Source organism: Pseudoduganella ginsengisoli, from assembly GCF_009720865.1.
GTDB classification, from domain to species: domain Bacteria; phylum Pseudomonadota; class Gammaproteobacteria; order Burkholderiales; family Burkholderiaceae_D; genus Rugamonas; species Rugamonas ginsengisoli.
Genome location: NZ_WNLA01000004.1, coordinates 1 through 57,671, shown reverse-complemented (window position 1 = coordinate 57,671; position 57,671 = coordinate 1). Strand labels below are relative to the sequence as shown.

At 63.0% G+C, this 57,671-nt stretch carries 42 protein-coding genes and 1 pseudogene (1 of these 43 running past the window's edge); 19 read left to right on the top strand and 24 right to left on the bottom strand.

The genetic code is table 11. The features are described from left to right. The 7 genes from GM668_RS08515 to GM668_RS08485 form a co-directional block, all read left to right on the top strand. Positions 1-627: the 3' portion of a LysR family transcriptional regulator ArgP gene (locus GM668_RS08515; protein WP_155438539.1), read on the top strand. The gene continues 282 nt to the left of window position 1, outside the view; the window shows 627 of its 909 coding nt (coding positions 283-909); its start codon lies off the left edge, out of view; its stop codon occupies positions 625-627. Between the two features lie 100 nt (positions 628-727). After that, positions 728-4,615 carry an ATP-binding protein gene (locus tag GM668_RS08510; protein ID WP_211923365.1) on the top strand — a complete coding sequence of 1,296 codons (3,888 nt, stop codon included), beginning with the start codon at positions 728-730 and terminating at the stop codon, positions 4,613-4,615. Between the two features lie 76 nt (positions 4,616-4,691). Next, positions 4,692-5,933 (top strand): efflux RND transporter periplasmic adaptor subunit, encoded by a 1,242-nt coding sequence (locus GM668_RS08505; protein WP_155438538.1) that lies wholly within the window; start codon positions 4,692-4,694, stop codon positions 5,931-5,933. After that, positions 5,930-6,646: an ABC transporter ATP-binding protein gene (locus GM668_RS08500; RefSeq protein ID WP_155438537.1), complete on the top strand. Its 717-nt coding sequence runs from the start codon at positions 5,930-5,932 to the stop codon at positions 6,644-6,646. Before GM668_RS08505 ends, GM668_RS08500 begins: the two co-directional genes overlap by 4 nt. A 3-nt stretch (positions 6,647-6,649) precedes the next feature. Then, positions 6,650-7,807 carry an ABC transporter permease gene (locus GM668_RS08495; RefSeq protein ID WP_155438536.1) on the top strand — a complete coding sequence of 386 codons (1,158 nt, stop codon included), beginning with the start codon at positions 6,650-6,652 and terminating at the stop codon, positions 7,805-7,807. Next, positions 7,807-8,973: an ABC transporter permease gene (locus GM668_RS08490; RefSeq protein ID WP_155438535.1), complete on the top strand. Its 1,167-nt coding sequence runs from the start codon at positions 7,807-7,809 to the stop codon at positions 8,971-8,973. Before GM668_RS08495 ends, GM668_RS08490 begins: the two co-directional genes overlap by 1 nt. A 52-nt stretch (positions 8,974-9,025) precedes the next feature. Continuing rightward, entirely contained in the window at positions 9,026-10,756 is a 1,731-nt protein-coding gene (locus GM668_RS08485) for a diguanylate cyclase (RefSeq protein WP_155438534.1), read from the top strand. A 26-nt stretch (positions 10,757-10,782) separates the two neighbouring features. Here GM668_RS08485 and maiA read toward each other — a convergent pair whose 3' ends face one another. From maiA to GM668_RS08470, 3 genes are read right to left on the bottom strand one after another with little or no spacing between them, the layout of a single operon-like run. After that, positions 10,783-11,424, bottom strand: a complete 642-nt coding sequence (gene maiA, locus GM668_RS08480) for a maleylacetoacetate isomerase (RefSeq protein WP_155438533.1) — start codon at positions 11,422-11,424, stop codon at positions 10,783-10,785. 1 nt (position 11,425) lies between these two features. After that, positions 11,426-12,448, bottom strand: a complete 1,023-nt coding sequence (locus GM668_RS08475; protein WP_155438532.1) for a fumarylacetoacetate hydrolase family protein — start codon at positions 12,446-12,448, stop codon at positions 11,426-11,428. Then, the gene (locus GM668_RS08470) at positions 12,445-12,990 is read right to left on the bottom strand and encodes a VOC family protein (RefSeq protein ID WP_155438531.1); all 546 of its coding nucleotides are present in this window, start codon (positions 12,988-12,990) and stop codon (positions 12,445-12,447) included. The genes GM668_RS08475 and GM668_RS08470 overlap by 4 nt, the downstream gene beginning before the upstream one ends. An 86-nt stretch (positions 12,991-13,076) precedes the next feature. On the opposite strand from GM668_RS08470, the gene GM668_RS08465 reads away from it, so the two are divergent. Genes GM668_RS08465 through GM668_RS08455 form a run of 3 tightly spaced genes read left to right on the top strand, consistent with a single transcriptional unit; the run spans position 13,077 to position 15,249 of the window. After that, a complete protein-coding gene (locus GM668_RS08465) occupies positions 13,077-13,985 on the top strand; it encodes a LysR family transcriptional regulator (protein WP_155438530.1) in 909 nt (302 codons plus the stop codon). An 18-nt stretch (positions 13,986-14,003) separates the two neighbouring features. Beyond that, positions 14,004-14,615, top strand: a complete 612-nt coding sequence (locus tag GM668_RS08460; protein ID WP_155438529.1) for an FMN-dependent NADH-azoreductase — start codon at positions 14,004-14,006, stop codon at positions 14,613-14,615. 46 nt (positions 14,616-14,661) lie between these two features. After that, positions 14,662-15,249, top strand: coding sequence for a gamma-glutamylcyclotransferase (locus GM668_RS08455; protein ID WP_155438528.1), 588 nt, complete (start codon positions 14,662-14,664; stop codon positions 15,247-15,249). Between the two features lie 9 nt (positions 15,250-15,258). Here GM668_RS08455 and GM668_RS08450 read toward each other — a convergent pair whose 3' ends face one another. The 4 genes from GM668_RS08450 to GM668_RS08435 all read right to left on the bottom strand — a co-directional run bounded on the left by GM668_RS08450 (position 15,259) and on the right by GM668_RS08435 (position 22,922). Beyond that, on the bottom strand, positions 15,259-18,381 hold the full coding sequence (locus GM668_RS08450; RefSeq protein WP_155438527.1) for an AAA family ATPase: 3,123 nt from the start codon (positions 18,379-18,381) through the stop codon (positions 15,259-15,261). Beyond that, entirely contained in the window at positions 18,378-18,893 is a 516-nt protein-coding gene (locus GM668_RS08445; RefSeq protein ID WP_155438526.1) for an ABC-three component system middle component 1, read from the bottom strand. The genes GM668_RS08450 and GM668_RS08445 overlap by 4 nt, the downstream gene beginning before the upstream one ends. A 185-nt stretch (positions 18,894-19,078) precedes the next feature. Continuing rightward, positions 19,079-21,559, bottom strand: coding sequence for an ABC-three component system protein (locus GM668_RS08440; protein ID WP_155438525.1), 2,481 nt, complete (start codon positions 21,557-21,559; stop codon positions 19,079-19,081). 253 nt (positions 21,560-21,812) lie between these two features. Then, positions 21,813-22,922, bottom strand: coding sequence for a PA0069 family radical SAM protein (locus tag GM668_RS08435; protein ID WP_155438793.1), 1,110 nt, complete (start codon positions 22,920-22,922; stop codon positions 21,813-21,815). Between the two features lie 189 nt (positions 22,923-23,111). Between GM668_RS08435 and GM668_RS31895 the strand changes: the two are divergent. From GM668_RS31895 to GM668_RS08415, 5 genes and pseudogenes are all read left to right on the top strand, one after another. Next, a pseudogene (locus GM668_RS31895) lies at positions 23,112-24,098 on the top strand (MCP four helix bundle domain-containing protein); the annotation flags it as partial. A gap of 63 nt (positions 24,099-24,161) precedes the next feature. Beyond that, positions 24,162-25,565 carry a methyl-accepting chemotaxis protein gene (locus tag GM668_RS31890; RefSeq protein WP_443094192.1) on the top strand — a complete coding sequence of 468 codons (1,404 nt, stop codon included), beginning with the start codon at positions 24,162-24,164 and terminating at the stop codon, positions 25,563-25,565. Positions 25,566-25,784: 219 nt separating this feature from the next. Further along, positions 25,785-26,384 carry a DUF2760 domain-containing protein gene (locus tag GM668_RS08425; protein WP_155438523.1) on the top strand — a complete coding sequence of 200 codons (600 nt, stop codon included), beginning with the start codon at positions 25,785-25,787 and terminating at the stop codon, positions 26,382-26,384. Between the two features lie 82 nt (positions 26,385-26,466). Beyond that, positions 26,467-28,332 (top strand): Hsp70 family protein, encoded by a 1,866-nt coding sequence (locus GM668_RS08420; protein WP_155438522.1) that lies wholly within the window; start codon positions 26,467-26,469, stop codon positions 28,330-28,332. Beyond that, positions 28,332-31,145 carry an Hsp70 family protein gene (locus tag GM668_RS08415; RefSeq protein WP_155438521.1) on the top strand — a complete coding sequence of 938 codons (2,814 nt, stop codon included), beginning with the start codon at positions 28,332-28,334 and terminating at the stop codon, positions 31,143-31,145. Before GM668_RS08420 ends, GM668_RS08415 begins: the two co-directional genes overlap by 1 nt. A gap of 6 nt (positions 31,146-31,151) precedes the next feature. Here GM668_RS08415 and GM668_RS08410 read toward each other — a convergent pair whose 3' ends face one another. Genes GM668_RS08410 through GM668_RS08375 form a run of 8 tightly spaced genes read right to left on the bottom strand, consistent with a single transcriptional unit; the run spans position 31,152 to position 39,065 of the window. After that, positions 31,152-31,757: a tRNA-uridine aminocarboxypropyltransferase gene (locus tag GM668_RS08410; RefSeq protein WP_155438520.1), complete on the bottom strand. Its 606-nt coding sequence runs from the start codon at positions 31,755-31,757 to the stop codon at positions 31,152-31,154. A gap of 23 nt (positions 31,758-31,780) precedes the next feature. Beyond that, positions 31,781-32,818: a type VI secretion system protein TssA gene (gene tssA, locus GM668_RS08405; RefSeq protein WP_155438519.1), complete on the bottom strand. Its 1,038-nt coding sequence runs from the start codon at positions 32,816-32,818 to the stop codon at positions 31,781-31,783. An 11-nt stretch (positions 32,819-32,829) separates the two neighbouring features. Then, positions 32,830-35,454: a type VI secretion system ATPase TssH gene (tssH, locus tag GM668_RS08400; protein WP_155438518.1), complete on the bottom strand. Its 2,625-nt coding sequence runs from the start codon at positions 35,452-35,454 to the stop codon at positions 32,830-32,832. Then, complete coding sequence (gene tssE, locus GM668_RS08395) at positions 35,451-35,921, bottom strand: type VI secretion system baseplate subunit TssE (protein ID WP_155438517.1); 471 nt, start codon at positions 35,919-35,921, stop codon at positions 35,451-35,453. The genes tssH and tssE overlap by 4 nt, the downstream gene beginning before the upstream one ends. A 12-nt stretch (positions 35,922-35,933) precedes the next feature. Continuing rightward, on the bottom strand, positions 35,934-36,425 hold the full coding sequence (locus GM668_RS08390) for an Hcp family type VI secretion system effector (protein ID WP_155438516.1): 492 nt from the start codon (positions 36,423-36,425) through the stop codon (positions 35,934-35,936). Between the two features lie 34 nt (positions 36,426-36,459). Beyond that, positions 36,460-37,950 (bottom strand): type VI secretion system contractile sheath large subunit, encoded by a 1,491-nt coding sequence (gene tssC / locus GM668_RS08385; protein ID WP_155438515.1) that lies wholly within the window; start codon positions 37,948-37,950, stop codon positions 36,460-36,462. 1 nt (position 37,951) lies between these two features. After that, positions 37,952-38,464, bottom strand: coding sequence for a type VI secretion system contractile sheath small subunit (gene tssB / locus GM668_RS08380; RefSeq protein WP_155438514.1), 513 nt, complete (start codon positions 38,462-38,464; stop codon positions 37,952-37,954). Between the two features lie 28 nt (positions 38,465-38,492). Continuing rightward, positions 38,493-39,065: a hypothetical protein gene (locus tag GM668_RS08375; protein WP_155438513.1), complete on the bottom strand. Its 573-nt coding sequence runs from the start codon at positions 39,063-39,065 to the stop codon at positions 38,493-38,495. 179 nt (positions 39,066-39,244) lie between these two features. Here GM668_RS08375 and icmH point away from each other — a divergent pair, with 179 nt between their 5' ends. Further along, positions 39,245-39,991: a type IVB secretion system protein IcmH/DotU gene (gene icmH / locus GM668_RS08370; protein ID WP_155438512.1), complete on the top strand. Its 747-nt coding sequence runs from the start codon at positions 39,245-39,247 to the stop codon at positions 39,989-39,991. Between the two features lie 27 nt (positions 39,992-40,018). Here icmH and GM668_RS08365 read toward each other — a convergent pair whose 3' ends face one another. From GM668_RS08365 to GM668_RS08345, 5 genes are all read right to left on the bottom strand, one after another. Next, positions 40,019-40,756, bottom strand: a complete 738-nt coding sequence (locus GM668_RS08365; RefSeq protein WP_155438511.1) for an OmpA family protein — start codon at positions 40,754-40,756, stop codon at positions 40,019-40,021. Positions 40,757-40,773: 17 nt separating this feature from the next. Next, positions 40,774-44,403: a type VI secretion system membrane subunit TssM gene (gene tssM / locus GM668_RS08360; protein WP_155438510.1), complete on the bottom strand. Its 3,630-nt coding sequence runs from the start codon at positions 44,401-44,403 to the stop codon at positions 40,774-40,776. A gap of 81 nt (positions 44,404-44,484) precedes the next feature. Then, positions 44,485-45,219, bottom strand: coding sequence for a M15 family metallopeptidase (locus tag GM668_RS08355; RefSeq protein WP_155438509.1), 735 nt, complete (start codon positions 45,217-45,219; stop codon positions 44,485-44,487). Positions 45,220-45,275: 56 nt separating this feature from the next. Next, positions 45,276-46,043, bottom strand: a complete 768-nt coding sequence (locus tag GM668_RS08350) for an alpha/beta fold hydrolase (RefSeq protein WP_155438508.1) — start codon at positions 46,041-46,043, stop codon at positions 45,276-45,278. A gap of 24 nt (positions 46,044-46,067) precedes the next feature. Next, complete coding sequence (locus GM668_RS08345) at positions 46,068-47,318, bottom strand: MFS transporter (RefSeq protein WP_155438507.1); 1,251 nt, start codon at positions 47,316-47,318, stop codon at positions 46,068-46,070. A gap of 88 nt (positions 47,319-47,406) precedes the next feature. On the opposite strand from GM668_RS08345, the gene GM668_RS08340 reads away from it, so the two are divergent. Continuing rightward, entirely contained in the window at positions 47,407-48,546 is a 1,140-nt protein-coding gene (locus GM668_RS08340) for a citrate synthase family protein (RefSeq protein WP_155438506.1), read from the top strand. Here the strand turns inward: GM668_RS08340 and GM668_RS08335 are convergent. The 3 genes from GM668_RS08335 to GM668_RS08325 are packed head-to-tail and all read right to left on the bottom strand — an operon-like array spanning position 48,543 to position 51,726. After that, a complete protein-coding gene (locus GM668_RS08335; protein WP_155438505.1) occupies positions 48,543-49,346 on the bottom strand; it encodes a ParA family protein in 804 nt (267 codons plus the stop codon). The genes GM668_RS08340 and GM668_RS08335 overlap by 4 nt on opposite strands. Before the next feature lie 41 nt (positions 49,347-49,387). Further along, positions 49,388-50,077, bottom strand: a complete 690-nt coding sequence (locus tag GM668_RS08330; protein ID WP_155438504.1) for a response regulator — start codon at positions 50,075-50,077, stop codon at positions 49,388-49,390. Between the two features lie 8 nt (positions 50,078-50,085). Then, the gene (locus GM668_RS08325) at positions 50,086-51,726 is read right to left on the bottom strand and encodes an ATP-binding protein (protein ID WP_229499076.1); all 1,641 of its coding nucleotides are present in this window, start codon (positions 51,724-51,726) and stop codon (positions 50,086-50,088) included. A 132-nt stretch (positions 51,727-51,858) separates the two neighbouring features. Here GM668_RS08325 and GM668_RS08320 point away from each other — a divergent pair, with 132 nt between their 5' ends. After that, a complete protein-coding gene (locus GM668_RS08320) occupies positions 51,859-53,496 on the top strand; it encodes a cytochrome C (protein WP_155438503.1) in 1,638 nt (545 codons plus the stop codon). A 1-nt stretch (position 53,497) separates the two neighbouring features. Here GM668_RS08320 and GM668_RS08315 read toward each other — a convergent pair whose 3' ends face one another. Beyond that, the gene (locus GM668_RS08315; RefSeq protein ID WP_155438502.1) at positions 53,498-56,677 is read right to left on the bottom strand and encodes a DUF748 domain-containing protein; all 3,180 of its coding nucleotides are present in this window, start codon (positions 56,675-56,677) and stop codon (positions 53,498-53,500) included. Positions 56,678-56,784: 107 nt separating this feature from the next. On the opposite strand from GM668_RS08315, the gene GM668_RS08310 reads away from it, so the two are divergent. Beyond that, on the top strand, positions 56,785-57,657 hold the full coding sequence (locus GM668_RS08310) for a WD40 repeat domain-containing protein (RefSeq protein ID WP_155438501.1): 873 nt from the start codon (positions 56,785-56,787) through the stop codon (positions 57,655-57,657). Positions 57,658-57,671 lie beyond the last annotated feature (14 nt).

Here is a 57,671-nt window from a genome sequence, read left to right as displayed (position 1 = left end):
CTGGCCGTCAACCACGACACGCTGGCCAACTGGCTGTTGCCGGAACTGGCGCCCTTCCTTATTGAAGAAAACCTGATGCTCGATATCGCGCTGGACGACCAGGACCACACGTACACGCTGCTGGAACGGGGCCTGGCGCTGGCCGGCGTGTCAACTGAACCGCAGCCGATGCGCGGCTGCGTGGTGGAGCCGCTGGGCGTGATGCGCTACAACATGTTGGCGTCGCCCGCGTTTGCGCGCCGGTGGTTTCCCGATGGCCTCGCGCGTGAGCCGGCGCGGCGCGCACCCATGCTGGTATTCGACCGCAAAGATTTGCTGCAGGCCAACTTCATGCAGCGCGAATTCGGCCTGGCGCCAGGCAGTTATCCGTGCCATTACATCCCGTCCAGCCCTGCCTTCGTGCAAGCCATCGAGCTGGGCATGGGCTACGGCATGGTGCCGGAACAACAGGTGGGAGACCGGCTGGAAAAAGGCGTGATCATCGACATGGCGCCCGGCTGCCATAGCGACGTCACGCTGTACTGGCACAGCTGGCGCGTGCAATCGCCCAAACTGGAACGGCTGAGCGCGGCTGTACTGGCGGCAGGCCGCCATATCTTGCGGCCGGTATCCCGCGCCGCACGTTGACAGGTGCGGCGCTTGTGGCCTGCGCGTGCGCCGCGTACAGTAACATCGTGTCAATATGAAATAAATTGCATCGACTGATGGTAACCGGAGCGAGAGTACGTTGAACGAGCCCATCCAAGCCTGCCTGCCATCGGCGCGCGATGCCAGGCAAGGCAGCCTGTCCTTCCTTGCCGCCCCCGGCGAAATGGGCGCGCGCATCGCCGCCTATGACTGGACCGATACGCCGCTGGGCGACCTGCACGCGTGGCCGCAAAGCTTGCGCACGGTCGTCAGCCTGATGCTCAACTCGAATCACCCGATGTGGCTGGGCTGGGGGCCGGAAGCGACGTTCCTGTACAACGACGCCTATATCGACGTGCTCAGCCACGCCAAGCATCCGCTGGCGCTGGGCCGTCCCGCCAGCCAGGTGTGGGCGGAAATCTGGGACTATTGCGCGCCGCTGGTGGACAAAGTGTTCCGGCACGGCGAATCGTCGTACGAGCACGTGCAACTGTTCATGAACCGGGGCACGTGGGTCGAAGAAACGTGGTATTCGTTTTCATACAGCCCCGTGGTGGATGAGTCGGGCGGCGTGGGCGGCTTGTTTTGCCCATCCACCAATACCACGTCCACCAACCAGAATACGCGCCGGCTGGCGTCGCTGACGGCGCTGTCGGCCGAAGCGCTGCGTGAAGATTGCCTGCCTGGCGCCTGCGAAAAAGCCATGCAGGCCATTGCCGCCAATCCGCAGGATATTCCGTTTGCGCTGCTGTACACGATCGCCGGCGGCGTGGCGCGCCTGCAGCAGGCGGCCCATGTGCCGTGCGGCGCGGAAGGCCACGCCATCGCGCCGCACGAAATCGTGCTGGCGGCCGAGGCGCCGGGTGCGGCCCCTGCAGACAGTTGCCGCTGGCCGCTGCGCCGCCTGTGGCTGGGCGGCGGCCCGGAATTGCTGCCCGTGGGCGACCTCGATGCGCTGCCGCTGGGACTGGCCAACCAGCGCATCACGCAAGCGCTGGCGCTGCCGCTGCAAATGCCCGGCCAGGACCAAGCCGCGGGCGTGCTGATCATGGGCGCCAGCCCCGCGTGCAAACTCGACGCGGAATACCGCACGTTCTTTGAACTGGTGGCGGCGCAGGTGGCGGCCGCCATGCAAAATGCCATGGCCGCGCAAGCGCAGCGTGAACGGGCCGACATGCTGGCGGAACTGGACCGCGCCAAGACGGCATTCTTTTCCAATGTCAGCCATGAATTCCGCACGCCGCTGACCTTGATGCTGGGACCGCTGGAAGATGCGCTGGCCGACAGCGCCAGCCTGCCGCCCGAACAGCGTGGCCGGCTGGAACTGGCGCACCGCAATGCACTGCGTTTGCAGCGCCTCGTCAACACCCTGCTGGACTTTTCCCGGGTGCAGGCAGGCCGCATGCACGCATCCTTTGCCCCCACTGACCTGGCGGCGCTGACCAGCGACCTGGCCAGCGGCTTCCGTTCCCTGATTGAAAACGGGGGATTGCAACTGGATGTGCAATGCATGCCGCTGGCGATGCCGGTGTATGCCGATGCGTCGCTGTGGGAAAAAATCGTGCTGAATTTACTGTCGAACGCATTCAAGTTCACGTTCGAGGGCGGCATCCGGGTGACGCTGCAGCAGCAAGGGCAGCACGCCGTGCTGTGCGTGGCCGACAGCGGCGTGGGCATCGCGGCCGGCGACTTGCCGCACGTGTTTGAACGCTTCCGCCGCATCGAAGGGGCGAAGTCGCGCAGCCATGAAGGCAGCGGCATCGGCCTGGCGCTGGTGCGCGACCTGGTGGAATTGCACCACGGCGCCATCACTGTGCACAGCGAGCCTGGCGTGGGTACCCGTTTCACTGTGACGCTGCCGCTGGGCCGCGCGCACTTGCGCGACGACCAGATCAGCGCACCGCCCACAGCACCGGCCGGTAATGCCGTGCGCAGCTTTACCGCGGAAGCGGCGCGGTGGCTGCCGGACCAGGACTATCCGCCGCTGCCGGCGCCACTGCCACCGCTCGCCCCCATGCAGCCCATGCCGCTGGCCGACGTATCCGACGCCACGGCCGTCACGGCAGCCGTGCTGGCAAAAGCCGCCGTGCTGGCGGAAACCGGCCATATCATCGTGGCCGACGACAATGCCGACATGCGGCTTTACCTGCACCGCTTGCTGAGCGAGCGGTGGCGCGTGACGATGGTGGCCAATGGCCGCGCCGCGCTCGACAGCGCACGCGCCGATCCGCCCGGCCTGGTGATATCCGACGTCATGATGCCCGAGCTCGACGGCTTTGGCCTGCTCGCCGCGCTGCGGGCCGACCGCCGCTTGCAAGACACGCCGGTGCTGCTGCTGTCCGCCCGCGCTGGTGAGGAAGCCCGCCTCGAAGGCATCCATGCGGGCGCCGACGATTACCTCGTCAAGCCGTTTTCCGCCCGTGAATTGCTGTCCCGCGCGGAAGCGCAATTGATGCGCAATCGCCTGCGCCAGCTGGAAAAAGCCCATTCGCACCGCATGGCCACGGTATTCCAGCAAGCGCCCATGGCCATTGCCATCCTGCGCGGGCCGGGGCTGGTGGTGGAATTGATGAATGACCGCTTCCGCGAACTGGTCAACGGCCGCGACGCCACAGGCCAGCCCTTGCGCCTGGCATTTCCAGAATTGCAGGGTCAAGGCGTGCTGGAAGAACTGGAACGCGCCTATGCGAGCGGGCACGCGCAAGTGGTCAATACGCGCCGCGTGTGGCTGGCGCGCGGCGCGCACGGCGAACTGGAAGAATGCCATTTCGATTACGTGCACCAGCCTGTGCGCAATGCCGCAGGCATGGTGGACCGGGTGGCGGTGGTGGCCTATGAAGTGACGGAACTGGTGCGGGCGCGGCGCGCGGCGGAAGTGGCGAACCGCGCGAAAGATGAATTCCTCGCCATGCTGGGCCATGAGCTGCGCAATCCGCTGTCGCCGATTTTAGTCGCGCTGGAACTCATGAAACTGAAAGGCGTGGACCATGTGCTGCGCGAACATGCGGTCATCGAGCGCCAGGCGCGCCACCTGGTGCGCCTCGTCGATGACTTGCTGGACGTGGCCCGTATCGCGCAGGGCAAAGTCGTGCTGCAGCGGGAGCGGGTGGAACTGGCGCCGCTGGTGGCGCAGGCCGTGGAAACTGTCAGTTCGCTGCTGGAAGAACGCAGCCACCACTTGACCGTGGATGTGCCGGCGCAGGGCCTGGCGCTTGATGCCGATCCGGTACGCTTTACGCAAGTACTGTCGAATTTGCTGACCAATGCCGCCAAATACACGAACCGCAACGGCAGCATCACGCTGCGGGCCCACGCGGAAGACGGCCATTGCGTGCTGCGCGTGGCCGATAACGGTATCGGCATTACGCCGGACATGCTGCCGCGCCTGTTCGACTTGTTTGTGCAGGAACCGCAGGCGCTGGACCGTGCGCACGGCGGCCTCGGACTGGGGCTGGCCATCGTGCGCAGCCTGGTTTCGCTGCACGGCGGCATCGTGTCAGCCTACAGCCCAGGGCCTGGCCAGGGCAGCGTTTTTGAAGTGCGGCTGCCGCTGGCGTCAGGCTCGGACAGCGCCTTGCAGCCCGCCGCCATGCCGGCGCCGGCCACACAGGCATTGCCGGCCGCGCTGCGCCGCCGCATCATGCTGGTGGACGACAATACCGACATGCTGGACGCGCTCAGCGAATTGCTGGCGATGCAGGGACATGAAGTGCATGCGCTGTCCGACCCGGCCAGCGCGCTGAAGGAAGCGGAGCGGCTGCAGCCGGACCTGGCCATCCTCGACATCGGCTTGCCCGGCATGGATGGCTATGAACTGGCCGCTGAATTGCGCCGCCGTCCGCAGCTATCGGGCTTGCGGCTGGTGGCGCTGACGGGGTATGGCCAGGCTGCGGACCAGCACCGTTCGGCGGCGGCAGGGTTCAGCGCGCATTTGGTCAAGCCCGTGAATCCCGTCCAGCTGGCGGCGCTGATCGAATCATCGGCGTAATGTGGCGCCGGGGTCTTGCATGTAGAACGAATTTGCCGCACCATCGGTCAGATCAGCCCACCGCACCGAGGCGTCCATGACCGAACCGCCGCAGCTCGCCAAACTGAAAATCGACCGCAGCGCCACCGCGCCCCGCCCCGGGCGGCGGCGCTGGGTGAACATCACCGTTGCCATCATGGCCGCCGCCGCCATCGGCGCCGTCATTGCATCGCGCTCCGGCGCCAGGCCGGAAGTGGAAACCGCCACCGTCTCGGTGGCCTGGCCATCGCAAAACCTGACGTTGCTGAACGCCACCGGCTACGTGGTGGCGCAGCGCAAAGCCGCCCTGTCATCGAAAGCCACGGGACGGCTGGAATGGCTGGGTGTGCTGGAAGGGTCGAAAGTCAAGGCTGGCGACGTGATTGCCCGGCTGGAAAGCCGCGACCAGGAAGCCGCGCTGGCCCAGGCGCAAGCCAATATCAAAGTGGCGCAAGCCAACCTGGAACAGGCGCGCGCGGAACTGGCCGACGCCAAACAAGCGTACCAGCGCGCCAATGAATTGCTGGCGCAGCGCTTCATTGCCGCCGCCACCGCCGATACGGCGCAAGCGCGCTACAACAAGGCCAATGCCGCCGTCACGGCGCAAAAAGCCGCCATCGCCATGGCGCAGGCAGGCGCGCAGGCGGCCCAGGTGGCGCTGGAACAGACGCGCATCCGCGCCCCGTTCGACGGCGTGATCCTGACCAAGAATGCCAACGTGGGCGACAACATCACGCCGTTTTCTTCCGCTGCCGACAGCAAAGGCGCCGTCGTCACCATCGCCGACATGGAAACGCTGGAAGTCGAAGCCGATGTGTCGGAGTCCATGCTGGCGAAAATCCGCGCCGGCCAGCCGGCGGAAATCCAGCTCGACGCCTTCCCCGACATCCGGCTGGCCGGCGCCGTATCGCGCATGGTGCCGACTGTCGACCGCAGCAAGGCGACGTTGCTGGTCAAAGTGCGCTTCGATGAACGCGATGCCCGCGTGCTGCCCGACATGAGCGCGAAAGTCGCGTTCCTGTCGCAGCCCGTGCCGCCAGCCGACCGCACGCCGGTATTGGCCGTGCAGCCCGGCGCCGTCGCCACGCGCGATGGCAAATCCGTGCTGTTCATTGCCGCCGATGGCAAAGTCAGGCAAGTACCCGTCACGCCTGGCCGCAAGGTCGGGGAACTGGTGCAGCTCACTGGCGGCATTACTGGCGGCATTACTGGCGGCATCAAGGCCGGCGATAAAGCCGTCTTGAAACCAGCGCCGGCATTGCGCGATGGCCAGGAAGTGCGTCTGGCAGGCAAACCATGAGCGGCGCTCCCGCCGCGCCGCTGGTGCACATCGCCAACCTGGTGAAATCGTACCGGCGCGGCGGCCAAGTGGTGCCCGTGTTGACGGATATCACGCTCGACATTCCCGCGGGCGCGTTCACTGCGCTGATGGGTCCATCCGGCTCCGGCAAAAGCACGCTGCTGAACCTGATCGCGGGGATCGACAAGCCCGATTCCGGCGTGCTGCAAGTCAATGGCCTGGACATCGCCGCCATGCCGGAATCCGCGCTGGCGCACTGGCGCGCCGCCAACGTGGGTTTCATTTTCCAGTTCTATAACTTGATGCCCGTGCTGAACGCGTATGAAAACGTGGAATTGCCGCTGCTGTTGACCAACCTGCCGCGGCGCGAACGGCGCGAACGGGTGGAAATGACGCTGGCCATGGTGGGACTGGCTGACCGCATGGACCATACGCCCAATGAATTGTCGGGCGGCCAGCAGCAGCGCGTCGCCATTGCCCGCGCCATCGTCACGGATCCCGCGCTGATCGTGGCCGATGAACCGACTGGCGACCTTGACCGCCAGTCGGCCACGGACGTGCTGGCGCTGCTGCGGCGCCTGAACGGGGAGCTGGGCAAGACCATCGTCATGGTCACGCACGACGCCCACGCCGCCGCCCAGGCGCGCACGCTGGTGCACCTGGAGAAAGGGGAACTGAGACCGGCCACGTCCGAAGCTGCCGGAGTGGATTGAACCATGTACGTGCTGCGCCTGATTTCCCGCAACGCGCTGCGCCACAAATTGCGCACGGCGCTGACGGTATTGGGGCTGGTGGTGGCGACCCTGTCATTCGGCTTGCTGCAAACCGTCGTGGGCGCGTGGTACGCGGGCGCGGAAGGCGCATCGAACACCACGCTGGTGACGCGCAACGCCACGTCGCTGGTATTTTCTTTGCCGCTGGCATACCAGGCCCGCATCCGCGGCATGGAAGGCGTGACGGGGGTCGGCTATGCCAACTGGTTTGGCGGCATCTACAAGGACCCGAAGAACTTCTTTGCGCAATTCGCCATTTCAGGCCAGAGCTACCTGGACATCTATCCGGACTTCCTGCTCCCCGACAGTGAACGCACGGCCTTCCTGCGCGACCGCAAAGGCGCGATTGTCGGCCGCAAGCTGGCCGACCAGTATGGCTTCAAAGTAGGCGATACGATCCCCATCCGCGGCACGATTTATCCGGGCCAGTGGTCGTTCACGATCCGCGGCATTTATGACGGCCGCCAGCCGTCGACCAACACGGCCACCATGTTTTTCCACTGGGATTACGTCAATGAAGGCGTGAAGAAAGTGTATCCGCGCCGCGCCAACCAGGTGGGCGTGTACGTGGTGCGTATTGCCCGCGCGGAAGATGCAGCCGCCGTGTCGCAAGCCATCGATGCGCAATTTGCCAATTCACTGGCGGAGACGCTGACCGAGACCGAGAAAGCGTTCCAGCTGGGCTTTGTCGCCATGTCGGAAGCCATCGTGGCGGCCATCCGCATCGTATCGTTTGTCGTCATCATCATTATCATGGCCGTCATGGCCAACACGATGGCCATGAGCGCGCGCGAGCGGCAGGCCGAATATGCGACCTTGAAAGTACTGGGCTTCGGCCCCGGCTATCTTGCCTTGCTGATTATCGGCGAAGCGCTGCTGCTGGCGCTGGTGGGCGCGGCAGGCGGCATTGCGCTGCTGTTCCCGCTGGCCGGTGCAATTGCCGCCAACCTGGGCACCATGTTCCCCGTCTTCCACGTGGCGCCTGTTACCCTCGCCATGCAAGTGGGAGCGGCGCTGCTGGTGGGATTGATATCGGGCGCGATCCCTGCCGTGCGGGCGGCGCGCATGCGCATATTGGATGGCCTGAGGAGCATCGCCTGATGAAGATCCCGCTGCCCTACATCGCGCGCAACCTGTGGGCGCGCCGCCTGACCACGGCGCTGACGGCGGGCGGGCTGGCGCTGGTGGTATTCGTGTTTGCCACCGTGCTGATGCTGGACGAAGGCTTGCGCAATACGCTGGTCACGACGGGCGAATATGACAACGTGGTGGTCACGCGCCGCTCGGCGGAAACAGAAGTGCAAAGCGGCGTGGACCGCAATATGTCGAATATCGTGGCCAGCCACCCTGCCATTGCCCGCGATGCGCAAGGCAGGCCGCTGCTGTCGAAGGAAACCGTGGTGCTGATTTCATTGCCGCGCCGCGGCAGCGGCAAGGCGTCGAATGTCGTCATCCGCGGCGCCAGCCAGCAAGGCTTTGCGCTGCGGCCGCAAGTGCATGTAACGGAAGGCCGCCTGTTTACGCCGGGCGCTTCGGAAGTCATCGTCGGCAGCGGCATCGCGCGCCGCTTTGCCGGTGTGGCGATCGGCGACCAGCTGCGTTTCGGCCAGCGCGAATGGACGGTGGTGGGCTTGTTCGATGCGGGCAACAGCGGCTTCGATTCGGAAATCTGGGGCGATGCCGACCAGCTGGTGCAGGCGTTCCGCCGCCTGGCGTGGTCATCCATCGTGCTGCGCCTGTCGGACAGCAGCCGCTTTGAGCAGCTCAAAGGCGACCTGGAAAACGATCCGCGCCTGACCGTGGAAGCGCGGCGCGAACAAACGTTTTATGCCGACCAGTCGAAGGCGCTGTCGAACTTCATCAGTATCCTGGGCCTGGCGCTGTCCATCATTTTCTCGGTCGGCGCGATGATCGGCGCCACCATTACCATGTACGCATCCGTGGCCAGCCGCACGGCGGAAATCGGCACGCTGCGCGCGCTGGGCTACCAGCGCCGCCATATCCTGGCCGCATTCCTGCTGGAAGCCATGCTGCTGGCGCTGGTGGGCGGTGTGGCGGGCCTCGCGTGCGCCTCGCTGATGCAAATGCTGTCATTCTCCACCACCAATTTCCAGTCGTTTTCCGAACTGGCTTTCGGCTTCCGCCTGACGCCGCTCATTGCCGTGAAAACCCTGATGTTTGCCATGGCCATGGGTTTCATCGGCGGCTTCCTGCCCGCTGTGCGCGCCGCGCGCATGAAAATCGTCGATGCGCTGCGGGCGGCCTGATATAACTCATGCTACACTTTGCGCCCTGCCCGCCGTATCCGCGACGAATTCCATGCCACTGACTTTGCCACGCTCCGCCCCGCCGCGTATCCGGGGCAAGCTGCCGCGCAAATTGCCGCGCGCGGCGGCCTGGGCATGCGCCGTGTTTTGGCTGCTGGCGCAAGCCGGCCATGCGATTGCGGCCGGCGAAGACCGCAAGGTGCTGGTGCTGTATTCGCTGGGCGCGGAAAATATCTCGGCGTGGCAAGCCATGGTGCACAAGGGCTTGTACGATGAACTGGGCCGCAAGGCGTGGGGCGACGTGCCGATGATCTTCGAGGAGCGCTTCGACGTGGCCCGCGTCGGCAGGCAGCCGTCGCTGGACAGCATGGCGCCCTACCTGCGCACCAAGTATGCGCAAGTCAAGCTCGATGCCGTGGTGACGGAAAACTACCTGGCCGCCACCTTCCTCAACAGCCATCCCGAACTATTCCCCGGCGTACCCCGCTTCTACGTCAACCATGGCCGCAGGGGCTGGCGCCCGCGCGATGGCGAAGCGCTGGAAGTCGCGCATGATTATGGCCGCATGCTGGGCGTCATCACGCGCGTGGCGCCGTCCACCAGGCGCATCGTGGTGGTAGGCGACAAGACGCCCCGCGTGCAGGAATGGATCGCCGGTGCGCGCGAAGCGGCCCGCGCCTATGGCCAGCGGCTGCAGATGGAATACTGGGACAACCAGAGTTTCGATGAGCTGTACCGCCGCGCGTCGCTGCTGAAAGGCGGAACGGCCATCCTGATGTTTGCCACCTATACCGACAGCACGGGCGGCGCCGCGCTGCCGTCGGACGTGGCGCGCAAGCTTGCGGACGTCACGCAAGTGCCGATCTTTACCCACGTGGAATCGCTGGTCGTGCCCGGCATTGCGGGCGGCTATGTGCTGAGCGGCGAAGCCATCGGCCGTGCCGTGGCCCAGGTACTGCAAGGGCAGCCTGCCGACATGAGCAATGTGCAGCGCTACGTGTTCGACTACCAGACTGCCGAACGCTATGGCTTGGTCAACATCCCGCAGGGGGCGCTGATGCTGAACCGGCCACACGGCGTATGGGAACTGTACCGCTGGCAAATCCTGACCGGCGTGGGATTGATCGTCGTGGAAGGCGTGCTGATTACCGCGCTGGTGATGGCGCTGCGCGCGCGCCGCCGCGCCATGGGTGCGCTGAACGATGAGCGCAACAACCTGGAAGACCGTGTGCTGCAGCGGACGCTGGAACTGTTGATGGCCAATACCAAGCTGGAACAGCTGGCCACGACGGACCCGCTGACGGGCATCGCCAACCGCCGCAAGATGACGGAGCACATTGCCAAGGAACTGGAGCGGGTGCGCCGCCTGCGCCACCCGCTGGCGCTGCTGATGGTGGACATCGACCACTTCAAGCGCATCAACGATACCTATGGCCACGAGGCGGGCGACCGCGCCATTATTGCCGTGGCCAACATGCTGTCCGCCAGCCTGCGGGCAATCGATACCGTGGCCCGTTTTGGCGGGGAAGAATTCGTGCTGCTGATGCCGGAAACCGACCTGGAAACGGCTGGCCTGGCAGCGGAACGCTTGCGGGAAGCGGCGTCGCTGCTGGCGGTGGAAGTCGATGGCGGGCTGGCCATTGCGCTGACCATCAGTATCGGCGTGGCCGCGTCGCGGCCGCAGCAGGCGCCGGATACGGCGTCGTCGTTGCTGGTGCGGGCGGACAAGGCGCTGTACCAGGCCAAGGAAGAAGGACGGAACCGGGTGGTGCTGGGACCGTGACGTCCCAGTATCAGTAGCCGAAACAGTTACTCCGCGTCCGCCTGCTGCGACGGATGCGCGGCCTGGAACGCAGGCAGCTCCGCACAATTGGCGGCAATCCGCGCAATCTGCGGGTACGGCGCCAGATCCACGCCAAAGCGCTGTGCATTGAACACTTGCGGCATCAGCAGGCAATCGGCCAGGCCCGGCGTATCGCCGTGGCAGTAGCGCCCCGCCTTGCCATCGCCCAGCAGCGCTTCAAACGCGGCCAGTCCCAGCGTCATCCACTGGTGCATCCACGCCGTCTTGGCTTCTTCTGAAATGCCCAGCGTCCCCGTCAGGTACTTCAGCACGCGCAGGTTCGACAGCGGGTGCGTGTCGCACGCGATGGTTTGCGCCAATGCCCGCACGCGGGCGCGGCCTGCCGGGTCGGCCGGCAGCAGCGGTGTTTGCGGATGCACTTCGTCCAGGTACTCGATGATGGCCATCGATTGCGTGATGGTGGCGCCGTTGTCCTGCAAGGCCGGCACCAGCGCGGCCGGGTTGATGCCCCGGTACGCTTCGGCCAGCTGCTCGCCGCCGTTTTTCAGCAAGTGCACCGGCACCGCCTCGTACGGCAAACCCTTCAAACCCAGCGCAATGCGGACGCGGTAAGCGGCCGAGCTGCGGAAGTACGTGTAGAGTTTCATGTCAGCCCCGTTCGCGGTAGTGCGCCACGGTCTGGTCGATCGCGCCGAAGATGGAAGCGCCGGCGGCATCGTTCATTTCAATGCGCACGGTATCGCCAAACTTCAGGAAGCCCGTCTGCGGCTTGCCGCTTTCAATGGTTTCATACATGCGCACTTCGGCCAGGCAGCAATAGCCGACGCCGCCGTTGGCAATCGACGAACCGTGCAGGCTGCCCTGCTTGTTCGATACGGTGCCGGAACCGATGATGGTGCCGGCGCCCAGCTCACGCGTTTGCGCCGCGTGCGCCACCAGCTGCGCAAAGCTGAACGTCATGTCTTCGCCCGCATTGGGCTTGCCGAATGGCTGGCCATTCAAATGCACGGCCAGCGGCAAGTGCACCTTGTTGTCCATCCAGGCGGCGCCCAGCTCATCCGGCGTGACGGCGACCGGAGAGAATGCGCTGGCTGGCTTGGAATTGAAGAAGCCGAAGCCTTTTGCCAATTCATTGGGGATCAGGTTGCGCAGCGAAACGTCATTGACCAGCATGACGAGGCGGATGGCTTGCGCTGCCTCGTCCGGCGTGGCGCCCATTTTCACGTCGCCCGTCACCACGGCCACTTCCGCTTCCAGGTCGATGCCCCAGTCTTCCGTCAACGCGTAGATGTTGTCACGCGGGCCGACAAAGCTGTCGGAGCCGCCCTGGTACATCAGCGGGTCCGTGTAGAACGATGCCGGCACTTCCGCATTGCGGGCGCGGCGCACCAGTTCCACGTGGTTGATGTAGGCGGAACCGTCGGCCCACTGGTAGGCGCGCGGCAGCGGCGAATGCGCGGCGGCCTGGTCGAATGGCTGCGCGCCTGCCGCGGCGCCGGCATTGAGCTGTTCATACAGCGCGGCCAGTTGCGGCGCAACCGCATCCCAGTTGTCCAGCGCTGCCTGCAAGGTCGGCGCAATGCTTGCTGCGGAAACACAGCGCGACAAGTCGCGGCTGACGATGACGAGGGCGCCGTCGCGGCTGCCGTTTTTCAGGGTGGCGAGTTTCATTGTGCGTTTCCTTCAGGTGCAGGCGCATGCATCCAGGCAGCGTGCCTGGGTGCGCGTTTGGTTTTGGACCACTCTTCGAGCATGTCCCATTTGACGTCGTCCAGCTTTTTCATCATGTCCGGCGTGCCGGTATTGGCCGCCAGTTCCAGGCGGTGGCCGTTCGGATCGAAGAAATAAATCGACTTGAAGATCGTGTGGTTGACGGGACCCAGCACGTCGATGCCGGCGGCCACCAGGCGTTCTTTCGCGGCCAGCAATTCATCCATGCTGCCCACCTCCAGCGCCAGGTGCTGTACCCACGCCGGGGTATTGGTGTCGCGGCCCATTTCCGGCTGCGTCGGCAATTCAAAGAAGGCCAGGATATTGCCCTGGCCCGCGTCCAGGAACACGTGCATGTACGGGTCCGGCGCTTTGGTCGATGGCACTTCGTCTTCGGCAATGGCCAGCACGAAGTTCATGTTCAGGTGCTTCACGTACCACTCGACGGTTTCTTTCGCATCTTTGCAGCGGTATGCCACGTGGTGGATTTGCTTGATTTTCATGGTGGGCTCCTCGGAATACAGCCATTAAACCGTGGTTTCAGATATCATACAAACAGTATTTTTCAATCGATTTATCGGATTTTCTTATGAATCCCACGTTACGCCAAATGCGCGCGCTGGTTGCCGTCGCCCGCACCGGCAGTTTTACGCTGGCCGCCGAACAGTTGCACGTGACGCAATCGGCGCTCAGCGGCCAGATCAAGGAACTGGAACAGGTACTGGGCGTCAAAGTCGTCGAGCGCAACACGCGGCGCGCCCAGTTATCGGAAGTGGGGCGCGAACTGTATCCGCTGTTCGACAAAATGCTGCAAGACCTCGACGGCGCCATGGCGGACATCGCCAGCCGCAAAGCGTTAAAGAAAGGCTTGGTGCGGGTGGCGGCGCCGCAAATGATGGCGTGTACGCTGTTGCCGGAAGCGATTGCCGCCTACCGCGCCACGCATCCCGAAGTGCAAGTCAAGCTGGTCGACTGCCCGGTGGAAAACGTGTCCGGGCGCGTGTTTTCCGGCGAAGTGGATTTCGGCATCGGCCCGGAACGGGACCCGGCAGCGGAAATTGCCGCGCAATTATTGTTTGATATGCCATTCGTGCTGGTGTTCCCGTCCGGCCACCCGCTGGAAAGCCAGGGTAAGGTTACGTGGGCCGACGTCGAGCGCTATCCGCTGATTGCCCTGCAAGGCCAGTTCACGGAACGCTTGCTGCGCGACGTGCCGCTGCACCCGTTCAATGAAGTGACGTTCATGACCACGGCGCTGGCCATGGTCAATGCGGGACTGGGCGTGGCCGCATGCATTCCGTATGCGGCGCCGATGGCAAAGTTGTATGGCTTGCAAATGCGCTTGCTGCAAGAGCCGGAACTGACGCGGCGCTTCTTTGTATACACCAAGAGCACCCGCTCGCTGTCACCGGCAGCAGAAAGTTTTGTGGCTTTTTTGTTGCAATTTATGGTGGGCCACGAGTGGAACCGCGCCCGGGCTGATATGCTGGCCGTGTGACATCCGGGAAAATATTTCATGAATATCCTGCACATTGATTCCGCTTGTCTTGGAGACAATTCCGCGTCGCGCCAGCTGACTGCCGCCATTGTCGATGCGCTGCGGGTGCGCCACTGGGATGCCAATGTCGCCTACCGCGACCTGGGCGCCGGCCACCTGCCCCACGTCACGGGGCCGTTATTGCAAGTGATGCGCGGCCAGTGGAACAGCACCATTCCCCTCAATGAAGACTTGCAGGGCGACGTGATGCTGACCGAGCTGCTGCTGGCGGAATTCATGGTAGCCGACGTCATTGTGCTGGGCGCCCCCGTGCTGACCCTGTCGGTTCCCTCCACATTGAAAGCGTGGCTGGACCGCGTCGTACTGGAAGGCCGGACGTACAAGGTATCGCCCAGCGGCCGCACGATCGGCCTGGCAACCGGCAAACGCGCCATCGTAGCATCGACGCGGGGCGGCCCTACGCTGGCCGGCATGAGTGACTACCACACGGGTTACCTGAAAGCCGTCTTTGCCATGGTGGGCATCACGGACGTGCACATCCTGGAAGCGGATAACCTGGCGCAGGGCACGGCGGCGCGCGAACAAGCCATCGAAGCCGCGCTGCAGCAGGCCGCACTGCTGGCAGCGTAAAGCAGTCCGGCGCTTTACAATAAGATTTTTGCAGCGCCGCACTTTTATGTCTTCGAACACGATTGCCATCAACCAGCAAATGGACCACTTCGATGGCCACCACAGCGTGTGGGTATTCGGCTACGGTTCCCTGATTTACAAAGCAGACTTCCCTTTCATGCAGCGCCGCGCCGCCAGTATCACAGGCTGGTCGCGCCGTTTCTGGCAAGGCTCGCATGACCACCGTGGTACGCCCGCGGCGCCTGGCCGCGTCGTCACGTTGATTCCCGACGAAGGCGCCGTGTGCCATGGCATGGCGTACCTGGTATCGCCGGATGTGTTTACGCACCTCGATTACCGCGAAAAAAACGGTTACCTGCGGCGCGTCGTCGACATCGCGTTTGAAGACGGTTCCGGCGACATGGCCGAAGGCGTCGTCTACATTGCCCGCGAAGATAATGACTCCTTTCTTGGCCCGGCCAGCGAAGCGGACATTGCATTGCAAATTGCCGGCTCTTTCGGCCCCAGCGGCCCGAACAGTGATTACCTGACGCAACTGGCTGTCGCGCTGCGCGAATTGGGACGCGACGATGAACACGTGTTTGCCATCGAACAGCATTTGCTGGAGTTAATCGCCAGCAAAGATGGACGTTAACATTCCCCTTCACTGCACCGCAACCCTCGAACCAGACCTCCTCATTATGGCCTGGGCTGCACTATTGTGCTCAGGCCCCTCAAAGACGACGCCTCTATTAGACGGCGAAATCAGGTTAATTCGTGAGCATGGCAACCCAGCTGCATTAAATTTACGTGCAATGAAATCACCTTCTGCTTTGTCATGGCTAGACATGATCAGTTGATAGCCCTGGAACTCAACCAAATTGCGCATCACATCGATAAAGGCAGCGGTATGAATAATATCGTTGTGTTGCAGAGGGTCGTCTAGCAACAGCGCCTGCCACTTCGACCATCTGTAAGCAGTGCTGGCAGCACAAAGAATACTAAAGCCGTTTGCAGCAAGCTGCCCCTCGCTCAACACGACTTGCGGAGGTAAGACTTCCTGCTGTATTGATCCGAATTCCGTCGGATGCCGCCTTTGCAACAACATACCTAACGTTGTTGAGTCAACTCTATGTGCCGTTTTGAATTGAATTGATTGGCCAGGAGTACTCAACAACGCTTCATTAAAATCGCAAATCACGCCATTAAGTGGCGCTAGCACTTGTGCAGTGTAGTCTTCCGCATGGCTCTTAAGGGATTCAGTGAAGCCTTGAACAGCTCTTCGTGTTTCTTCCGTCAGTTTGAGGGCAGCCTTTGCCGCAGCTTCCTGTTGGTCAAGTTGAGCCAGATATCCTGATGGATCAGAAAAGCCTTCGTCACCTCCCACTTCTCTCATTTCACTGGCGACCTTTTCGATCTCTATTTTTAACAAGGCATCTTGATTTTCGCGTGCCAACTCCTGCAAGCCTGTCCGCAATGAATTTAGCGATACAACATCCCCCTGTAATGAGGCTAACGCATCATCCAATGCCTCCCGACTTGGGCTGCCATCTAATGAATTCCGCGTCCATCGTAATTGAAGCTGATTGGCAGTACGTTCCGCGTTGTTGCGCGCTTGTTCAGCTTCCGCCACGCTTTTTTCTGCCAAAATGAGGGATTGGCGAATAACATCCGACCTGGAACGAACATTTGCTGCAATTTCCGCGAATTGGTGCAACTGGGCCCGGGCAGCTTCCAACGATAAGCGCTGCTCTGAAAGCCGCATATTTATGTTCTCAGTAGACCAACCACTCATCCCACGCGCCGCTATGCGCTCAGTGCAGGCGGCAGTCTCCGACCGCAGTTCACTCAACTTTGCAAGAACCTTTGTTTGATGTTCGAGCAAGCTCTGTACCTCAGTCATGATTGCAGGAAGCCGTTCAGCCGCCGCTGCACCAGACGCTGCCCGTTCATCCTGCATGGCTGTGGCCTTGGTTAGATTTTCCAGCGAAATTTGCTCCCGCATGGTGACAACTGAACCAAGATCGGCTTTCTCGTCTACGCCTAACTCAACAGTCAATGCAACACGCGCCTGAAGTGCCGTGTCCCTGCTGGTTATCCACGCTCGCTCAACTGGCACCAGCGCGTCTATTGCTGCTTGTAACTGGCCGATTCGTAGGCGAACAATCATTTCCTCTGTGCGCAATGCCTCGATCTCATTAGCAATCCCGGCAAGCGCTACGTTCGAAGCCTGCGCAGCTTCATTGGCCAAAAGCTTGAGCTGGCCAACTTCAAAAGTGGTTCTGCATACCGGGCAATGCTGATCGTCATGGTTAATATGACTCGCAATCGTGGCTATCGCCGCACTAACCGCATTGGCGCGACGCTCAGCGGCTTCGAAATCGTTCTTTGCCCGCCGTATACGTTCGTCTAGCTGGTCACGCAATGGCACAACAGATTCAAGTCTAACTTTTGCATCCTGCTCAGCCTGCCGAGCCGCTGCCAATGCCTCTGCGGCTTGAGCAGTTCGCAAATCCAGTTCATTTAAGCGAGCATACGAGTCGACCAACGAGCGAGCCTGCTGTGCGATGCTTTTTGATCGCGCAACTTCGACCGCCATTTCCGTGTGACTCTGGACATCCGCTTCGGCTGTGGCAAGCGCTGCCCTGCGTTCCGCCAGAATCGCTGAAATGCGAGTCTGATCTGTCTCTGCTGCTACGATTTGAACACTAATGTCTTGTTGCCGGAGTAAATCTGTCCGGACCGCCTCCAGCAGCGAAATGTCTTGCTCCATACTTCGTAAAGCGGAACTCTGCGATGCCACATTCAGATCAGCACGCTCGCTTTCCGGTATCAGTTCCCTCAATGTATGACGGACAATCTCCGCGTCTTTGCGTAGACGCACTAACACCGGGTGATCAACCTGGGCATTGACATTCGCCACCGCAAATTGGTCAACTGAATCTTCAAGTCCTTTGAGTAATCCGATACGCTCAGCAATGCGGTGCAAACTTTGCTCAATTATTTCGCCAAGCCTGATCAACCATTGACTGAGTGTTTCGCCTTCAATATTTGGCATGGGCTCCTTAAGCAACGAAAAAAGCTTTGCTTCGAGTACGAGCGTTCGCTCCTGCACTTCGCCTTCTGTCAGCGTGCCCGATGCACGAACCGCTTGCTGAAGGCGATCAATACGAGACTGTAACCCTAGCCACACAGCGATTTTCTTTTGCACGTTCGCTATTGCAGTTCGTTCATCATCGAGCCGACGTGTAAAGGCATTGGTTGTTGGGCGCCCTCTTAAGCCTGAACGAACACTTTCAAGCCGTTCAATACCGCTCGGTCCTTTCAGCGCCTTCCATTGTTCCTGCTCGCCGAGACTGGTAAACCGCTGTTGCGATGTCTGACCTAAAAAGTGTGTCAACGCCAGGTAGGTTTCAAGGTCGTGTATTGCAACCCGCCCTTTTTTTGCAAGTTGCGTGATGATCACCTGCATTGGCGTCTCATACGCAGCGCTGCGTTCAATCTGCGAACCATCAGAGAATTCCAGCATCACTTTATGGGAGTTCGCCAAGGCTCCTGTCCTGGTTAAATATGCATCTTCTTTGAGCTTACCCTTTTCAACATACTCGGAAAAACGCCGGATTTTCCCCGTGAGCCCCCATTCAATGGCATCGAAAAAATTACTCTTTCCTAAACCATTAGTGCCTGTCAGCAGAGTCAGCCCCGGTGCAGCAGGGATATCGATGTCGAAATTGCCGAAAGTTCGAAAATCCCGAAGACTAATGCGGGAAAGATAAATGCCAGTCATATGAGGTCCCTTACTTCCCAAGCTTTCACAAGTGCTTCGACAATTTCATCAGGTGTTTTCTCCTGATCTAAAGCAATTCGCTTCCACTCATCAACCAGTGAGTGAGACAGCCCATCAACTTTCACATTTGCGTCGCTTAATTTATCAAGCGCCTGATTGCCAAGCTGATCTGGTTCACTCCATGGTTTAGCAAGAAATGTCCGCTTGATAAATTGATCGTAACTCTCTCCGTCCTCCTCTGGGGTATCGGGCAATAACCAGACAAGTTTGCGCGCGACCCTATCATCCCGTTCAATCGATAACGCAAGTGCAAGCCAATCACTATCTGCGGCACTGCCACGTGGGCCAACCAGTATTAACTGCATGTCTATGCTTTGGTCCGGGTTCAGGTGGGACCTCGCAACAACGCATTGATTACGATAGCGCCTAACTGCCTCGCGCACAGCTTCTGCTGTCGGAACATCCGGAAGCACACCAAGAACGAGCGTGTACCGGCCGATACTTAACGCCATACGATCTGCAGGCAAGTCACTCGGACTCAGCGTGGCTGCTGGTGTCGTACCACCGTAGAATACGGCCCCGGCGTATTGCGGCCTCGGTGTGCATGAGAGCGGTTTTCTTTCCGTAGAGCGCTTGGCTGCACTAGCATGCAGACGCTCTGACAGTTGCGTCAACAAGTGATGAATTGGTTGCTCACTCATGCTGGATTACCCCTCTCTATAGCGTTATTCAATCGATCAAAACGCCTGGCTTCAACCTCGCCCAACATCCCTATTAATGCAGCCGTCCCCGCTTCAACTGCTCGGCTAAATGCAACACTGATGGACAAGACCAGAGGTTCACAGCCAAATGGCTCGCTGAATGATGGCTGATCAACATTAGCCTGCGCGAATGCTGTCTCCGCGCTTCGCGTGATCTCAACTGTTCCCTCTACGGCCAGAATCACGAAATCTGTTTGCCACATAAAGGTGCCTGCTTGCAGCAAAATGGACTTGCCATTGATGAGGTCTGCGGCACAACTGTGACCAGCCCACACTGCGTTCTCGCCAAGGTCGCGACGTAAATTTCCCGGCCGCTCATTCTTTGGCTCTGTTGCAGTCCAGGCAGAAGCAATTGCCAATGACACCACTGTTCCGCGTATGATCTGAGGAAGCTTTTCCGGACCAACCAATACCTGCGCGGCGCCGTCGTCGTCAGCAGCACACATCATCAGGCACAGAAAATGTTTCAGGACTTCTGCTGTATCCGTAAACTCCACGTACCAATCGCTCCAAATAGTCGCCATTTGCTGCCGAAGATCCTGTGCAATGTCCAAACCGATAGCTCTGCCGGGATCTGAACCGGACCGAAAATACTCTTCAAGATGAGCATGAATTCGGCGAAGCATCCAGGCGTCAAGCCCTGCATGCAGTTCTTTGGCTAACCGAACCTTCGAAATTTCGCGGGCATCCTCTGTGCCGCCGCCAGGGAAATCTGCACAAATGGGGGGAACGCTTATGCCTTTGGCGTGAAGCGACTCCATTACGATCTGCCGCACGAAACCACGCCAATGCACTGGATCAGCATACAATGTGACGTTGCGGCTATGGCAGGCGACGCGCAGAATCGCGTTGGCGACCTCGCCAAGTGCATCCGGATCATCATGCAAAATGATTTTGTATGGACGCTCGGTATCCCATAGCGCTTGAATGTCTTTGCTTCCAAGCGCACCGGACCAATGAACATTCTGGCCATTCGCACGCAATTTGAATGTCACCGGAAGGTTTGCAGCTACCTGACGCAAAAGCCTCCGTGATAAGGGAATTTCCGCTGTTCTCGCCAAATCCCAGAAAAACGACCTCGCCTCACTCGACAACCGAGGTACCAAAATTGCATCGCCATGCAGCCTCAGCCAGTAATCGTGCTCTTCTTCATACTTACTGATTATATTGATAAACGGTTTGCGGACCGAATCACGCATGGGACCGCGGCGTATAATGACTTCATCGACCTCAATCTGCACAGTTTGACAATCAAGCAGTATCGTGCCAGGGACCACAGTAGGCAACTTGCTGACAGATCCGCACCAAATATGCCTGAAACTGCCAGTTTTAGAAATTTCACAAGCCTTAATAGTAACAAACACGGCCAGTCGATTCAAAACAGCGGTATAAATGCTAAAAATTTCTTCCTGCTGAGTTTGAAAAACAAGCTGGACACCGCGTCGTAGGTTTCCTGCAACGCGAGCCAACATGCCATTTTGTTCAATCAATGGACTGACTTGACGCTCATATTCCTGGTACAAGTTAACTGAAGTACCTTTTGCCAGCGCGAGGCGTGCATTATTGTCAATTCTTTGGAGAATATTGCCGAGCTCCTTTGTCCCCGGATGTTCGGTGATAAGACGAATCATCCCGCCATGATCAAAATCCGCGGACGCTGCGGCAACCAAATCAATCAGCCCGCCATCACCATTTCCGCTGACAAAAAAACGAGGGGCAGACCGTGCCGCAAACTCAGCAGTAGGTACGCCTGCATCAGACCAATAACTCTTGTCTCTTATTCCTTCAATACTTTCTTCCGGTTCCAGTCCAAATCCGACCGCAAGAAAAATCATATCAAACTGGTCGCTACGATTTTCACTCGGAAGTGCGTCGCCTGGATTACCAAGGAAATCAAAGATCACTTTATAGGAATTTCCGATGCGTTCAATACTTTTTACTTGATGTCCAAGGCGCTTTTCGAGAAATTGACCTTTGCGTAGACAAATATGCTCGAACTCGGTAATAACGTCAAAACGGACTTCTTGCGCGGGGCCGGCCTCCCAGTCAAGGATTGGTAAATTCGCAGCCTTGTCCGGCGTGTCGAAACCAGGCCAATCGTATATGTGAGGATCCAGCTTGCGTCTCGATGTTGCAGATTGAAGCGGCAGCAAGACCTCGGACTTCTCAAAGATCACAATGCGTGCCGTTGTAGCGAGCATCAAGGCAGCTGCAGTTGTAAGCCCAGCCGCGCCTGCACCAATAATAGCAATGCTCGCCGCACTATTTAGATATCCAAGTTTGTGCAGAGCATGCACCAACGATAATGCACGTACCTGTTGCGAATAAAAGGTGATACGTTTATCGAAACACCCAAGCACATAAAATTTCGGGTAATCAGAGACTGCCGCCCCTCTAACGATGTCCTCTGAATTCAATTCAGCACTCCGGATGCGTTCAGAATGATGTGCTCAGATATCGACTGCGTCTGCCTAAATTCCTGCCCCATTCGTCACGTCCCTCCTCTAGGAAATATCAAGGCAACGCTCGAAAGCTAAGTTTCTCAGAGGAACTTAAAATGACTCCTGGTTGCCTAGCCGACAGACTAGCAGTTTTTCCACGGAGAAAATACGTACTTTGTCACAGTGGGGCATGGCTGCCACATGATTTCCGTTGCGAGTGAAAAATACCTTAGAACAAGTCCAGCTGCCCGCCCTGTTTGGCCGCCGCCGGCACCGACAGCGGCCTGCGGAAACGCCCGGCATCAAGCTGGCGGAAGCGCATCATGCGCCGCTCCAGTCCCAGCCGGCGTACAGTTTTTTCCACCCGCTGGTGGATCAAATCCGCCCACACGCCCTCGCCCCGCATGCGCCTGCCGAATTCCGCCTGATAATCCTTGCCACCCCGCATATCGCGGATGCGGTTCATCACGCGCTGCGCGCGGTCCGGGAAGTGCGCCTCCAGCCATTGCTGGAACAAGGGATTCACTTCCCACGGCAGGCGCAGCACGATGTAATTCACGTGCAGCGCCCCTGCCTCGCACGCGGCTTCAATGACTTTTTCAATGTCCGGTTCCGTGATGAATGGAATGATGGGCGCAATGCTGACGCCAACGGGAATGCCCGCATCCGACAAGGTTTTAATCGTGCGCAGGCGCCGCGCCGGTGCTGCCGCGCGCGGCTCCAGGGTGCGGGCAATGCCGCTGTCCAGGGTCGTGATGGTGATGGCAGCCGACACCAGTTGCCGTTTCGCCATATCCGACAATAAATCGATATCGCGCTCAATCAGCGATGACTTCGTGATCAAACCCACCGGGTGGTCGCACTCATGCAGCACTTCCAAAACGCCCCGCGTGATTTTCAAACTGCGTTCACATGGCTGGTACGCATCCGTATTGACGCCCAGCGCAATGGATTCCGGCACATACGACGGCTTCGCCAATTCTTGCCGCAACAGCTCGGCCGCATTGACCTTGGCCACGATGCGCGTTTCAAAATCCAGCCCCGGCGACATGCCCAGGTAACTGTGCGACGGCCGCGCAAAGCAGTAAATGCAGCCGTGCTCGCAGCCCCGGTACGGATTCAGCGACACATTGAATGGGATATCCGGCGAACTGTTGCGCGTGAGGATGGATTTCGCCACTTCATCCGTGACGTGTGTCTTAAACACGCGGGGCGCATCATCGTCGCCGTGGTCCCAGCCATCATCGAACTGTTCGCGTCCATGCACGTCGTGACGCCCCTGCAGGTTGCTGACCGCGCCCCGCCCTTTCTGCACCTGCAACGGCGATGCCGGCAGCATGGTTTGCCACTTGTCCAAGACAACCTCAAATACTGTATATATAAACAGTATTCTATGCCGCCTTTCGCTGGCAAGCAAGCGCCATCAGAGGTGAGTTTTTGATAGATTTGTGCACCGTCCCGGGGCGCATAATGGGTTGGCCATATTGAGGTAGATCAACCGCTGTATAACCTTTTGCAAGGAACTTACATGCTCAAGAATCTCAAGATTTCAGCCCGGCTGGGCCTGGGTTTCGGATGTGTCGTGGCACTGCTGTTGCTGGTGTCGGCCATCAGTATTTCCCGCCTTGCTGCCAGCAATGAATTGACGCGGCAAATCCTCGAAGACCGCTATGCAAAATTCCTGCTGGCGGACGATGCAGTAAAAAACGCCATGGACAATGGCAGGCAAATCCGCAACATCTTGCTGGCGTCGAACGATGCGGACGCGGAACGCTTCAAGCGCGCCGCGGAAGTCAACCGTGGCGAAATTGTCGAAGATTTAAACAAGCTGCAAAAAATCGTCGTGCTGGAAAAAGCCAAGGACTTGCTGAAGAGTGCGCAGGATAAGCGCGCTCAACTCGATACGCGCTATGACCAGTTTTATGCCATTGCAAAGACCGACCGCAAAGCCGCGGCGGAATACCTGAGAACTGATTTTACGCCCGCCAATGAAGCGTTTTGGGGGGCTCTGGAAGCGTTTTCCAAATTTCAGGCTGAGTTGATGGACAAGGCCGGCGATGAAGTGGCGGCCAGTTATGAAGCCACGCGTACCCTGGTGATTTCGCTGGCAGCCGGCGCCGTACTGCTGGCCTTGGTCGTCGCTTACGTGATTACCGTCGGCATCGTGCAGCCGCTGAAAACCGCTGTCCGCGTGGCGGAAAAACTGGAAGCAGGCGACTTGTCCATGCAAATCGACGGCAGCGCCAGGGATGAAACCGGCCAGCTGCTCAACGCCATGCGCAATATGGTGGCCAAGCTGAACCAGGTGATCAGCGGCCAAAAGCAAGCCATCGAGGCAGCCAACCGGGGCGATTTCGCCATGCGCGTGGATTTGAATGGCTTGCACGGCTTCCAGAAAGAACTGGCGGAAGGCTTGAACCAGTTGATGGCGACAACGGGCGCCAGCGTGTCCGACGTGGTGCGCGTGATGGGCGCGCTGTCGGAAGGCGATTTGTCGAAAACCATTACCAAGGAATACCAGGGCGCATTCGATGAATTGAAGCGCTTTTCCAATAATACCGTCAGCAAGCTGAACCAGGTGATCACCGGGCAAAAGCAAGCCATCGAAGCGGCCAACCGGGGCAATTTCAATGTCCGCGTCGAATTGGGCGGCCTGCAAGGCTTCCAGAAAGAGCTGGCGGAAGGCATGAACCAATTGATGGCCACCACCGGCGCCAGCGTGGCCGACGTCGTGCGTGTCATGGGGGCGCTGTCCGAAGGCGATTTGTCGAAGAACATCACCAAAGATTACGAAGGGGCGTTCGATGAATTGAAACGCTATGCCAACAACACCGTGACCAAGCTGAACCTCGTCATCGATGGCCAGAAACATGTGGTGGATTCCGCCAACCGGGGCGACTTCAATGCCCGCATCGACCTGGCCGGCATGCAAGGCTTCCAGAAGGAGCTGGGTGAAGGCTTGAACCGGCTGATGGTGACGACAGGCACGTCCATCAACGACGTCGTGCGGGTCATGGGGGCGCTGGCTGAAGGCGATCTGAACAAGACCATCGACAAGCAGTACGAAGGCAGCTTTGGCGAACTGAAGTCGTATGCGAACAATACCGTTGCCAAGCTGTTGCAAGTGGTGACGGAAGTGAACGAGGGCGCCCAGGCGCTGGCCAGCGCTTCCGAACAAGTATCCGCCACGGCACAGTCGCTGTCGCAGTCGGCCAGCGAACAGGCTGCCAGCGTGGAAGAAACCAGCGCTTCGCTGGAACAAATGACGGCGTCGATTTCACAAAACACGGATAACGCGAAAGCCACGGATGGCATGGCGGCGCGGGCATCGCAGGAAGCCATGGAAGGCGGCGAAGCCGTCAACGCCACGGTATCGGCCATGAAGCAAATTGCCACCAAGATCAGCATCATTGACGACATCGCGTATCAAACCAATTTGCTGGCGCTCAATGCCGCCATTGAAGCGGCGCGGGCTGGTGAACACGGTAAAGGCTTTGCCGTCGTGGCTGCGGAAGTGCGCAAGCTGGCCGAACGCTCGCAAGTGGCCGCGCAAGAAATTTCTGAAGTGGCGTCCGGCAGCGTGCAGCTGGCGGAACGTGCAGGCCAGTTGCTGGGCCAGATGGTGCCGAATATCAAACGCACGTCGGACCTGGTGCAGGAGATTTCTGCCGCATCGGAAGAACAGTCGTCCGGTGTCGCACAAATTAATTCCGCCGTGCAACAATTGTCGCAGACGACGCAGCAAAATGCGGCCAGCTCGGAAGAACTGGCCGCCACGGCCGAGGAAATGAGTGGCCAGGCCGAACAGTTGCAACGCACGATGGGGTTCTTCAAGATTGACACCGTAGGGCGGGGCAGCGCTTTTTCCGCATCCCGCAAGGGCATTGCTCCCCGCGCGCCCATCCGCAAACGGGCGGAACCACGCGCCGCGGCGACCAATGCCGAAGGTGAACCAGACGAAAACAGTTTCGCCCGGTTCTGACGGGTCCAGGGCGGTTGCCGGATGGGTCGCCGCCTTGCCTTTTTCTCTACAAACACCCCCTGCCCGCTACGCCCATTGCTGAAATTTCAGCAATGGCGCATCAACTGGTATGATTCGCTTTGATTGCGGCGCTGCACAAGCGCCAGCCCCAGACGTCCAACCGCCGGTGTAGCGCCCGCTTACTGAAGCAGCGGCCCGCCGGCCAAACCAGAGATTACGATGACCAATACGACTCAGTTGCCGTCCTTCGGCACGCGCATTGCGCTTGCGATCAGCGCATTCTTCCGCACGCTCGGCAATGCCGAATATGCGGCCCGCATCCAGCGCCTGGATGAACCCATGGCTGCGCCGACCGCCGCGCCAACGCCGGCGCCAACCGCTGCCCCCACTGCTGCGCCGACACCGGCCCCGACTGCCGCGCCAGTGATCTTGCGTGAAGCGACGCCGGACGCGGCGTTGCAACTGCTGAGCTTGCTGCAACGCGAAGCCCGCCTGCTCGACTTCACGCAGGAAAGCTTGAACGGCTATGCGGATGCCGATATCGGCGCCGCGGCCCGCGTCGTGCACGAAGGCTGCGCCAAAGTGCTGCGCGAACACTTCACCATCGAACCGATCCGCAGTGAACTGGAAGGTTCCCGCGTCACCCTGGAAGCGGGCTTTGACGCTGCGTCCGTGCGCCTGACGGGCAATGTCGTGGGCCAGGCCCCGTTCAAGGGCAGCCTGTCGCACCGCGGCTGGCGCGCGACTTCCGTGCGCCTGCCGAAACTGGCGGAAGCGCATGATGCGAATGTACTGGCGCCGGCGGAGGTGGAACTGTGAGCAAGCTTAAATTATCCATCGGCATGGGTCACCGCAAGCCAGGCGCCATGTGCAGCCCGGTAACTTCGACGGAGGCAGCGCAATGAGCGATCCTAAGTATGCAATTGGTATCGACCTCGGTACCACGCACTCGGCATTGTCCTATGTTGACCTGGCGGCCAGCGATGGCGAAAAAACCGCGCAAACCGTGCTGGGTATTCCCCAGCTGACGGCGCCCGGCACGATTGAAGACTTGCCGCTGCTGCCTTCGTTCCTGTATTTGCCGCACCCGGATGAAATGGCGGCCGGAGAGCTGGCGCTGCCATGGCGAGCGGCGGGCGACGGAACGGCGGCGGGCGAACCCGTGGCCGGTGAAATGGCGCGCAGCCGTGGCGCCACGACGCCGATCCGCCTCGTGTCGTCGGCCAAGAGCTGGCTGTGCCACCCCGGCGTGGACCGCCGCGCCGCCATCTTGCCGAACGATGCGCCGGAAGAAGTCACGCGCGTGTCGCCGCTGGAAGCCTCTACCCGCTACCTGGCGCACTTGCGCCAGGCGTGGGATGCCGCGCATCCGGACGCACCGTTCGCCCAACAAGCCGTCACCGTCACCATCCCGGCATCGTTTGACCCGGCTGCCCGCGAATTGACGGCTGATGCGGCCCGCGCGGCAGGCTATGAAGGCTTGACCTTGCTGGAAGAACCGCAGGCCGCGCTGTATAGCTGGATCCAGGGCAGCGAGGGTAAATGGCGCAAGGCCGTCAAGCCGGGCGACATTATCCTGGTCGTCGACGTCGGCGGCGGCACCAGCGACTTTTCGCTGATCGCCGTGCTGGAGCGCGACGGCGTGCTGGAACCGCACCGCGTGGCCGTGGGCGACCATATCCTGCTGGGCGGCGACAACATGGATCTCGCCCTGGCGCACATGGTGGCGCGCAAGCTGGCCGCCAACGGCACGCAGCTCGATGCCTGGCAGCTGCGCGCGCTGACGTATGGCTGCCGCGCCGGCAAGGAAGCGCTGCTGGCCGACGCCACCGTGCAGACCTGGCCCATCGTCGTGCCGAGCCGCGGCTCGAAACTGATTGGCGGCTCGATCCGCACGGAATTGACGCGCGATGAAGTGGTGAACTTCATTGTCGAAGGCTTCTTCCCGAAAGTCGACGCATCGAGCCGCCCTGCCGTGCGTACGCGCGCCGGCCTGACGCAACTGGGCTTGCCATACGCACAGGACGCCGCCGTCACGAAACATTTGGCCGCCTTCCTGGGCCGCCAGCTGGGCGCGACGGCTGAACTGCAGGGGTACGAAGGCCGCCAGCCGGCTGAAGCAACGTTCCTGCACCCGACCGCTGTATTGTTCAACGGCGGCGTGTTCAAATCCGGCCTGCTGGCCCAGCGCGTGATGGACACCATCAACGACTGGCTGTACATGGAAGGTTCGGAACCTGCCCGCATGCTCGATGGCGCGGACCTGGACCTGGCGGTGGCCCGTGGCGCCGCCTATTACAGCTACGTGCGCCGTGGCGCCGGTGTGCGCATCCGTGGCGGCACGGCCCGTTCGTACTACGTGGCGGTGGAATCGTCGATGCCGGCCATCCCAGGCATGGAGCCGCCGATCCAGGCGCTGTGCGTGGCGCCGTTCGGCATGGAAGAAGGCGGCGAAATCGAATTGCCGGGCCAGCAATTCGGCCTGGTGGTGGGTGAGCCTGTCAACTTCCGCTTCTTTGAATCATCGACGCGCCGGCAAGATGCGATTGGCGAATTGCTGGACTTCTGGGGCCCGGATGAATTGACGGAGCTGAATGAAATCCAGATGACGCTGTCGCCGGACGGCCGCCAGCCGGGCGAAGTGGTGCAAGTCAAATTGCATGCGCTGGCCACGGAAGCGGGGACGCTGGAATTGCTGGCTGTGGCCGATGACAATGGCCAGCGCTGGAAAGTCGAATTCGACGTGCGCGCCACCAGCAACGGCTAATGAAGCCATACCTCGTCGCCATCGACCTGGGCACCACCAATACGGTGCTCGCTTATTCAGAGCCCGGATCTGAAGAGGTCCGGCTGTTCGACATCGACCAGTTGACGGCGCCTGGCGAAATCGGCGCGGCGCCGCTGCTGCCGTCGCTGCGCTACCATGCGGCCGATGGCGAACTGGCGGCGGGGGAATTGCAGCTGCCGTGGCGGCAGGATGACGTGGCCGGGGTCAGCGAAGTTGCCGTGGGCCGGCTGGCCCGCAAGCTGGGCGCGCAGGTGCCGGGGCGGCTGGTGGCCTCCGCGAAAAGCTGGCTGTCGCACCCGAATGTCGACCGCATGGCGCCCATCCTGCCGTGGGGCGCGGAAGAAGGCGTGCCGAAGGTGTCGCCGGTGGCGGCCAGCGCGTCGTACCTGGCGCACTTGAAGGCAGCGTGGAATACACGCTTCCCCAAGCATCCGCTGGACAGGCAGCACGTGGTGCTGACGATACCGGCGTCGTTTGACGAAGGGGCCCGCGCGCTGACATTGGAGGCGGCGAAACTGGCGGGTTTGCCGTCCTTGCGGCTGCTGGAAGAACCGCAGGCGGCGTTTTACGACTGGCTGTACCGCCATAAGCAAACCCTCGCGCAAGACCTCGCGCAATCGAAACTCGTGCTGGTGTGCGACGTGGGCGGCGGCACCACGGACTTCAGCTTGATCCGCGTGGACGTCAGCGATGGCGAACCGGTCTTGACGCGTATCGGCGTGGGCAACCACCTGATCCTTGGCGGCGACAATATGGACCTGGCGCTGGCGCGGCTGGCCGAGCAGCGGCTGAACGGCGCAGAGGCGCCGCGCCTGTCGGCCGCCCGCATGGCGCAGCTGGTGGAACGCTGCCGCGCCGCCAAGGAGCAATTGCTGGCAGCCGATGCGCCGTCCAGCGTGCCCGTCACGCTGCTGGGCAGCGGCTCGAAACTGATCGGCGGCACCCGCTCGGTGGAATTGCAGCGGGCCGAAGTCGAGCAGCTGGTGGTGGATGGCTTCTTCCCGATGAATGCGGGCGCCGAAGCGGCGACACGTTCGCGTGGCGGTATCGTGGAATTCGGTTTGCCGTATGCACAGGATCCCGCCATTACACGCCATCTGGCCGGCTTCCTGGCCCAGCATGCGGCTGCTGCGCGCGAAGCCCTGGGTTTGCCAGCCGGCGGCGCGTCGCTGCCCGTTCCCGACACGCTGCTGATGAATGGCGGCGTGTTCCGCGCCGACGCCCTGGCCAAACGGCTGGAAGCGGCGCTGGCCGGCTGGCGCAATGCGCCGCTGACGGTGCTGCACAACGATAACCCGGACGTGGCGGTGGCCCGGGGCGGCGTGGCCTATGGCTTGAGCAAGCAAGGCCGCGCGCCCACCATAGGCGGAGGTTCCGCCCGCTCTTATTTCCTGTTGCTCGATGACGGCAAGCACCAGGGCAGCCGCGCCGTGTGCCTGCTGCCGCGCGGCTTTGAGTCCGGCGCGGAAGTGCGGCTGACGGACCGCACGTTTGCATTGCGCCTGGGGCGCCCGGTGCGCTTCCATTTGGTGTCAACCACAGGCGGCAGCGGCCCTGCCCCGCAGGCCGGCGACGTGGTGGAACTGGATCCGGCCGACTGCGTGCGGCTGCCGCCGATTGCCACGGTGCTGCGCGACAGCGGCGATGCCCAGGCGCGCAAGGAAATTCCCGTGCAATTGGCAGCCACGCTGTCGGAAGTCGGCACGCTGGAAATCCACTGCATCGCGGCGGACAGTGAGGGCCACGGCAAGCCGCAGCGGTGGCAACTGGAATTCCAGCTGCGTGGTTCCCTCGATGGAGAAGACGAGGCGGAAGAAATTGTGCTGCCGCCGCGCGCAAAAGATGCGCTGGCGGCGATTGAACGCATCTTTGGCGCCAAGTCGCAGCAAGTTGACAGCAAAGAAGTGCGCCAGCTGGCCCGCCAGCTGGAACATTTGCTGGGCAGCCGCGAAACCTGGGCCATGCCGGTGCTGCGCCATTTGTTTGACGCGTTGCTGGCGCGCGCCAAGGGCCGCCGCCGCTCGGCGGAACATGAGCGCGCGTGGCTGAACTTGGCCGGCTATTGCCTGCGCCCGGGCTTTGGCGATGCGCTCGACGGCTGGCGCATCGAGCAATTGTGGGCGCTGTTCGGCACGGGCGTGCAAAACCACAAGGACAGCCAGGCGTGTTCCGAGTGGTGGACCATGTGGCGCCGCGTGGCGGGCGGCCTGCCGGTCGATGCGCAATTGCGGCTGCTCGATGATTTCGCATTCAACTTGCAGGCCGATGCGCAGGAACGGGGCAAGCGGCCCGTTACCCTCGTCAATGGCAGCGAAGAAGACATGCTGCGGCTGGGCGCATCGCTGGAACGCATTCCATCCGCCTACAAGGCGGAAATCGGCCAGTGGCTGCTGGACCAGCTGATTGCCGCATCCGGCCCGAAAGCAGACGTGATGCAAGGCCGCTACCTGTGGGCGCTGTCGCGCGTGGGAGCGCGCCAGCCCTTCCACGGCAGCGCACACGACGTGGCGCCAATGGAAACCGTGTCGCAATGGCTGGCGGCCATCCTGGAGCTGGACTGGAAAAAACTGGAACCGGCAGGCTTCGCCGCCGCCCACCTGGCCCGCATGACAGGCGACCGCACGCGCGACATCGAGCCCGCATTGCGCGAACAAGTGCTGCGCAAACTGGAATCCGTGCGCGCCCCGTCCACGTGGAGCGCCATGGTGGCGGACGTGGTGGAGCTGGACCAGGCAGTGGAAAAACGCATGCTGGGCGAAGCGCTGCCGCCGGGATTGAAGCTGATCAGCTAGCGCGCCCTACGGGATATAACTGGCTTGCTGAGACACGAAGTTATCGAACGCCGCAATCAGCGGCGCATATTTGCTGTTTTCATTTTCAATCTGGGCCAGCGCATACGCCACCGCTTCGAGCGTCGATAACTGGTCCGGGGCGTGGGCTTTGCGGATGCGGTAGTGTGACGCGGGCATATCGCGCAGCGGCAGGCGCGGCAGGCGTTGCAGCACCGGGTTTTGGTACAGCATCTTGCGGCTCTTGCGCCACGTGGCGTCCAGCGCCACCAGCAGCAATTGTTCCGGCGCCTGCATCCAGGCCGGGTCAAATGGCGGCACGTCCGTGTCGCCCGGCGTATCGGGATACAGCAGCACAGGGCGGCGCGGACCTGCCAGCAAACCCGAAAGCGCGCTGTCATCGAACACCTCCCCCACCGCCATCACGCTGCCGGGCAGGCACAAATGCAGCAGCCGCGCACTGTTCTTGGCGTTGTGCGCTTCCATCGGATGCTGCAGGATCAATACGCCGGCGCGGCTGGCCACCGGCGCAGCCCAGTGGCAAATACAGGTGGCTTGCGACCGCAGGCAAACGCCGCACATGGCGCGGCGCGGCGTGGAAGTGGTTGAATTCATGCCGCAATTGTAACGGCAAGCGCTTATTCCGGCGGCGCGCCGGTGCCCAGCATTTCTTCCATTTGCGCCAATGCACCCGGATCTTTCACGACATTACGCAGCCATACGTGCAGCGGCATGTCGCCCCAGTGCGCAGCCTTGTCTGCCAGGTACGCAACGGGACTGTGCGGTTCCGTGCGGCGGAAGAAATCCGCCACGCTCCGCAACTGCGCCAATGCCTGGGCACGGCCCTGCAAGCCAGCCGATGGCGCCTCGCTGCGTGACATTGCCCTTTCGTCCGGGGCTGGCCGCTCCCCATCCACGGCGCCGCCGGACACCAGCGGCTCGATAAAGTCCAGCGCATTCAAAATGGCTTCGCGCGCCGCCCCAAATGCCGGGCCCTGTGCTCCAAGCTTGGCATCAACCACCGTTTGCAATGATGCGAGCGATGCGGAGCAATATTGGACGTCCTCCAGCAGGCGGCGGTTGAACTGCATGGAATTGCGCCGCCGCGCCGCGTCCAGCTCCGCCAGTCCCGGCCCGGCATCGGCCTGCTGCGGCGTGCGCCATGGATCTCCGTTCCCCTGCGCAGCGGCATTCGCGCGCTGGCGCGCCGCGTCGAAATCCGCCATGGCCACCGCGCCATCTTCGCTGACCGGCATATGCCGCACCAGTTGCTGCGTGCGGGCCAGCAGCCATGCAAGATTGCCGCTGCGCTGCTCGTGGCCATCGCACTCGTCCGGCAACGGGTACAGGCCATCCCAATAACGCTCGCACAGACTGGCCAGCAGCGCAAAGCCATCGCCCAGCCCGCGGAAATGGTGCAGCTTCGCATGGGCTTCCGCCAGCCATACTGCCAGCCGCAAATCCTTGCTGCGGGAAGCAATCAGCACGGCGCACCGTTCCGCGACAAAATGCCAGTCAGCATCCTTCAGCGCCGCCACCCATTCGCCCTGTGCCAGCGATGGATCATCCTGCACGCGCGCCCTCATGATGTCATCGAGTTCGCTGCTGAAGGATAAATCCGCGCCACACGCCTGCTGCATGCTGACGGGTACCAGTAACTGTGCAATATCGAACATGGCCGCGCTCCTCATACAAGGCTGTAGGTGAACTGGCTGGCGCCATCGACGCCAATGCGGATGGCGGACACGCTGGCGCCGTCCCCCATGCGCGCCAGCAGCGCTTCAGCCAGTCCTGGCAGCAGCACGCCATCAATGATGCGGTCGATATGGCGCACGCCGGCATCGAGTTGTGTGCAGCGCGCCAACAGCAATGCCACCACGGCGGTGTCCCACGTGAATGACGCGGCGTGCACGGCATGGATGCGGCGCGCCACCCGCTCCAGCCGCATGCCGATAATACGCTCCAGCACGTCGTCGGCAATCGGATAAAACGGCACCACGTGCATGCGTCCCAGCAGCGCAGCCTTGAAGTGCTGCAGCAAGGCGGGACGGGCCAGCGCTTCCAGGTCGTCCGGCGATGGCCGGTCCAGTCCCTGCAAGCCCGCGCACGCTTGCGCGATGGCGCCGCTGCCCGCGTTGGACGTGGCAATGATGACGGCATGGCGGAAATCCACCGTGCGCCCTTCCGCATCATCCAGCACGCCTTTATCGAACACTTGGAAAAACAATTCCGCCACGTCCGGATGGGCTTTTTCAAATTCATCCAGCAACAGCACGCAATAGGGATTACGGCGCACGGCTTCCGTCAGCACGCCGCCTTCGCCAAAGCCCACGTAGCCGGGTGGCGAACCTTTTAGCCCTGACACGCTGTGCGCTTCCTGGTATTCATTCATGTGGATCGTCACCACTTTGCGCTCGCCGCCATACAGCGCTTCGGCCAGCGCCAGCGCGGTTTCGGTCTTGCCAGTACCCGATGGACCGGCGAACAGGAATACGGCGCGCGGCTTGTCCGGGTCCGCCAGTCCCGCAGCACTGCCTTTTAGCCGCTGCGCGACGGCCGCCATCGCGTGCGGCTGGCCCAGGATGCGTGCCTGCAGCGTCTCTTGCAGCGCGCGCACGGCCCGCCATTCATCCGTCGCCATGCGGCCCAGCGGAATGCCGGTCCATGCGGACGCCACTTCCGCCACGGCCAGCGCATCGACATCGAGCGGCGCCAGCGGCTCGCTGCCTTGCAGCTCGGCCAGTTGCCCGTGCAAGGCGTCCAGCGCCATGGCGCCGGGCTGTTCACCCTCGCGCTGCAGGGCAATCGCGGCGCCCAGCGCTTTCTCCTGTTCCCAGCGCGTGCGGTTCGCCGCACAGGCCCGGCGCAGGCCATCCTGCTCAGCCGCCAGCGCGGCGAGCCGCGCATCCAGCCCGCTGCCGCCCGCGCCCAGTTCGCGGTCCTTGCCCAGCGCGCGGATTTCCATCGCCATGTGATGCATGCGCGCCTGCATGCGTTCGATGCTGTCCGGCGGCGTGCTGCGCGCCAGCGCCACGCGGGCGCAGGCGGTATCAAGCAGGCTGACGGCTTTGTCCGGCAATTGCCGCCCGCTGATATAGCGCTGCGACAGTTTGACGGCAGCCACCACGGCGGCATCGCGCACTACCACGCCGAAGTGGCGCTCCATCAATGGCGCCATGGCGCGCAGCATTGCGCACGCCGTCTCTTCATCCGGCTCCTCCACCTTGACCACCTGGAAACGCCGCGCCAGCGCCGCGTCTTTTTCCACGTGCCGCTTGTATTCGCCCCACGTGGTGGCGGCAATGGTGCGCAACTCGCCCCGCGCCAGCGCGGGCTTCAGCAAATTGGCCGCGTCGCCCTGCCCTGCCTGGCCGCCTGCGCCGATCAGCGTGTGCGCCTCATCGATGAACAGCACCACCGGATGGGGGCATTTGCGCACGTCGTCGATCACGCCATTCAGCCGTGCTTCGAATTCACCGCGCACGCCGGCGCCGGCCTGCAGCAAGCCCAGATCCAGCGCGTGGATGGCCACGCCTTGCAGCGCTTCCGGCACGTCGCCCGCCACAATGCGCTGCGCCAGTCCTTCCACCACGGCGGTTTTGCCGACGCCCGCTTCGCCCGTCAGGATGGGATTATTTTGCCGGCGCCGCATCAGGATATCCATCGCCTGGCGGATTTCACTGTCGCGCCCCACGACGGGATCGAGCTTGCCGTCGCGGGCTTGCTGCGTCAGGTTCGCCGTGTAGCGGTCCAGCGATGGCGTCTGGTGCTGCAATTGCGTGACAGGATCGGCGGCGCCATCGCTGGCCGGCGGCACTTGCGGCGCAGGCCATTCTTCCTGCGAGCCCCGCGCATACTTGTCGAGGTTGTGTTTCAACTCATCGACGGGAAAACGGGCAAACAGGGGCGAGCCCCGCTGCGCCAGCTGCGCGAGACTGGGTTCCGTCAACAGCGCCAGCAGTAAATGGCCGCTGCGCACCAGGTCCGGCTGCGGCAACGACAGCGACGCAATCAGCCATGCCTGTTCCAGCAGCACAGGCAAATGCGGTGAAAACACAGGTGTGCGTGTGCTGCCCGACTTGAAGCGGCCAATTTCCCGCCGCAGGTCCGCTTCCAGCTGGTCGACGGGAATGCCGCAGCGGCGCGTGATCGTCACGAAGTCGCTGCGTTCCTGTTCCAGCAAAGCCAGGAACACATGTTCCAGGTCCACTTCAAACTGGTTCAGGCTGACGCAAATGCTGGCGGCCCGCGTGGCAGCCACGCGCGACGTGTCGTTGAGTTTTGCGATCAGGGTTTTCAAGTTCAGTGTCATAAGGATCCCCGCCGGTTGATCGAATAGCGCAAGGTGGATGGCTGCAGCACGGCGTCAAACGCAATCGTGCCGCGCTGGGTGGGCAGTGAACCGGTAATCGTGATGCGGATGCGGTTGACGGCGCCCGGTTCTGGCGCCACCTGCACGTCCACCCGCCGCAGCCGCGGTTCATGCCGCTCAACGGCGGTGCGGATGCAGGCGCCGATGTAGGTACGGTCCGCTGCACTGCCAAGGCAGCAGCCCGCGAAATCGGCCAGTCCGTAATTGGCGACCGATGCCGCGCAATGGGGATAGCCCCGCAACAGCCCGGCCGACAGTCCGGCTGACAATGCCGCGCGCGTGTTGAGCATGTCTTCCAGGCTGCGCGCGACGGATTCCTTCAACTGTGCCGGGGTCTGCACCGGACCGCTGCCATACAGCAGGCGGTCCAGCAATCCGGCCGGCGTCACATGCGGTTGCGGGGCCATGGCTAGCCGCCTTTATGCAATGCGGTTAGCGGCCAGGTCCCAGCCACCGGACGTATTGCCGCCCACGCCGCCCGTGATTTTTTGCTGCGTGTATTTCCAGCGCACCTTGGAAAACTTGAACCCCACGTCTTCCATCAGGATGTCGCCCTCCGCCACCGAAGGCGACACGGCGCCGATCAGCACATTTTCAATTTCGATTTCAAAGTACTTGACGCGCTCGCCCTGGCCATCCGCGCGCATGAATTCGAATTTCGCCTTGGGGATGGTGCGCCCGGCAGAACAAGTCTGCAGCAGGATCGGCGAGGCCAGGTCGGCCAGCTTGGAAATCACGATGTCACGGTGCTCGCAGCGCTCGGCCGTGTGGCCGCCGCCCGTGGACGAGGTGGCGGACTTCGGCTGTTCCACGGCCCACGACACGGATTTGCATTCGATCCATTCCTTGTGGCGCTCATCCGTGGATTCGCCCTTGATGCCATCGATTTGCAGGTAGACGTCTATAGCCATCGCTTGCTCCTAGAGTTGAAAAATTGAAGTGGGATTAACGGTTGGTCGATTGCGGCAACTCCGCGACCAGTCGGAGGGAAACAGACAATTCATCGAGCTGGAAATGCGGGCGCAGGAACGATACAGCGCGGTATACGCCGGGCCGCCCCGGCACTTCGCTCACCTGCACGGACGCTTCCCGCAGCGGATAGCGGGCCTTTTGTTCCTGGCTGGCGTTATCGTCCAGCAGCACGTAGCGCATCAGCCACCGGTTGAGGAAATCTTCCACGCTGGACGCGGCGGAAAAGCTGCCCACCTTGTCGCGCATCATGGCTTTCATGTAGTGGGCAATGCGCGACACGGCAAAGATGTATTGCAGCTGCGACGACAGCACGGCGTTGGCGTTGGCTGCTTCCGTGCTGTAGCGGCGCGCCTTTTGCGCGGACTGTGCGCCAAAGAACGCCGCATACGACGTGTTCTTGCAATGCACGAGCGAGATGAAGCCGAGGTCGCTGAGTTCCTTTTCGCGGCGGTCCGTGATGGCCACTTCCGTCGGGCACTTCAGCGCCACTTCGCCTTCGCCCGTCTTGAACGTATGGGTCGGCAAATCATCGACCAGCCCGCCCCCTTCGACGCCGCGGATGGCGGCGCACCAGCCGAAATCATCGAATGCCTGCGCCAGCCGCGCGCCAAACGCATACGCCGCGTTGCACCACAGGTATTTATGGTGGTCGCTGCCGTCGACTTCTTCGACAAAGTGAAAGCCTTCCACCGTCGTGCCATCGATGGGATTGAATGGCAGCCTGCCCAGGTAGCGCGGCAGTGCCAGCCCCACGTAGCGCGCATCTTCCGATTCGCGGAATGCCTTCCACTTGGCGTATTCCACCGTGTCGAATACCTTGCCGAGGTCGCGCGGCTTGCCAAGGTCGCCGTAAGTTTCAAGGCCGAACAGTTCCGGCGACGCCGACGCGATAAACGGCGCGTGCGCGGCAGCCGCCACGTGCGACATCTGCTCGATGAAATACATGTCTTCCGGCTGGCGGGAAATTTCAAAGTCGCCCACCAGGGCGCCGTAGGGCGCGCCGCCAAACGTGCCGAATTCCTCTTCATAGACTTTCTTGAAGATTGCGCTCTGGTCGAATTCCAGCGCACTCTGGAAATCCTTGACCAGTTCACGCTTGTTCGCGTTCAGCATGCGGATGTGGACGTTTTCACCGCTGGCGGAATGGCGCACCAGGTAATGCAGTCCGGTCCAGCTTTGTTCCAGCTTCTGAAATTGCGGCGCGTGCATGATGGCGGACAGTTGTGATGAAATCAGCCGGTCCAGTTCCGCCACGCGGGCATCGATGGTGGCGCACAGGTTGGGCGACACGGTCACCGTTCCCTGCAACACCTGCCTGACGAGTTCCGCAATGATGTCGCGCGCCCGCTCGTGTTCTTGCGGCGACTTGGCGACGCGGCTTTCTTCCACAATACGGTCCAGCAGGCCGCCTTGCAGTTCCAGGCTGTCCAGCGGCGCATCCAGTGCTTGCAGTTGAGCGGACATGTCAAGCCTCCCCGCTGTCGTGCGCCTGGCCGCGCAGGCCATCGCGTATCTGTTCGGTATCGGCCAGCACTTGCGCCAGCAAGTCTTCCAGTTTGTCGTTGCCGGCCAGCTTGTTGCGCAAGTCCGCCAGCTTGCCGCGCGCTTCCAGCAACTGGCGCAGCGGTTCCACTTGCTGCACTACGGCTTCCGGACGGAAGTCGCTCATGGCGCGGAATGCCAGTTCGACGGGGATTGCCCCTTCGCCGCCCAGCCGGTTGGGCGCTTCAAAGCGCGCATGGGGCGCCACGCCGGCCAGCACTTCGTCGAAATTGTCCGCATCGATGCCGATGAAGCGGCGTTCCTTCAAGCGCTTCAGCGGTTGCGCGGGATTGCCGCCAAAGTCGCCGATGACGCCGATCACAAAAGGCAATTCCTTGCTCTCCATGGCATCGCCGATTTCCACGTCATAGCTCATTTGCACGCGCGGCGCGCGCACTTTGCCGAGCCGTTTCTGAATACTGTCGCTGTTGGCCATTGCTGTTCTCCTGTTGGGCGGAATGGAATTACTTGAGGGTGCCGAAGGGATCGGCGGCGCCCGTCTGCGCCGCCGATGGCTTGACGGGCGCCACGCGTTTCACGGGGACGGGCTTCTTGATGGACGTCACAGGCGGCACCGTTTCTTCGCCCACGCTGGCGCGCAACTGGCGGGACAGTTCCTGCGCTTCGCTGCGCGCCGCGCCCTGCAAGCTGTTTTGCGCCTGCAAATCCGCATAAGCCGCCACTGACAGGCGCAAGCCGCTGGCCGCCAGCAAGCGGCCGGCTTGGGCATCGAGCGGATCGCGCCGCAGTGCTTCCTGCGCGTTGGCAATCGCTTCCGCGTACTGGCTGCGGTCATATTTCAACTGCGCCATAGCCAGCCACGGGGCTTTATCCGACGGATAAACAGTGGCTGCATTTTTCCAGATCGCCAGCGCCTGGTCGGCATGGCCGCTGGCGGCGGCGCGCTGCGCTTCGGTACTGAGCTTTTCCAGCGACGGTGGCAATGGCGGCAAGTGCACGACGGGATCGTCAACTGCGCAGGCCGACAGCAGCAGCGCACATGCCGCGCTGGCCATACGGGGGATCGGTGTCGTCATGATGGGCTCCTTTCACGGGGGTGCTGGCCATCATGCAGGTGTGTCGGTTGGAAATAATTGCGATTGCGCAATTTCCTGACAGCATGCTTCCAGCAATGGACTGGGGCGATTGCGCCACCGCAAATTCACGCTGTCGCCGCCCCGCTGTAATGGGCTTCCACACCGGCACAGGAGGACATATGGGTACGGGCATTGAACGCCGCAGCGCACAGCGGGAAGCGCGCCAGCTGTCACTGGCGGACTTGCTGCATGAAGGGTTTTATTTGCTGCACTTGCTGAAGCAGCGCCACGCACCGGGCGAGCTGGAAGACTTCCAGCGGCGCATCGCGTGCATGCTGGACGGCTTTACGCAGGAAGCGCGCCGCCTGCATGCGCATGGCGACGATATCGAAGCAGCCAAGTACGCATACTGCGCGGCGCTCGATGAAATCGTGCTGTCATCGGATTTTGCATTGCGCAGCGCGTGGGAGCGCACGCCGCTGCAATTGACCGTGTTCGGCGACCAGCTGGCCGGCAAGCATTTCTTTGAACGGCTGGAAGCCTTGCGCGGCAAAGGCGCCGTGCGGCTGCAGGCGCTGCAAGTGTTCCATATGTGCCTGCTGATGGGCTTCAAGGGCCGCTATGCGATGGATGACCGCGACCGCCTGTCGTGGGTGACAGCGCGGCTGGGCGATGAAATCGCACACATCAAGGGCAAGGGGCGCGGCTTTGCGCCGCAGGCGCCGCGGCCAGACCAGGTCGCCCATAAGCTGCGGCGCGACGTGCCGGCGTGGGTGCTGGCGCTGCTGATGATGGCCACAGCCGGCGGCGCGTATGCGGGCATGCGGGTGTCGCTGTCTCGTGAAGAACAGCAGCGGATGGCGCTCTACTCGGATGTGGTGAAGCTGCCGCCGCAACCGGCGACAGTCGTCATTACGCTACCTTAATGAAATGTGTGGTGGCGGGCCAAGCCCTTATCCCGCCACCTTGAATTCAATCCGCCGGTTCCGCGCCCGCCCTTCCGCACTGCCGTTATCCGCCACCGGCTTGTCCGGCCCCAGCCCCGACACCGCTACGGTCCCGGGATCCACGCCCTTCGCCGCCAGGTACGCGCGCACAGCCTGTGCCCGCGCCTGGCTCAGTGCAATGTTGGAAGAACGCGGTCCCACATTATCCGTATGCCCGGACACTTCAATGCGCGCCCCTTTCAGCTTGAGGATCACTGCCGCCATTTCATCGAGGATCGCCATGCCGGAAGGCCGCAACGTAGCCTGCCCGCTGTCAAATTCAATAATGCGCTGCGCCAGCACGGCATCGAGCATTTGCTGTTGCCCCTGAACCACGCGCAAATCCGTGCGCAGCGCAAACCCTGGCGCCATCGCGGCAGCCAAGTCTTTCTCCGCCAGCGCCCGCACGGCTTCGCTGGCCACGTCGCCGCGTACGCTGACGGCACTGCCTTCCACTTTCAACTCGCCCTTGCCGACGGCTTTAATACCCGGCGCCAGCAGCTTTTGCACTTGCGCGGGCCAGCCGGGCGGCGCCAGCACGGGCCCCACCGCCATGCGGTCAGTTACCGCGCCCGCGCCGTACAGCGCCTGCAAGCGTTGCACGATGGCCTGGCGCGTGGCGTCATCCGGCACCGTCCCGGACACCACCACCTGGGCTGCAACACTTGAACAAAACAGCGCGGACCACAGCAGTGCGTATTTCATGCCATCCTCCATGATGTTCAAGGCTTGGCCGCCAGTGTGGCCACTTCGCGGCCCACGACCACATCCGGCAACTTCAAGCCATACAATCCTGGCTTGCCCTGCGCGCCTTCCGCGCCCGCTTCCGGGCTGCTGGCCACTTTCAAATCCAGCGCCACCGTCACGCCGCCCCCGCTCCAGCGCAAGCCAAACACGCCGCCCTCCTTGCGCTCCCGCACCGCCGCATCAATCATGCGCTTCAAGCCGAACTGTCCGGCCTCGTTGAATAGTTCCACGGTGCGCCCATCCTTCGCCAGCGCCGTGATGCGCGCGCCCGGCACGCCGCCCTCCGGACCCGGATGCACCATGCCGTGCCATTGCGGCGCGGAAGTTGCCGGCATCTTTAGGCGAATTTGCTGGCCATCGATTTCCACTGTGTATTCCATCGCATCGGAAGAAGGCAGCGGCATCAGCTGGAATACCGTCTGCGCCGCGCCCTGCCCCATGCCGCCGGCGCCGGGCGGCGCAATCCACGCGGGCAGCTGCGCCACCGCTTGCGGCGTCAATGTGATGCCCATATCGGCCCACGTGCGGGGCGCCAGCACGTCGCCGCGGCGCACCGCCAGCGGACCGATGGTGGCCGTAACGAATTTCGCGATGACACCGGACGGCCCGAAGAATTCCGCGATTTCGCCGCTGCCCGCCTCCACCCTGGCGCTTGGCGTGAACGGATATTTGCCGGCCAGCGAACGGTTGAACGGTTCCGCCACCTGTACTTGCCACGTCTTGTTGATTTCACTTTCCGCCGGTCCCACCAGCGCCGCAAATACTTGCATCAGCGGCCGCACCAGCAATGGCCGCAGCATTTGCTGCTGCGCGGGGCTGGCGCCTGCCAGCATTTGCTCATCGATGTGGCGCAGCGCATCGGCCAGTTCCGAGCCCGTGCCTTCCAGCGTTTGCCGCATCAGCAAATGGGCGCCCGGCCCCGCATCGCCCTGGTTTTTCATCTGGCTCAGGCGCGCCCGCAGTTTCGACAGCGCCGCCACATAGCCCTGCACCGGCGCCGCGCCATCGCCCTGCGCGGCAAACAGCCGCCCCAGCAGGGACAATTCGCGCGCAATCGTCCCTGCCGATATGGCGCCGTCTCCCGCGGCCGCAGGCGCCGGCATGTTGCTGCCCCACGAAGCGGCGCGCCGCCGCGCTTCTCCCGCCAGCCAGCCGGACCAGCTGCCGCCGCTGGCGGCAGGCGCAGGCATATCCCACGCAGTCTGCTCGTTTGCCACCGCCAGGATCTTCAGCAATGGCGACAGTTGCGGATCGCCCAGGCGCTGCATGGCGGCCGCCGCTCCTGCCACGCCTTGCATGTCCGCCACCGACACGCCCTGCAGGAATTGCGTCCAATGCCCGATGTAATCGGCCTTGTAGCGCTCCACCAGCGCCTTGCGCACTTGTTCGGGACTGCCTTCCTGGCTCAAGTCGTCGCGGCTGTCCGCCTTCAATACCCAGTCGCGGCTTTGCAATTCGCCATTGGCCGCTTCACGGATGGCTGCTTCCACGTATTGCCGCCACGCTTCGCGCGTATAAGCGCCAGGCACCGCATGGCTGCCCGCCACCAGCGCCTGGTCGTCCGGCCCGGCGATGCGCGCCACCGTCATGGACGGGAAGCGCGTGCTGGCGCGGGCGCGGATGGCGGCATAAACGCGGTCGCGGGCCGGCATGCCGCGTACGGCGCCGCGCAGCGCATTGCGGGCCTGCTCCACCAGCGCCAGCCGGGGCGCAATGCGCGGCCAGGCCGGATCGCCTGACTGCGACGTATAAAAAGCCAGCAGGCGCTCGGCGCTGCGGATCATCTGTTCGCGCGGCATGGCGCCCTGGCGCGATTCCAGCCATGCGCGCCAGTGTCGCGCCAGCTGGTCATTCAAATGCGCGCTTTCCGCGCGGGCAGGTTCAGCCAGCATCAGGTATGCCTTCAGCGCGTTGTAGCCGTCGTCGGCGCCGCTGCCATCCAGCGGTACCGTGCCCAGCGCGGAAAGCTGCGCTTCCAGGCTGACCGCCACCGGCAGCAGCATGACGTCGCGCACGCCGTTGAAGTATTCCATGCGCAGCTTGCGTTCCAGCGCCGCTCCCTGGTACAGGCCCAGCCCCGTTTCCCATGGCTGCTCGCGGCGCAGCCGCTCCAGCTGGCCGATACGCTGTTCCAGCACTTCCAGCGCTTCCAGCCGCGACTGCAAGTCATGCCGTCCCGCCTGCAGGCGCTGCGCCTTGTCGAAATCCGCCTGCACTTGTCCGATCAGCCGCAAGTTCTCCTGGTACGACCACGTCCATCCGGCCAGCAGTGCGCCCAGCGCCAGCAGGGCCAAAGCGAATGCCGCATAGCGCAAGCGCATCGCATTGCGGCTCGCATAGTGCGTTACCAGCGCACGGTCAGCGAAAATCACGTCGCGGAATAATTGCAGCAGGAAGTAGCCGCGCTTTGCGGCGATGTCCGGTTCGCGCTGCGGACGTGGCTCCGGTTCTTGCCACGCCAGCGCAAAGCGTTCAGCGATGCGGCGCGACTGGCTGCTGGCGGGCATGCCGTCGCGCAGCGCGCTGGTGAAGTAAAAGCCCCGGAACACCAGGCCATCCTGGAATGGATTTTCTTCAAACAGCGCCGCCACGAAATCGCGTGCGGCGGCCCGCAGCGCCGTGAATTCCAGCGGAAAGGCCAGCACGCCCGGTTCCGGCGCACCGCTGCGGGGCTGCGCCAGGATCGCCACGCCCAATTCCTTGATGCCTTCCACCAGCCCGTCATAAGCGTGATCAAAAAATGCCAGCACTTCGCGCACGGCGGCGCGGCGCTTGTAGGGCATGGTGGCGCCCCACGCGCGTTCCTGCTCGCCATGGTCGGCTTGCGCAAAGAATTCACTGAAACCGGCAATGTGGTCAGCCTTGGTGAACAGCACGTAGACGGGTGCAAACACTTCCAGCCGCTCCACCATGTCTTGCATGCGCATGCGCAGGTTGCGCGCCGCCAGCTTTGCCGCGGCGGCGTCGCCCCGCAATTCATCGACGCTGACCGCCACCACCACGCCATTGACAGGCGCCCGCGCGCGGTGTTTTTTTAGCTGATCCAGCAAGCCGCGCCATTCATCGCGGCTGCCTTCGTCGGCGGTGTAGCGGCCCGCCGTGTCAAGCACGATGCCTTCGCGGGCGAAATACCAGTCCAGCTGCGCTGTGCCGCCCGGCGCCGGTTCGCGGTGTCCTGCTTCAAACGGGAATTGCAGGCCGGAGTGGCGTATCGCGCAACTCTTGCCCGCGCCCGGACTGCCGATAACGAGACACCAGGGCAGCTCATATAGCGCGCGCGCCCCGGCCAGCTTGCCCATGCGCGAACCGCGCAGCATGGCGCAAGCATCCTGCACGCTGTTGCGCAGTGCGCCGATGGCGGCATTATCCGCCGGCGCAGTTGCGTCGTCCGCCGCAGCCGCTTCAAGCTGGCGCCCGTTGCGCCACCAGCGCCAGCTTCGCCACGCCAGCCATGCCAGCAGCGCCAGCGCCGCCGCCAACGCGGCGCAAATAGCCGCTGTCCGCAGCGTATCGGCGCCAAACACGGCATATGCGGCCAGCGCCGCAAAACACAGGATGGCCAGGTGGCGGCTGTCCGCCAGGAAGTTCCACAGTCGTCGCAACATGGTATGCCCGCAGGGAAGCGCCGTACCGGCGAGTGCCCAATGTTGCCAGTTGCCATAGTTGCGCGACTTGCGTCAGCGCAATTAATTTCCAGGAGCATGCAATTCAACGTGGCCAAAATCCATCATGGCCCACCGTCCGCCCCACTTCAGCCCTACGGCTTCCGCTGTTTCCCCATACAGCCGGTAGCCGCGCATGGCCCACGGGTCGCGTTCGGAAATCACCAGCTTGCCGTCGCGGACAAAGGCGCAATCGGCGGCCTGGCCGAACTGGTGATAGCTCTGGTACGCGCGGGCGCTTGTCACGTGCGGGCCGGCTGCCGCCAGCAGGTCCTGGCGCTGCGGCGAACGGTAGCCTTCCAGCAGCGCCATGTCATAGCCATATTGTTCGCGCATGATGCGAAACACCAGCAGCAGGCGCTGGCTGAAGCCATCGTTCAATAACGCCCAGTCACGGCTGGCGCCGGCCAGCATGGGCCGCACCAGCGTAACTTCCGCCGTCGTGAATGCCAACGGCGGCAACGGCTGCGGCGGCGCCAGGTGCTCGCCTTCCAGCAGTTGCGCCACCTGCACGTTGACGGGGCGGTAGGCAAGTTCGCCGGCGCCGCTGCTGTCGCGCGAGCCGGACGCCAGCAAGGCAGCCAGCGGCAACGCGCCCAGCAGCACAACAGCCGCCAGCACCAGCGCCGCGCGGCGCGTATGCAGCCGCGCACCGGCGGCGCGCATCGCATGCGACAGCATGTCGCGCGCCACGGGGAAAGCCAGCAAGGCGCCGGCCATGCCGGCGGTCAGGAACAGCAGCAGCGAATACATCACCATGGCGCACCTCCTCGCCGCATCGTATGCGCGGCAACGGCAGTGCACCCCGGTGCAGATCAAGCGCCGTGCAGGCGTGCGATAAATGCCGACATGGCCGCCAGCGTGGCTTCGGGATTTTCCAGGTGCGGCGTGTGGCCGCAATCGGGCAGCATGTGCGGCAGCGCGCGCGGCGCACGGGCGGCGATGGATTCAAGCTGCGCGGCCGTCCCGTACTGGTCGCCCTCGCCCTGCAATGCCAGTACCGGGCACGCAATGGAAGCCAGCACGCCTTCGATATTCCACTGCGCGAAGCTGGGCGTCAGCCACGTATCGGCCCACGCATGAAAAATCGTGCTGGTTTTATCGCCGTGATAGCGCTCCAGCCCCCGCAGCTTGCCCGCGTCCCATGCCTGCAATGCCGTGCGGATGCCGTCCAGCGTCACGTCTTCGACAAACACGTGCGCCGCTTCCGTGATGATGCCCAGCAGGCCGGCGGGCTGCGTGGCGCCGTGCAGCAGCGCGATGCTGCCGCCATCCGAATGGCCAATGACGATATACGGACGCCCTTGCAGCAACGGGTCCAGCACGGCAGGCAACTCAACCAGCGTGGTTTCGTGCAGGTACAGCACGCTGCGCGGCTTCACCAGCGGATCGGACAAGCCATAGCCGAGGCGGTCATAGACCAGTCCCGGACACCCCGTCATGGCGCACAGCTGTTGCGGGAAGGCTTTCCACATGGCCGTGCAGCCCAGCCCTTCGTGCAGGAATACCAGCACCGGCCGCTGTTCCGGCCCGGCGATCCATTCATAGTGCAAGCGGCCATAGCCTTGCAATTCCACCATCATGCCAACTCCGCGATATCAATCCCGCTACTTTGCCATATTTGCAGGAATGGCGCGGCGCAGACCGAGCGCGGCATACAGCAGCAATACCGCACCGGCCGCCACCAGCGCCGCCGCAACACCCAGCTGTTCCGCCACCGCGCCCCACGCCGCGCTGCCCACGGTCTGGCCCAGCGCCATCGCCAGCAAGTACACGGACAAGGTGCGCGCCCGCACGGACGAAGGAAACGCCGATTGCGCTGCGCCGTTCAACGTGGAAATCATCGCGGCCCAGGCAATGCCGCCGCACATCACGAGCGGCGCCAGCATCACTGGATGGCGCACCAGCGGCAGCACCACCAGCATGGCGCCAAACAATACCAGCGATCCAGCGAGCAGCACGTGGCGCGCATAACGGACCCGCAATGCGGGCAGCATGAACGGCGCGGCAATCGCACCGGCGCTGAGCAGCGCCATCAGGCTGCCATACATGCCTGCCTGCTGGTGCAGCACGTCGCGCACATACAGCGGCAGCAGCGCCATGAACGCTACCGCGCCAAACAGCGCGCACGCCGTGTGCCGCAGCAAGAGCCGGTACGCCTGCGTCCCCCACGCTGCCCGCAGGCCGGCGCGGAACGCATCCATACTGACTGCAGCGCCGGCGCGCGGCGCGTCCGGGCTGCGCTGCCACGCGTAATACACGGCCAGAAGTCCCGTCATCGACAGCGCCGTGAAGGCAAACAGCGGCGCGGCCCCGCACCAGGCAAACAGCGCGCCGCCCAGCGCAGGCCCCGCAGTAGCGGCAGCGTTGTAGCTGAGGTTATTCAGCGTGGCCGCCGCTTCCACTTCATCGGCGTCCACCAGCAGCGACGTCACGGCGTGCCACGCGGGCCACATGAACGCTTGCGCCGTCCCCATCATGAATACCAGCGCCAGCACGGCCCATGCGGGTGCGTGGCCGCTGCCCGCCAGTATCGCCATCAAGGCTGCCGCCAGCGCCCGCGCGGCATTGACGGCAAACAGCAGCCGCGCACGGGGCACCGCATCCGCCACCACGCCCGCCAGCAGGCCAAACAGCAGCGTCGGCGCGCTGGCCGCCGCCTGCACCAGCGCTGCCATATGGGACGACGCATCGCCAGACGCCACCAGCCATGCTGCCGCAAAGGTTTGCGTCCACGTGCCGAGGTTCGACACCAAGTTGGCAATCCACAGCTGGCGGAAGCGGCGGTGCCGCAGTGGCTGCAGCATGGGGATTTTACGGGCGGCTTCAGACGTTGCAACGGGGTTGAGCTTGTGCATAGAATACTCTCCAAACGGTATGCCGCCAGTCTGGCGATCCCGCCTGGCAGGGTCAATCTTGATCCGCCGAATCAATATAAATAAAAGTATGAGTAAAACCACCACTGCGACCATCACGGCGCGCGAAGCGGCAGCCATTCTTGGCGTCAGTCCTGCCACGCTGTATTCCTATGTGAGCCGGGGCTTGCTGGCGTCCAGCAGCGGCAGCGGTGTGCGGGCGAAACGCTATGCGCACGATGACGTGCTGCGCCTGGCCGCGCGGCGCGGCGATGGCAAGCGCGCCGGGCACGCGGTGTCGGCCGCCATGAACTGGGGCGTGCCGGTGCTGGAAACGCGGATTGCCCAAATCGCTGATGGGCGCCTGTATTACCGGGGGCACGACGCCTGCGCGCTGGCAGAGCAGGCCACGCTGGAACAGGCTGCAGCGCTGCTGTGGCAGGCGGACCAGGGCAACGCCAGCCGGGGCAACTGCGATGCGCCGCTTGCGCATGCAGCGGCCTTGCCATTGGCGCCCCTGCCGCGCGCCATGGCGCTGCTGCCGCTGGTGGATGCGCACGCCAGTCCCATCGCGCTGCTGCGCGTGACGGCCGCCATGCTGCTGGGGACCCGCGCCAGCGATGCGCCGCTGCACCGGCAGGCAGCCGATGCGTGGGGCGCCGGTATGGCGGCTGATGTGCTGCGCAGCGCCATGGTGGTGCTGGCGGACCACGAATTGAATAATTCGGCTTTTACCGTGCGCTGCGCAGCGTCCAGCGGCGCGGCACTGCCGCTGGTGCTGTGCGCCGGACTGGCCGCGCTGTCCGGACCAGAACACGGCGGCCACTATGCGCTGGCCAAGGCGGCCTTGCTGCGTGAAGCAGCGGCGCCGGGTACTGTGCAAATAGAACCCATGACGGCGGGCTTCGGCCACCCGCTGTATGCGGACGGCGATATCCGCGCCACGTATTTGCTGGACAAGCTGCACGCCTACGATAGCAAGGCGTGCGCGCCTTTCAGGGCGCTGGCGGCGCGGGCTGGCGCCATACCGCAGGCGCAGCCGAATTCTGATTTCGCATTGGCGGCCTTGGAACTGGTACTGCGGTTGCCGGACGGCGCCGCGCTGGCGCTATTGGCGATGGCGCGCACGGCAGGCTGGATTGCCCATGCGCTGGAGCAGCGCGCCGACGGCCGGCTGATCCGGCCCCGCGCGCGCTATGTAGGAGCGTTCAATACGGCAGGCGCAGATTAAGCCTGCTTGCGTTTCTTGCTGGCGCGCGCTTGCGCCGCCTGCAGCTCATCGAACAGCGCTTCGAATTCCTGCGACAGCTTGTGGCGCGCATCCATATGGATCATCGGCAGGCGGCGTTCGTGCGATTCGCGCACCTTGACGGAACTCGACAGTTTGCTGTTCAACACCGGCAGCCCTTCACCCAGCAATTCTTCAACCATGCGCTGCGGCAGGTTGGCTCGCGGCTGGAACTGGTTGACGATGATGCCTTCGATCTCCAATGCCGGGTTATGGTCCGCCTTGATTTCGCCCACGTTGTTCATCAAGGTGTACAGCGCCTGGCGCGAAAAGTCATCGCAGTCAAACGGAATCAGGCACGTGTCGGCAGCGATCAGCGCCGATTGCGTGAAGAAGTTATATGCAGGCGGCGTATCGATGAAGATTTCTTCGTATTCCTGTTCCAGTTCATTCAGCGCATCGCGCAGCTTGTAAATCTTGTGGCGTGATTCCAGCTTCGATTGCAATTCGCCGATTTCAGGATGCGAAGGAATCAGCGACAGGTTTTCGAAACCCGTTTCGTGCACGTGGTTTTGTGCAGTCAGCTTGAATATCATGAAATTGAGCGTCTGCTCGAAGTAGCCGGCGATGGTCGGGTCGATATCCTTGGCCGCATCTCCCAGCAGGTAGCGGCTGGAATTGCACTGCGGGTCCAGGTCGATCAGCAGCGTTTTTTTGCCGCGGTTGGCCGCAATGGCCGCCAGATTGACCGCGATGGTGGATTTGCCGACGCCACCCTTCTGGTTGAAAATCACACGTTTCATGAAGCCCTGCCCGTTGGTAAATGTTGGTCCAGCGGGGGATTTTAGCAGAGTGGCAACTCGAATCTGTAGCCTACGCCATACACTGACTGCAGGCAATCGGCCGCCACCGGCTTGGCCGCCAGCTTGCGGCGGATGTTTTTCACGTGCGAATCCACGGTGCGGTCGCTGATGTCGCGCTGGTCTTCATGGGCGACATCGAGCAATTGCTGGCGCGAATACACGCGGTCCGGGTGGCCGATCAACTCGGCCAGGATGCGGAATTCCACCGGCGTCAGCGACAGCGCCGTGCCGGACAGCAGGATGCGCATACGCTCGCGGTCCACGGAAAATAAAGGTGTTACGGCTTGCTGCGCCAGCGCTCCGGATGCGCGGCGCAATTGCGCACGCACCCGCGCCACCACTTCACGGGGGCTGAATGGCTTGCATACGTAATCGTCGGCGCCCGCATCCAGGCCCAGTAAGCGGTCCACTTCATCGACGCGGGCGGTCAGCATGATGATGGGCGCCTGCGAAAAACCGCGCACGGCGCGGCACACTTCCAGCCCGTCCAGGCCCGGCAAGTTCAAATCCAGCAGCACCACGTCCGCTCCGTGTTCGCGCAGCGCCGCCACGGCTTGCGCGCCATCCAGGATGCGGCTGGTGCGGTAGCCGGCAGCTTCCATGTAATCGCCCAGCAGGGCCGAGATTTTTGCGTCGTCTTCAACGATGACGATATGTGCGGCAGCTTCCATGCAATTCCTTATTGATTCGATGCACCCGTAATAACAGGCAGCGTAATGCGGATCCGCACGCCGCCATGCTCGGACGGCAGCGCGGCAATGGCGCCGCCATGCGCTTCCACCATCGCCTTGCAAATCGCCAGCCCCAGTCCACTGCCGCCCCGCTCGCGCGTGCGGGCCTGGTCCACGCGGTACAGCCGCTCGAACAGCCGCGCATGGGCGCCGGCCGGCACACCGGGCGCGCTGTCATCCACGGTGATTTCGGCCTGCAGCTGCCGTCCATCATGACGCACGCGCAGCGCCAGCACAATCACGCCGCCACGGTCCGTATAGCGGATACTGTTTTCCAGCAGGTTAACCACGACCTGTTCCAGCCGCCGCGCATCGCCATTGACTGTCACTGGCTGCGGCGGCAATTCCCAGCGCAGCGCCAGCCCGGCCGCAGCCGCGCGCGGACGGCAGCGCTCCAGCAGCGGCGACAGCACGGACTGCAATTCCACTTCATGCATGTCAAAATGCAGGTCGCCCGTATCGGCCAGCGCCAGCTGGTGCAGATCATCCACCAGCTTGGCCAGGCGCAGCACTTCGCTGTGCAGTGATTCCAGCGCCTGCTGGTCCGCTTTGCGCACGCCATCGATCAGCGCTTCGATTTCGCCGCGGATCACCGTCAGCGGCGTGCGCAATTCATGCGATACGTCCGCCAGCATTTGCCGCCGCTGCGTTTCATTGCGTTCCAGTTCCTGCGCCATCGCATTGACGTGCAGCGCCAGTTCGCCCAGCTCGTCGCGGCTCAACACCGGCGCGCGCGCCGCCAGTTCACCACGCGCCAGCCGCGCCGTCACGCCGTGCAGCGCCGTCACGGGGCGCAGCATATGGCGCGCCAGCCCCACAGCCAACCCCATCGCCACCAGCAGCAGCACGCCGGACAGCAGCAGGATGTCGCGTGTCTGCGTGCGCAGGAAATTGGCCGCCGTGGCGCTCTGGCCGCTGGCCTGGCGCAACAGCAGCAATTGTACGGTGCCAACCTTGCGGCCGTCGACCATGATGGGACGCTCGATACCGGCCGGCGGATTGCGCGGTCCCATCACGGATTCGCCATATTCATCTTTGACGGTGAGCCGCGCGGCAAACGCCATCGGGTCTTGCAGCTCGCGGGGACGGGGCGGCCGGGGCGCTTCGTCCCGGCGTGGCGGAGGAGGACGGCCATTATCGCCGCGCCGTGGCGGACCGTACGCGCTACGACCTTCATCGCGCGGAGGCCCCCGCCCTTCGGGATCGTCAGGCGGCCCATCACGCGGCCCTTGCCGGTCCGGCGGTCCGTAGACGCCGCGCCCTTCCCGTTCGCGGCGGCGTTCGCCCGGCGCATCCGGCTCCATTTGCAACTGGGGCGCCATCTGGTCCAGCACTTCCTTCATGGCGCGCGGCCGGTGCCGCAGCCATTCGAAGCCGCCTTCGCGCCGGTAGCGCTCTGCCAGCAGCTGGCTGACCTGGTCCAGGTCTTGCGCCTGCATGTCATTCAGGTAGGCGATGAAGCCCCGCTGCAGGTTGGCGTTGGTCAGCCATGCCATCGTGCCGATGCAAAGGATCACAATGACGGCCACCGCCAGCGCAATTTTGCGCGCAATGGTCAGGCGGACGACAGGTGGCGGGAGAGGGCTCATGCCGCCATCATACCTGCCGAATGTGCAGCAATTGTGCAGGCGCACGCTATTTTTCCTGCACAGGTTTTCTCCATTTTTGCTCCATATTCCGGGTTCACGATGTTTCCCGTGAGCACTTAACAAGGAGACATCATGCGACCTACCCAACGATTCGGCGCCCGCCTGCTGCCTGCCGCCCTGCCGCTGGCCCTGCTGCTGGCCGGCTGTGGCGGAACCTCCGGCCAAGGCGGCGCGGCGGCTGCCCGGCAAGGCGGCGCACCGGCAGCACTGGCCGACGCCAGCGCATCGGCCAGCGCCGAAGCGGACATCGCACAGGCACCGGCCGAACCCGGTTCGATTGCCGATACCACGTCCGCCGCCACGGCGCGCCGCACGGTCCAGGGCGCCCTCGTGCCGACGTCGCCACAACCCAATGCCGACGGCACGGCGCTGACGTCGTCCGCGGCAGGCGCCATCGATAACAGCAACGCCTTCTTCACCCCCATGGGCAATGGCCGCAGCTGCGCCAGCTGCCACGCAGAAAACAGTGGCTGGAGCGTGACGCCGAACCGCCTGCAGCAGCGCTTCGCCGCCAGTTCGGGCGCCGATCCCGTATTCCGCACGGTCGATGGCGCCAACAACCCGAACGCCCCGGTCGGCACGCTCGACCAGAAGCGCGTCGCGTACAGCATGCTGCTGACCAAAGGCTTGATCCGCGTGGGCATGGCCGTTCCCGCCAATGCGGAATTCTCGCTGGTGCGCGCGGACGACCCCTATGGCTACGCCAGCGCCAAGGAACTGTCGCTGTTCCGCCGTCCCCTGCCTTCGACAAATTTGAAATTCGTCAGCACGGTCATGTGGGATGCGCGTGAAAACCGCACGGTGGCTGCCGGCACGGCGGGCGCCAGCTGTATCCTCAATGCGAATCCCGCGCTGTGCTACGCCAGCGTGGACAGCAGCTTGCTGACGCAGGCCAGCGACGCCGTGCGCGGCCACGCGGAAGCAACGCGTGAACTGACGGCGGCCGAGCAGCGCGCCATCGTCAACTTCGAATCCGGCCTCGTGACGGCGCAGCTGACCAGCGGCGCTGCCGGCAGCCTGACGGAAGGCGGCGCCACCGGCGGCCCAGCGGCGCTGGCGGCCCAGCCTTTCTATTTCGGCATCAATGACCTGGAAGCCGGCGACTACCGCACCCGCGCCGCGTTCAACCGCAACGTCATGGCGATGTTTGGCGCATGGCGCAACCTCGATGCGCCAGCGCGTCCTGCGCCGGGGCAGCGCCCGCCGGCGCAGCCTGCGCAAGCGTCCGCGCAAGACGTGGCGCGCGCGTCGATCGCGCGCGGCGAACAGCTGTTCAACAACCGCCCGTTCACGATCAACCGCGTTGCCGGCTTCACGGACCAGTTGCGCGTGCCGAACCGCGTCACGTGTTCCAGCTGCCACAGCGCACCGAATGCAGGCAGCCATTCGACGCCGTTGCTGGTCGATATCGGCGTGGCAGACGCCCGCGTGCGCACGCCGGACATGCCGCTGTACACGCTGCGCAACAACGCCACCGGCGAGACCGTCGACACCACGGATCCGGGCCTGGCCATGCAGACGGGCCGCTGGCGCGACATCGGCCGCATGAAGGTGCCAACCTTGCGCGGACTGGCAGCGCGCCCGCCATACTTCCACAATGGCGCGCAAAACGATCTGGCCGGCGTCGTGCGCTTCTATGACCGGCGCTTCCAGATTGGATTCACGCCGCAGGAAGTGGCGGATTTGAGCGCGTTCCTGCGGGCGCTGTAATTCAGCGCAGCGTGAACTCCGCCTTGCAAGCGCCTTCCTTGGCGGCAGTCAGGAACAGACGCTCCGCCGGCACGCCATGCCTGATCAGCCAGTCCTTGGCGGCCTGTGCGCGCTTGTGCGCCAGCGCCGTCAAGTCGTCATCATCGATCTCGATGGCGGCCAGCATGGCTTGCTCCATTTCCGCCGGCGGCACGGCCTTTTGCATGCCAAGCGCATTGCGCGGTTTTTGCAGCGGTTCGGCCGCGTAGGCGCGCGCCAGCAATGCCGGACGCTCTTCTGCCGTCACCGTGACGCCGCCTTCGGCCGGCATCTTGTTCTTTGCCTGCAATTCGCGCTGCTTGACGGTGCGCAGCTTGCGTTCCAGCGCCAGCTGGCGCAGCGCTCCCATATCGACTGTGGGGTCATAGCGGCCGCCGATATCGAGCTTCAGGCCCGGACGCTCGTTGAGCGCTTTCGCCAGCGGCGCCAGTTTCTCTTCCCGCTCCGCCGCCACATTCGCGTGGCCCGCGTCGAATGCCAGCGCCGCCATCTCTTCTCCATTGCCGCCAAACAGTGACGCGATGAACGTGAATGGCGCCGTCACCGTCTTCATGACGGCGTTGCCGATCACTTTCATGATGATCCCGCCCATTGAAAATTGCGGGTCGTCCAGCGAACCGCCGATCGGCACGTTGATGTCGATGACGCCATTGCGGTCCGACAGCAGCGCCACCGCCAGCCGCACGGGCAATTTGGTGGCTTCCGGGTTCGTGCTTTCATTGCCGAACGTGAGCTGGTCGAGGATCAGGCGGTTTTCCGCCGTCAGCTTGCGCTCGTCCAGCTTGTACGCCACTTCGAACGACAGCTTGCCTTTCTCGATGCCATAGCCGACATATTTGTCCGCATACGCCGACAGCGCCGCCAGTTCCATGCCGCGCACGTCCGCCTTCAAATCCAGGAACAAATCCTTGCGCAGCGGGTGCACCTTGCCGGCAATCGACAGCGGCGCGCTGTTGACGCTGCCCTTCAAGTCGACGTTGGCCGGCTGTGCGGGATCGGAATTGAGTCCCGACACGGCGCCGCCCAGGTCTTTCAGGTTGGCCGTGTAATTGGGCTTGATGAAGTTGTCGGTAAAGCGCACGCGCCCGCCGGACAACTGCAGCTGGCCAATGCGGACCGGGGGCATTGGCGCCGTAGCCTGCGCCACAACCTGCCTGCCACCTTTGCCATCGCGCTGCGCGGACGCCTTCGCATCCTGTGCGCGGTTCTTCGCATCCGTCAGGCTGCGGTCTTCATTGGCCGCCGTGCGCATCACGTCTTGCACGTTGATGCGGCCATTCGGGTCGATAATCACGCGGGCAAAGAAATCCGACAGCGCCACCTTGTCGATATTCATCGCGAACGGCGCCAGTTGCACGTCCATGCCGCCAAACGCCAGCGATTTCCAACTGAGGAAATCCGCATCGTTCAGGCGGTCGACAGTACTGAGGCGGTCCACGCTGGCATCGCCCTTGTACCCGCCCTTCATCACGCCGCCGTCATCGGCCAGTTTCACGCGCCCTTGGGCGGAGACTGCCGCTTGCGCCACGCGCAAGTTCACATGTTCGGCAATCAGGGTTTGCAGCGGCTGCAAATCCAGGTTTTTCAAGTCCAGCGCCAGGTCCGCATCGAGCGGCGCCGACGCCAGGCTGCCCGAGATGCCCAGTTTGCCGCTGCGGTTGATCGTGGTTTGCAGGTCGATATCACTGCGCGAGGCCGGCGCATTCGACCAATCCTTGACCGTCAATTGCAGCGGCGACAGCGCCAGCTTCAACGGCTGCCCACGGCTGGCATCATCCACGTCGATGCTCCAGCCCCGCACATCCATTTTCCCCACTTGCACGTGGTATGGCTTGCCGTCGTCCTTCACCGGCGCCGCCACCGGCGCTTGCCCGGTCCGCGCGCCTTGCGCATACGCCACCGCCGCACTGGCCGATACCGCTTCCGCCACTGTCACGGTGCGCTTGCCCGTATCGACGGCAAGATCGCGCACGTCGAGGTCAAAGCGCTGTACGCCGGCTTTCAATGCACTGTATGGCGCGGCATCGGCATAACGCAGCGCCGCGTTGCGGATCTCGATCGCTTTCACCGCCACCATCGTGGAGGTTGCAGTTTTTTTCGAAGCCGCAGCAGCGGGAGCCGCAGCAGGCGGCGGCAGCAGGCGGTTCACATTCAGCTGCCCTGCCGCATCGCGCAACAGCGACGCATCGAGCCCATCGAGGCCGATTTTTGCAATCGCGTATTTGCCGGCCACCAGGTCCAGCTTGTCCAGCTGCGCCGACAGGCGGGCAAACTTCAGTACCGGCGCACCATCGCCGCCCCGCACCTCCACGTTCGACAGCGCCGCTTCGCCGCCCAGCGCCAGCGACGAATTGCCAGCCTTGGGCTGGACAAAGTTCATTGTCAGGCGCGCGTCGAGGCGGGCCGACGGCAGTTTGAACGCCGGCTGGAATGGCAGGTAGCCCAGCAATTGCGGCAAGTCCAGCTTGTCCAGCCTGAATTCCATCGCATATTCGCGCTGTTCCGCATAGGGTTTCGCCTTGCCCTGGATATGCAGCGGCGCGCCATCAATGGTGGCGGACAGCAGCGGCTGCACATACACATTGACGTCGGCCGGCATCGATGAAATGAAGGGCAAGCCCAGTTGCAAGCCTTCCACCATGTGCCGCGCGCGGGCCGGCTTGTCTTCAAATGCAATGCGGCCGTTGGCCAGCTCGATGTTATTGACCGAAAACAGCGCCGGATCCTTCGATGGCGGCTGCGCGGCCATCCACTGCAAGATGTCGTCGATGCTGTATTTGCCATTGTCGCCCCGCACCAGGTGCACGTAGGGCGCTTGCAGCCGCACCTTTTCCACGACAGGCGCCAGGTTGCGCAGGGATTGCCACGACACATCCGCATCGAATGCATCGAACGAGACAAAGACGGCCGAGCCGTCCGGTTCCATCAGCTTCACGCCGCGCAGCGACGCCGTAAGCTTGAACGGATTAAACGCAACCTGGTCTATGGTCAGCTTGCGCTTGAATTGTTGCTGCGCCATCTTTTCCGCCTGCGAGGCGACAATGGCGGGGACAGCGAAAAAACCCAGTCCGGCATAGGCCGTGACGAGGGCGGCGGCGCTACCTGCAACAATGGCAAGAGTGCGCAGTTTGTTGGACTTCATGTTGTTCTTCTTGTGTTGGTTGATGGCAATACACTACCATTGTACAGGGCTGGCGCCGCTGCTCCGGCCCCCCTTACCTCCCGTAACCGTTTTTGGAGCCCGAGCCGATGGAATGCACGCCACGCGTCTTGTTTACCCTGCTGGCGGCGCTGTCCGCCGCGCCAGCCGCTTCCACGTGGGCTGCGGGCTTCCCGATCACCACGTCTGGCGACGGGCAGTGGGTCTTCCGCACGGACGCCCGCAACCAGCTGCACCGCAGCGCGGCAGGCGGCGCCACGACCGATGCCACGGCCGCGCTGCCGGTCCAGGCGCAGGCGCTGTCGGCCAGCGCAGACGGCAGCCTGGTGGCGTATACAAGCCGCTATGCGCCGGGCTGTATCGGCCTCGCCACATTTGGTGATGGCCGCAATCATGCAGCATCGGGCAAGACTTCGTGGCTGCGGCTCGATGGCGCGGCCGGCGGACCGGCGTGCGTGTCGCCAGCGGGCCCGGTTGCCGCCGCCATGCCGATGGCGTTGTCGGGCGACGGCAAGCGCATTGCCGTGGGCGGCGCCCAGGTGCGCGTGCTGGAGATGCCGGCCATGCGCAATGCGCTGACCATCCCCACCGGCGGCGACCCCGTGCTGGAATTGCGCTTCGTCGACGATGGCCGCAAATTGCTGGTGGCGCAACGCGCCGCCAGCGGCGAATTGCGCTTTGCCGTGTGGGACATCGGCCGCCGCGAATTGTTCAGCTACCAGCGCGCCAGTGCACCGGCCGGTCCGGCATCGTCCTACACGTGGCATTTTGCCGAAGCCACGGGCGACTTGTGGCTGGTGCCGCCGGCCGGCGCCGCCACGTCAGTCAACTTGATTCCGCCCAAAGGCAGGAAAGGCCGCCCGGCGGCGCCGCAGGTGGTGACGCCGCTGGCCGTCAACGTCAAGCAATGCGGCCGCCAGCGCGGCGCGGCGCAATTACGGTCCGCCGACGGCGGCCCGTAATTGCGCCGCGCCGC

Excerpts from the sequence above, each read along its gene's own strand:
- GM668_RS08505 (WP_155438538.1), top strand. The coding sequence starts at position 4,692 with ATGACCGAACCGCCGCAGCTCGCCAAACTGAAAATCGACCGCAGCGCC.
- GM668_RS08500 (WP_155438537.1), top strand. The coding sequence starts at position 5,930 with ATGAGCGGCGCTCCCGCCGCGCCGCTGGTGCACATCGCCAACCTGGTG.
- GM668_RS08495 (WP_155438536.1), top strand. The coding sequence starts at position 6,650 with ATGTACGTGCTGCGCCTGATTTCCCGCAACGCGCTGCGCCACAAATTG.
- GM668_RS08490 (WP_155438535.1), top strand. The coding sequence starts at position 7,807 with ATGAAGATCCCGCTGCCCTACATCGCGCGCAACCTGTGGGCGCGCCGC.
- GM668_RS08485 (WP_155438534.1), top strand. The coding sequence starts at position 9,026 with ATGCCACTGACTTTGCCACGCTCCGCCCCGCCGCGTATCCGGGGCAAG.
- maiA (WP_155438533.1), bottom strand. The coding sequence starts at position 11,424 with ATGAAACTCTACACGTACTTCCGCAGCTCGGCCGCTTACCGCGTCCGC.
- GM668_RS08475 (WP_155438532.1), bottom strand. The coding sequence starts at position 12,448 with ATGAAACTCGCCACCCTGAAAAACGGCAGCCGCGACGGCGCCCTCGTC.
- GM668_RS08470 (WP_155438531.1), bottom strand. The coding sequence starts at position 12,990 with ATGAAAATCAAGCAAATCCACCACGTGGCATACCGCTGCAAAGATGCG.
- GM668_RS08465 (WP_155438530.1), top strand. The coding sequence starts at position 13,077 with ATGAATCCCACGTTACGCCAAATGCGCGCGCTGGTTGCCGTCGCCCGC.
- GM668_RS08460 (WP_155438529.1), top strand. The coding sequence starts at position 14,004 with ATGAATATCCTGCACATTGATTCCGCTTGTCTTGGAGACAATTCCGCG.
- GM668_RS08455 (WP_155438528.1), top strand. The coding sequence starts at position 14,662 with ATGTCTTCGAACACGATTGCCATCAACCAGCAAATGGACCACTTCGAT.
- GM668_RS08450 (WP_155438527.1), bottom strand. The coding sequence starts at position 18,381 with ATGACTGGCATTTATCTTTCCCGCATTAGTCTTCGGGATTTTCGAACT.
- GM668_RS08445 (WP_155438526.1), bottom strand. The coding sequence starts at position 18,893 with ATGGCGTTAAGTATCGGCCGGTACACGCTCGTTCTTGGTGTGCTTCCG.
- GM668_RS08435 (WP_155438793.1), bottom strand. The coding sequence starts at position 22,922 with ATGCTGCCGGCATCGCCGTTGCAGGTGCAGAAAGGGCGGGGCGCGGTC.
- GM668_RS08425 (WP_155438523.1), top strand. The coding sequence starts at position 25,785 with ATGACCAATACGACTCAGTTGCCGTCCTTCGGCACGCGCATTGCGCTT.
- GM668_RS08420 (WP_155438522.1), top strand. The coding sequence starts at position 26,467 with ATGAGCGATCCTAAGTATGCAATTGGTATCGACCTCGGTACCACGCAC.
- GM668_RS08415 (WP_155438521.1), top strand. The coding sequence starts at position 28,332 with ATGAAGCCATACCTCGTCGCCATCGACCTGGGCACCACCAATACGGTG.
- GM668_RS08410 (WP_155438520.1), bottom strand. The coding sequence starts at position 31,757 with ATGAATTCAACCACTTCCACGCCGCGCCGCGCCATGTGCGGCGTTTGC.
- tssA (WP_155438519.1), bottom strand. The coding sequence starts at position 32,818 with ATGTTCGATATTGCACAGTTACTGGTACCCGTCAGCATGCAGCAGGCG.
- tssH (WP_155438518.1), bottom strand. The coding sequence starts at position 35,454 with ATGACACTGAACTTGAAAACCCTGATCGCAAAACTCAACGACACGTCG.
- tssE (WP_155438517.1), bottom strand. The coding sequence starts at position 35,921 with ATGGCCCCGCAACCGCATGTGACGCCGGCCGGATTGCTGGACCGCCTG.
- GM668_RS08390 (WP_155438516.1), bottom strand. The coding sequence starts at position 36,425 with ATGGCTATAGACGTCTACCTGCAAATCGATGGCATCAAGGGCGAATCC.
- tssC (WP_155438515.1), bottom strand. The coding sequence starts at position 37,950 with ATGTCCGCTCAACTGCAAGCACTGGATGCGCCGCTGGACAGCCTGGAA.
- tssB (WP_155438514.1), bottom strand. The coding sequence starts at position 38,464 with ATGGCCAACAGCGACAGTATTCAGAAACGGCTCGGCAAAGTGCGCGCG.
- GM668_RS08375 (WP_155438513.1), bottom strand. The coding sequence starts at position 39,065 with ATGACGACACCGATCCCCCGTATGGCCAGCGCGGCATGTGCGCTGCTG.
- icmH (WP_155438512.1), top strand. The coding sequence starts at position 39,245 with ATGGGTACGGGCATTGAACGCCGCAGCGCACAGCGGGAAGCGCGCCAG.
- GM668_RS08365 (WP_155438511.1), bottom strand. The coding sequence starts at position 40,756 with ATGAAATACGCACTGCTGTGGTCCGCGCTGTTTTGTTCAAGTGTTGCA.
- tssM (WP_155438510.1), bottom strand. The coding sequence starts at position 44,403 with ATGTTGCGACGACTGTGGAACTTCCTGGCGGACAGCCGCCACCTGGCC.
- GM668_RS08355 (WP_155438509.1), bottom strand. The coding sequence starts at position 45,219 with ATGGTGATGTATTCGCTGCTGCTGTTCCTGACCGCCGGCATGGCCGGC.
- GM668_RS08350 (WP_155438508.1), bottom strand. The coding sequence starts at position 46,043 with ATGATGGTGGAATTGCAAGGCTATGGCCGCTTGCACTATGAATGGATC.
- GM668_RS08345 (WP_155438507.1), bottom strand. The coding sequence starts at position 47,318 with ATGCACAAGCTCAACCCCGTTGCAACGTCTGAAGCCGCCCGTAAAATC.
- GM668_RS08340 (WP_155438506.1), top strand. The coding sequence starts at position 47,407 with ATGAGTAAAACCACCACTGCGACCATCACGGCGCGCGAAGCGGCAGCC.
- GM668_RS08335 (WP_155438505.1), bottom strand. The coding sequence starts at position 49,346 with ATGAAACGTGTGATTTTCAACCAGAAGGGTGGCGTCGGCAAATCCACC.
- GM668_RS08330 (WP_155438504.1), bottom strand. The coding sequence starts at position 50,077 with ATGGAAGCTGCCGCACATATCGTCATCGTTGAAGACGACGCAAAAATC.
- GM668_RS08325 (WP_229499076.1), bottom strand. The coding sequence starts at position 51,726 with ATGAGCCCTCTCCCGCCACCTGTCGTCCGCCTGACCATTGCGCGCAAA.
- GM668_RS08320 (WP_155438503.1), top strand. The coding sequence starts at position 51,859 with ATGCGACCTACCCAACGATTCGGCGCCCGCCTGCTGCCTGCCGCCCTG.
- GM668_RS08315 (WP_155438502.1), bottom strand. The coding sequence starts at position 56,677 with ATGAAGTCCAACAAACTGCGCACTCTTGCCATTGTTGCAGGTAGCGCC.
- GM668_RS08310 (WP_155438501.1), top strand. The coding sequence starts at position 56,785 with ATGGAATGCACGCCACGCGTCTTGTTTACCCTGCTGGCGGCGCTGTCC.